At 64.1% G+C, this 56,252-nt stretch carries 54 protein-coding genes and 1 tRNA gene (2 of these 55 cut by a window edge); 26 read left to right on the top strand and 29 right to left on the bottom strand.

Annotation, left to right across the window (positions count from 1 at the left end; translation table 11 throughout):
- The 3 genes from ftsY to IFR23_RS01885 all read right to left on the bottom strand — a co-directional run.
- Positions 1 to 432 carry the beginning of a signal recognition particle-docking protein FtsY gene (gene ftsY, locus IFR23_RS01875; protein WP_056051078.1) on the bottom strand. Its footprint begins 504 nt before the window's first position, so 432 of the gene's 936 nt are visible here — the first part of the coding sequence; it begins with the start codon at positions 430 to 432; its stop codon lies beyond the left edge, outside the window.
- Complete coding sequence (mtaB, locus tag IFR23_RS01880) at positions 429 to 1,676, bottom strand: tRNA (N(6)-L-threonylcarbamoyladenosine(37)-C(2))-methylthiotransferase MtaB (protein WP_192974464.1); 1,248 nt, start codon at positions 1,674 to 1,676, stop codon at positions 429 to 431. Before mtaB ends, ftsY begins: the two co-directional genes overlap by 4 nt.
- A 328-nt stretch (positions 1,677 to 2,004) precedes the next feature.
- Positions 2,005 to 3,576 carry a putative bifunctional diguanylate cyclase/phosphodiesterase gene (locus IFR23_RS01885; RefSeq protein ID WP_107962215.1) on the bottom strand — a complete coding sequence of 524 codons (1,572 nt, stop codon included), beginning with the start codon at positions 3,574 to 3,576 and terminating at the stop codon, positions 2,005 to 2,007.
- 420 nt (positions 3,577 to 3,996) lie between these two features.
- Between IFR23_RS01885 and ffh the strand changes: the two genes are divergently transcribed.
- The 4 genes from ffh (at position 3,997) to rimM (ending at position 6,876) form a co-directional block, all read left to right on the top strand.
- Entirely contained in the window at positions 3,997 to 5,538 is a 1,542-nt protein-coding gene (gene ffh, locus IFR23_RS01890) for a signal recognition particle protein (protein ID WP_192974465.1), read from the top strand.
- Positions 5,539 to 5,606: 68 nt separating this feature from the next.
- Positions 5,607 to 6,053, top strand: a complete 447-nt coding sequence (gene rpsP / locus IFR23_RS01895) for a 30S ribosomal protein S16 (protein WP_107961785.1) — start codon at positions 5,607 to 5,609, stop codon at positions 6,051 to 6,053.
- Between the two features lie 204 nt (positions 6,054 to 6,257).
- Positions 6,258 to 6,398, top strand: a complete 141-nt coding sequence (locus IFR23_RS20500; RefSeq protein ID WP_244655387.1) for a hypothetical protein — start codon at positions 6,258 to 6,260, stop codon at positions 6,396 to 6,398.
- Between the two features lies 1 nt (position 6,399).
- A complete protein-coding gene (gene rimM / locus IFR23_RS01900) occupies positions 6,400 to 6,876 on the top strand; it encodes a ribosome maturation factor RimM (protein ID WP_342344845.1) in 477 nt (158 codons plus the stop codon).
- Between the two features lie 27 nt (positions 6,877 to 6,903).
- On the opposite strand, the gene IFR23_RS01905 is transcribed toward rimM, so the two are convergent.
- Positions 6,904 to 7,809, bottom strand: a complete 906-nt coding sequence (locus tag IFR23_RS01905) for an NAD(P)/FAD-dependent oxidoreductase (protein ID WP_192974631.1) — start codon at positions 7,807 to 7,809, stop codon at positions 6,904 to 6,906.
- 106 nt (positions 7,810 to 7,915) lie between these two features.
- Between IFR23_RS01905 and trmD the strand changes: the two genes are divergently transcribed.
- Positions 7,916 to 8,647, top strand: a complete 732-nt coding sequence (trmD, locus tag IFR23_RS01910) for a tRNA (guanosine(37)-N1)-methyltransferase TrmD (RefSeq protein ID WP_192974467.1) — start codon at positions 7,916 to 7,918, stop codon at positions 8,645 to 8,647.
- Positions 8,644 to 9,036 carry a 50S ribosomal protein L19 gene (gene rplS, locus IFR23_RS01915; RefSeq protein WP_031395442.1) on the top strand — a complete coding sequence of 131 codons (393 nt, stop codon included), beginning with the start codon at positions 8,644 to 8,646 and terminating at the stop codon, positions 9,034 to 9,036. The genes trmD and rplS overlap by 4 nt, the downstream gene beginning before the upstream one ends.
- Before the next feature lie 997 nt (positions 9,037 to 10,033).
- On the opposite strand, the gene IFR23_RS01920 is transcribed toward rplS, so the two are convergent.
- The 6 genes from IFR23_RS01920 to IFR23_RS01945 form a co-directional block, all read right to left on the bottom strand.
- Positions 10,034 to 10,573, bottom strand: a complete 540-nt coding sequence (locus IFR23_RS01920; protein WP_192974468.1) for a pseudouridine synthase — start codon at positions 10,571 to 10,573, stop codon at positions 10,034 to 10,036.
- A gap of 394 nt (positions 10,574 to 10,967) precedes the next feature.
- Positions 10,968 to 11,567, bottom strand: coding sequence for a hypothetical protein (locus IFR23_RS01925; protein WP_192974469.1), 600 nt, complete (start codon positions 11,565 to 11,567; stop codon positions 10,968 to 10,970).
- Between the two features lie 380 nt (positions 11,568 to 11,947).
- Positions 11,948 to 13,975 (bottom strand): RNA polymerase sigma factor RpoD, encoded by a 2,028-nt coding sequence (gene rpoD, locus IFR23_RS01930; protein WP_056051057.1) that lies wholly within the window; start codon positions 13,973 to 13,975, stop codon positions 11,948 to 11,950.
- Positions 13,975 to 15,837, bottom strand: coding sequence for a DNA primase (gene dnaG, locus IFR23_RS01935; RefSeq protein ID WP_192974470.1), 1,863 nt, complete (start codon positions 15,835 to 15,837; stop codon positions 13,975 to 13,977). Before dnaG ends, rpoD begins: the two co-directional genes overlap by 1 nt.
- Complete coding sequence (locus IFR23_RS01940; protein ID WP_244655388.1) at positions 15,837 to 16,184, bottom strand: endonuclease domain-containing protein; 348 nt, start codon at positions 16,182 to 16,184, stop codon at positions 15,837 to 15,839. Before IFR23_RS01940 ends, dnaG begins: the two co-directional genes overlap by 1 nt.
- Positions 16,185 to 16,319: 135 nt before the next feature.
- Positions 16,320 to 16,772: a GatB/YqeY domain-containing protein gene (locus IFR23_RS01945; RefSeq protein WP_192974472.1), complete on the bottom strand. Its 453-nt coding sequence runs from the start codon at positions 16,770 to 16,772 to the stop codon at positions 16,320 to 16,322.
- A gap of 141 nt (positions 16,773 to 16,913) precedes the next feature.
- Here IFR23_RS01945 and IFR23_RS01950 point away from each other — a divergent pair, with 141 nt between their 5' ends.
- From IFR23_RS01950 to IFR23_RS01970, 5 genes are all read left to right on the top strand, one after another.
- Positions 16,914 to 18,221: a carbamoyl phosphate synthase small subunit gene (locus tag IFR23_RS01950; RefSeq protein WP_192974473.1), complete on the top strand. Its 1,308-nt coding sequence runs from the start codon at positions 16,914 to 16,916 to the stop codon at positions 18,219 to 18,221.
- Positions 18,218 to 18,862, top strand: a complete 645-nt coding sequence (locus IFR23_RS01955) for a hypothetical protein (RefSeq protein ID WP_192974474.1) — start codon at positions 18,218 to 18,220, stop codon at positions 18,860 to 18,862. The genes IFR23_RS01950 and IFR23_RS01955 overlap by 4 nt, the downstream gene beginning before the upstream one ends.
- Positions 18,862 to 22,194 (top strand): carbamoyl-phosphate synthase large subunit, encoded by a 3,333-nt coding sequence (gene carB / locus IFR23_RS01960; protein ID WP_093399390.1) that lies wholly within the window; start codon positions 18,862 to 18,864, stop codon positions 22,192 to 22,194. Before IFR23_RS01955 ends, carB begins: the two co-directional genes overlap by 1 nt.
- A 75-nt stretch (positions 22,195 to 22,269) precedes the next feature.
- Positions 22,270 to 22,746: a transcription elongation factor GreA gene (gene greA, locus IFR23_RS01965; RefSeq protein WP_056052861.1), complete on the top strand. Its 477-nt coding sequence runs from the start codon at positions 22,270 to 22,272 to the stop codon at positions 22,744 to 22,746.
- Positions 22,747 to 22,751: 5 nt separating this feature from the next.
- The gene (locus IFR23_RS01970) at positions 22,752 to 23,402 is read left to right on the top strand and encodes a rhomboid family intramembrane serine protease (RefSeq protein ID WP_056051044.1); all 651 of its coding nucleotides are present in this window, start codon (positions 22,752 to 22,754) and stop codon (positions 23,400 to 23,402) included.
- A gap of 453 nt (positions 23,403 to 23,855) precedes the next feature.
- On the opposite strand, the gene IFR23_RS01975 is transcribed toward IFR23_RS01970, so the two are convergent.
- From IFR23_RS01975 to IFR23_RS01995, 5 genes are all read right to left on the bottom strand, one after another.
- Entirely contained in the window at positions 23,856 to 24,083 is a 228-nt protein-coding gene (locus IFR23_RS01975; protein ID WP_056051043.1) for a DUF4170 domain-containing protein, read from the bottom strand.
- Positions 24,084 to 24,147: 64 nt separating this feature from the next.
- Positions 24,148 to 24,627 (bottom strand): hypothetical protein, encoded by a 480-nt coding sequence (locus IFR23_RS01980; protein WP_192974475.1) that lies wholly within the window; start codon positions 24,625 to 24,627, stop codon positions 24,148 to 24,150.
- A gap of 103 nt (positions 24,628 to 24,730) precedes the next feature.
- Complete coding sequence (locus tag IFR23_RS01985; RefSeq protein ID WP_056486297.1) at positions 24,731 to 25,003, bottom strand: hypothetical protein; 273 nt, start codon at positions 25,001 to 25,003, stop codon at positions 24,731 to 24,733.
- Positions 25,000 to 25,353: a phage holin family protein gene (locus tag IFR23_RS01990; protein WP_235529837.1), complete on the bottom strand. Its 354-nt coding sequence runs from the start codon at positions 25,351 to 25,353 to the stop codon at positions 25,000 to 25,002. The genes IFR23_RS01985 and IFR23_RS01990 overlap by 4 nt, the downstream gene beginning before the upstream one ends.
- A 4-nt stretch (positions 25,354 to 25,357) precedes the next feature.
- A complete protein-coding gene (locus IFR23_RS01995) occupies positions 25,358 to 25,846 on the bottom strand; it encodes a hypothetical protein (protein WP_056062308.1) in 489 nt (162 codons plus the stop codon).
- 175 nt (positions 25,847 to 26,021) lie between these two features.
- Between IFR23_RS01995 and eno the strand changes: the two genes are divergently transcribed.
- The gene (eno, locus tag IFR23_RS02000; RefSeq protein ID WP_192974477.1) at positions 26,022 to 27,302 is read left to right on the top strand and encodes a phosphopyruvate hydratase; all 1,281 of its coding nucleotides are present in this window, start codon (positions 26,022 to 26,024) and stop codon (positions 27,300 to 27,302) included.
- Positions 27,303 to 27,545: 243 nt separating this feature from the next.
- Complete coding sequence (locus IFR23_RS02005; protein ID WP_235518634.1) at positions 27,546 to 27,830, top strand: FtsB family cell division protein; 285 nt, start codon at positions 27,546 to 27,548, stop codon at positions 27,828 to 27,830.
- A 138-nt stretch (positions 27,831 to 27,968) separates the two neighbouring features.
- Here the strand turns inward: IFR23_RS02005 and IFR23_RS02010 are convergent, their stop codons facing one another.
- Positions 27,969 to 28,793: an alpha/beta fold hydrolase gene (locus tag IFR23_RS02010; protein ID WP_192974478.1), complete on the bottom strand. Its 825-nt coding sequence runs from the start codon at positions 28,791 to 28,793 to the stop codon at positions 27,969 to 27,971.
- Positions 28,794 to 28,918: 125 nt separating this feature from the next.
- On the opposite strand from IFR23_RS02010, the gene IFR23_RS02015 reads away from it, so the two are divergent.
- Positions 28,919 to 30,658, top strand: coding sequence for a DUF885 domain-containing protein (locus IFR23_RS02015; RefSeq protein WP_192974479.1), 1,740 nt, complete (start codon positions 28,919 to 28,921; stop codon positions 30,656 to 30,658).
- 347 nt (positions 30,659 to 31,005) lie between these two features.
- On the opposite strand, the gene IFR23_RS02020 is transcribed toward IFR23_RS02015, so the two are convergent.
- A complete protein-coding gene (locus tag IFR23_RS02020; RefSeq protein WP_192974480.1) occupies positions 31,006 to 32,421 on the bottom strand; it encodes an MFS transporter in 1,416 nt (471 codons plus the stop codon).
- Between the two features lie 58 nt (positions 32,422 to 32,479).
- On the opposite strand from IFR23_RS02020, the gene IFR23_RS02025 reads away from it, so the two are divergent.
- A complete protein-coding gene (locus tag IFR23_RS02025) occupies positions 32,480 to 34,609 on the top strand; it encodes a prolyl oligopeptidase family serine peptidase (RefSeq protein WP_192974481.1) in 2,130 nt (709 codons plus the stop codon).
- A gap of 141 nt (positions 34,610 to 34,750) precedes the next feature.
- Here the strand turns inward: IFR23_RS02025 and IFR23_RS02030 are convergent, their stop codons facing one another.
- Both IFR23_RS02030 and IFR23_RS02035 read right to left on the bottom strand, forming a co-directional pair.
- Positions 34,751 to 35,293 carry a glycine zipper 2TM domain-containing protein gene (locus IFR23_RS02030; RefSeq protein WP_107961800.1) on the bottom strand — a complete coding sequence of 181 codons (543 nt, stop codon included), beginning with the start codon at positions 35,291 to 35,293 and terminating at the stop codon, positions 34,751 to 34,753.
- 77 nt (positions 35,294 to 35,370) lie between these two features.
- Entirely contained in the window at positions 35,371 to 35,664 is a 294-nt protein-coding gene (locus IFR23_RS02035; protein WP_107961801.1) for a hypothetical protein, read from the bottom strand.
- Positions 35,665 to 36,009: 345 nt separating this feature from the next.
- Between IFR23_RS02035 and IFR23_RS02040 the strand changes: the two genes are divergently transcribed.
- Both IFR23_RS02040 and IFR23_RS19995 read left to right on the top strand, forming a co-directional pair.
- Positions 36,010 to 37,068 (top strand): metallophosphoesterase, encoded by a 1,059-nt coding sequence (locus IFR23_RS02040; RefSeq protein WP_244655389.1) that lies wholly within the window; start codon positions 36,010 to 36,012, stop codon positions 37,066 to 37,068.
- Positions 37,069 to 37,182: 114 nt separating this feature from the next.
- Positions 37,183 to 37,956 (top strand): hypothetical protein, encoded by a 774-nt coding sequence (locus tag IFR23_RS19995; protein WP_244655390.1) that lies wholly within the window; start codon positions 37,183 to 37,185, stop codon positions 37,954 to 37,956.
- 49 nt (positions 37,957 to 38,005) lie between these two features.
- Here IFR23_RS19995 and IFR23_RS02050 read toward each other — a convergent pair whose 3' ends face one another.
- Complete coding sequence (locus IFR23_RS02050; RefSeq protein WP_107961802.1) at positions 38,006 to 38,431, bottom strand: organic hydroperoxide resistance protein; 426 nt, start codon at positions 38,429 to 38,431, stop codon at positions 38,006 to 38,008.
- Positions 38,432 to 38,549: 118 nt separating this feature from the next.
- Here IFR23_RS02050 and IFR23_RS02055 point away from each other — a divergent pair, with 118 nt between their 5' ends.
- Positions 38,550 to 38,999 (top strand): MarR family winged helix-turn-helix transcriptional regulator, encoded by a 450-nt coding sequence (locus IFR23_RS02055; protein ID WP_107961803.1) that lies wholly within the window; start codon positions 38,550 to 38,552, stop codon positions 38,997 to 38,999.
- 60 nt (positions 39,000 to 39,059) lie between these two features.
- Positions 39,060 to 40,298, top strand: a complete 1,239-nt coding sequence (locus tag IFR23_RS02060) for an MFS transporter (protein WP_244655391.1) — start codon at positions 39,060 to 39,062, stop codon at positions 40,296 to 40,298.
- Here IFR23_RS02060 and glsA read toward each other — a convergent pair.
- From glsA to IFR23_RS02080, 4 genes are all read right to left on the bottom strand, one after another.
- Positions 40,293 to 41,216: a glutaminase A gene (gene glsA, locus IFR23_RS02065; protein WP_192974482.1), complete on the bottom strand. Its 924-nt coding sequence runs from the start codon at positions 41,214 to 41,216 to the stop codon at positions 40,293 to 40,295. The two genes, IFR23_RS02060 and glsA, sit on opposite strands and share 6 nt — an antisense overlap.
- Before the next feature lie 521 nt (positions 41,217 to 41,737).
- Positions 41,738 to 41,989, bottom strand: a complete 252-nt coding sequence (locus IFR23_RS02070) for a hypothetical protein (protein WP_146168560.1) — start codon at positions 41,987 to 41,989, stop codon at positions 41,738 to 41,740.
- 297 nt (positions 41,990 to 42,286) lie between these two features.
- Positions 42,287 to 42,754: a hypothetical protein gene (locus tag IFR23_RS02075; RefSeq protein WP_192974483.1), complete on the bottom strand. Its 468-nt coding sequence runs from the start codon at positions 42,752 to 42,754 to the stop codon at positions 42,287 to 42,289.
- Position 42,755: 1 nt separating this feature from the next.
- Positions 42,756 to 43,640, bottom strand: coding sequence for a MipA/OmpV family protein (locus IFR23_RS02080; protein WP_192974484.1), 885 nt, complete (start codon positions 43,638 to 43,640; stop codon positions 42,756 to 42,758).
- Between the two features lie 555 nt (positions 43,641 to 44,195).
- On the opposite strand from IFR23_RS02080, the gene IFR23_RS02085 reads away from it, so the two are divergent.
- The 4 genes from IFR23_RS02085 (at position 44,196) to IFR23_RS02100 (ending at position 49,601) form a co-directional block, all read left to right on the top strand.
- On the top strand, positions 44,196 to 44,738 hold the full coding sequence (locus IFR23_RS02085; RefSeq protein WP_192974485.1) for an RNA polymerase sigma factor: 543 nt from the start codon (positions 44,196 to 44,198) through the stop codon (positions 44,736 to 44,738).
- Positions 44,728 to 45,702, top strand: coding sequence for a FecR family protein (locus IFR23_RS02090; protein ID WP_192974486.1), 975 nt, complete (start codon positions 44,728 to 44,730; stop codon positions 45,700 to 45,702). Before IFR23_RS02085 ends, IFR23_RS02090 begins: the two co-directional genes overlap by 11 nt.
- Before the next feature lie 10 nt (positions 45,703 to 45,712).
- Positions 45,713 to 48,055: a TonB-dependent receptor gene (locus tag IFR23_RS02095; RefSeq protein ID WP_192974487.1), complete on the top strand. Its 2,343-nt coding sequence runs from the start codon at positions 45,713 to 45,715 to the stop codon at positions 48,053 to 48,055.
- A 400-nt stretch (positions 48,056 to 48,455) separates the two neighbouring features.
- Positions 48,456 to 49,601 carry a tetratricopeptide repeat protein gene (locus IFR23_RS02100; protein WP_192974488.1) on the top strand — a complete coding sequence of 382 codons (1,146 nt, stop codon included), beginning with the start codon at positions 48,456 to 48,458 and terminating at the stop codon, positions 49,599 to 49,601.
- A gap of 128 nt (positions 49,602 to 49,729) precedes the next feature.
- Here IFR23_RS02100 and IFR23_RS02105 read toward each other — a convergent pair whose 3' ends face one another.
- Positions 49,730 to 50,218, bottom strand: a complete 489-nt coding sequence (locus tag IFR23_RS02105; protein ID WP_192974489.1) for a hypothetical protein — start codon at positions 50,216 to 50,218, stop codon at positions 49,730 to 49,732.
- A 193-nt stretch (positions 50,219 to 50,411) separates the two neighbouring features.
- On the opposite strand from IFR23_RS02105, the gene IFR23_RS02110 reads away from it, so the two are divergent.
- The gene (locus IFR23_RS02110; RefSeq protein WP_192974490.1) at positions 50,412 to 51,008 is read left to right on the top strand and encodes a methyltransferase domain-containing protein; all 597 of its coding nucleotides are present in this window, start codon (positions 50,412 to 50,414) and stop codon (positions 51,006 to 51,008) included.
- A 174-nt stretch (positions 51,009 to 51,182) separates the two neighbouring features.
- Here IFR23_RS02110 and IFR23_RS02115 read toward each other — a convergent pair.
- Positions 51,183 to 51,258, bottom strand: a tRNA-Ala gene (locus tag IFR23_RS02115).
- Between the two features lie 235 nt (positions 51,259 to 51,493).
- Between IFR23_RS02115 and IFR23_RS02120 the strand changes: the two genes are divergently transcribed.
- Both IFR23_RS02120 and IFR23_RS02125 read left to right on the top strand, forming a co-directional pair.
- Positions 51,494 to 52,777, top strand: coding sequence for a DUF2171 domain-containing protein (locus IFR23_RS02120; protein WP_192974491.1), 1,284 nt, complete (start codon positions 51,494 to 51,496; stop codon positions 52,775 to 52,777).
- A gap of 141 nt (positions 52,778 to 52,918) precedes the next feature.
- Entirely contained in the window at positions 52,919 to 53,908 is a 990-nt protein-coding gene (locus tag IFR23_RS02125; RefSeq protein WP_192974492.1) for an NADP-dependent oxidoreductase, read from the top strand.
- Positions 53,909 to 54,090: 182 nt separating this feature from the next.
- On the opposite strand, the gene IFR23_RS02130 is transcribed toward IFR23_RS02125, so the two are convergent.
- The 3 genes in view from IFR23_RS02130 to IFR23_RS02140 are tightly spaced (at most 39 nt apart) and all read right to left on the bottom strand, a layout consistent with a single transcriptional unit that may run on beyond the window.
- On the bottom strand, positions 54,091 to 55,059 hold the full coding sequence (locus tag IFR23_RS02130) for a magnesium and cobalt transport protein CorA (protein WP_121885960.1): 969 nt from the start codon (positions 55,057 to 55,059) through the stop codon (positions 54,091 to 54,093).
- Positions 55,060 to 55,098: 39 nt separating this feature from the next.
- Positions 55,099 to 55,893: a MetQ/NlpA family ABC transporter substrate-binding protein gene (locus IFR23_RS02135; RefSeq protein WP_192974493.1), complete on the bottom strand. Its 795-nt coding sequence runs from the start codon at positions 55,891 to 55,893 to the stop codon at positions 55,099 to 55,101.
- An 8-nt stretch (positions 55,894 to 55,901) separates the two neighbouring features.
- On the bottom strand, positions 55,902 to 56,252 hold the 3' portion of the coding sequence (locus tag IFR23_RS02140) for a methionine ABC transporter permease (RefSeq protein ID WP_192974494.1). 312 nt of this gene lie beyond the right edge of the window; only the last 351 of its 663 coding nucleotides appear in the window; the start codon falls outside the window, past its right edge; its stop codon occupies positions 55,902 to 55,904.

Raw genomic sequence — 56,252 nt, forward strand, 5'->3', positions numbered from 1 at the left:
GCGGAAGGTGTCGCCGGCGGCGAGCATCACACCGTAGTCCTGCTCCATCAACAGATGCGCGAGCTTGGCGATGGTGGTGGTCTTGCCCGAGCCGTTGACGCCGATGACGAGGATCACCTGCGGGCGCGGGAAGGCGTCGATCTCGATCGGCTTGGCGACCGTGGCGAGGACCTTCTCGACTTCTTCCGCGACGATCACGCGGATGCCGAGTTCCTCCATGTTGCGCTCGAAACTGCCTTCGGACAGGCGGCGGCGGATGCGGCCGGCAGTCTCGGGACCGAGGTCGGACGCGATCAGGGCTTCCTCGATGTCGTCCAGCGTCGAATCGTCGAGCCGCGCGCCGCCGAGGCCGGCGAGGTTGCCGACCAGCCGGTCGGAGGTGCGCTTGAAGCCGCCGATCAGCTTGTCGTGCCAGGTGGGGGTGGTGCTCATGTTGGTTCTCGTGTTGCGCTGAGGCGGTCGGACGTGGCGCCGGTGATCGTGATGCGGACGATGTCGCCGGGTATGGCGGGTTCGTCCAGCAGGACTTCTGCGAAATTGCCGATATGGCCGCGGTCGCCGGGGCGTTCGACGAGCAGATCCTGCGATGTGCCGACCAGCGTTTGCAGCCAGTTCGCTCGCGATGTTTCGCCGGCCTCGCGGAGGAGGGCGGCGCGGTGGCGGCGGATCTCGGGTTCGACCTGCGGCATGCGCGCGGCGGGGGTGCCGGCGCGGGGCGAATAGGGGAAGATGTGCGAGTGGACGATGTGGCAGTCGTCGATCAGCGCGCGCGTGTTGGCGAACATCGTCGCGTCCTCGGTCGGGAAGCCGGCGATCAGGTCCGCGCCTATCGCGATGTCGGAGCGGGCGGTCTTGAGGCGATCGACTAGCGCGACGCTTTCCGCGCGCGAATGGCGGCGCTTCATGCGCTTGAGGATCATGTCGTCGCCGGCCTGCAACGACAAGTGGACGTGCGGCATGATCCGGCGTTCGGTCGTCAGCAGCGCGAAGAGACGGTCGTCGATCTCGATGCCGTCTAGTGATGACAAGCGCAGGCGTTCGAGCTTTGGCACGTGATGCAGGACGCGTTCGACGAGGTGGCCGAGCGTCGGCGCGCCGGGGAGGTCGGGGCCGTAGCTGGTGAGGTCTACGCCGGTGAGGACGATCTCGCGGTGGCCTGCGTCGACGAGGCCTGCGATCCGGTCGACGGCCGCGCCTGCGGGGACCGAGCGGCTGGGGCCGCGGCCGAACGGGATCGCGCAGAAAGTGCAGCGGTGGTCGCAGCCATTCTGGACCTCGACGAAGGCGCGGGCGTGCGCTGAGAAGCTGGCGGCGAGGTGGGGCGCGGTCTCGCGGACCTGCATGATGTCGGACACTACTACGACATCGTCGGACGTCCATGCCGAAGAGGTCAGCTTGTCCGCGTTGCCGACGACGCGGTCGACTTCGGGCATCGCGGCGAAGCTCGCGGGGTCAATCTGCGCGGCGCATCCGGTGACGACGATCTGCGCTTCGGGACGGTCGCGTTTGGCGCGGCGGATCGCGACCCGCGTTGCCTTCACCGCGGCGTTGGTGACCGCGCAGCTGTTGACCACGACCATGTCCCGCCCGGCGACGAGCGCGCGGATGGTCTCGCTTTCGGCGATGTTGAGGCGGCAGCCGAGGCTGATGACCTCTGGCTGCGGGGCAGATGGCATGGGCCGCGATTTAGGAGGGGTGGGGGGGGAAGTCCACGGTTGGTGTTTCGGGGGGAGGGCCGACACCTTGTTCTCTGCGAACGCAGGGGCCCGAGGTACCAGCCGCAGCGCTGCTTGATCCTGGGCTCCCGCCTTCGCGGGAGAACTAGCGTAATGGAGGTGCTCCTCATCCATCAGATACCACCCCGGCGAAGGCCGGGGCCCAGTTGGGGAACGTTGCTAACTACGGACTACCCGCGGTTACTGAGACCTTTCCAATTGGGCCCCGGCCTTCGCCGGGGTGGTCGTGAGTTGGGATAGGCCACCCAAGACTAAGCGTGTATCGCGATCACCCCGCCAGCCGCGGCGCAATGCCGCGAGGTGGTGGCACGCTCCGGTCGGGCCGCTGCGCCAGCAATCGTTTCTCGGCCAGCAATCGCCGGATCTGCGCAGCGCCCAGCGGTCGCCCGTACAGATACCCCTGACCCTTCGCGCAGCCGATCGCGCGTAGGCGTTCTTCGATCGCGGCGTCCTCGATGCCTTCCGCGGTCGTCGGCAAATTGAGGCTGTCCCCCAGCCGCACGATCGTGTTGACGATCGCCATGCTCTCCGGATTGTCGAGGATCGACGAGACGAAGCTCTTGTCGATCTTGATCCGGTCGAACGGCAGCGCGCGCAGATGCGCCAAGCTCGAATAGCCGGTGCCGAAATCGTCGAGTGCGAGGCGGATGCCCTGGTTTTTCAGGCTCCCCACGATCGACTGCGCGAGGGGAAGATTGTCGAACAGCGCGCTCTCGGTGATCTCGATCTCGAGCCGGCTGGCGGGAAAGCCCGTCTCGACCAGCGTCTTGATGATCTTCTGCGCGAGCCACGCGTCGCGTAGCTGGAGCGGGGAGACGTTGACCGAGAGGGTGAGCCCGGCGTCCCAGTCCCGCGCTGCGGTGAACGCCTGGTGCATGATCGACAGCGAGAGGTCGCCGATCAGGCCGATCTCCTCGGCGATGGGGATGAACACGTCCGGCGCGATCGTCCCCCTGATGGGATGCTCCCAGCGCGCCAGGACCTCGAAACCGGTGATGAGGCCGGTCGTAAGGTCGACCTGCTGCTCGAAATACGGGACGATCTCCTGCGCGGGAATTGCGTGGCGCAGGCCCGCTTCGAGTTCGCCGCGTAGTTGGAGTGACCGCTCCATCGACCGATCGAACCAGGCATGGCGGCCGCGTCCGGCGGTCTTGGCAGCATGGAGCGCAATGTCGGCATTTCGCAGGAGCGCGTCGACCGAGGCGCAGTCGACGTCCGACCTGGCGATACCGATCGACACGCTCATGTGGATGTCGACGCCATCGGCGCGGAACGGCAGCGCGAGACCGGCGATCATGCGCTCGGCGATCCGATCGGCCACGTTCTTGTGCGCCGAGTCGAACACGAAGGTGCAGGCGAATTCGTCTGCGCCGAGCCGTGCGAGCAGGCTGGCACCCGGTGCGATCGCGGCGATCGTCTCGGCGACATAGACGAGCAGCAGGTCGCCGACCGCATAACCGTGCAGGTCGTTGACGCCCTTGAAGTGATCGATGTCGATCGTCAGCATGGCCATCGCCTTGCCGCGGCGGCGGGCGCTGGCGAACAGGGTCGCGCCGTCTTCGGACAGGCTGCGGCGATTGAGGAGCCCGGTGAGCGGATCGCGCTGTGCCAGAGCCTCGGCGCGATGACCCGCGTCGGTCAGCGTGCTCAACTCCGCCGCCAAGGCGCGATACCGGAACCAGCCGAACAGGATCAGCGCGATGTTGAGCAGCATCGCCGCGACCAGCGTCCGGTCGAACACCTCGGTGCTGCTGTGGAAATGCGCGACCGACTTGACGAGTACCGTGCCGCCGGTGCCGACGAACAAAAGGGTTGCGGCGCCCGTAACGGCGCCGGTCATGAATTCCCGACTTATGTTGCGGGGCGCGCGCGGCGCCGCCGACTTTGCGGTCATGGTATAGCCTGTCCGGTCTTCGATTGGTCTGCGGTGTGCCATGCGACAGGTGTAAGATATGTTAAGAAGCCGTTTAGGCGGGACGGAGCGTGGCCTGCGCGCGCCTGATTGATCTGCATCACGATATTAGTATTTTCCGCAATCGCGCTGGTCAGTCTGGACGCTGCTTTCGCCGGAGAACAAGGAGGCGCCTCCTCGACAAGGCTGACTCCGAGCCCATCTTGCATCCCCACCCACATTCCAGTAGTGGGCGCATCACGTTCCGTTACGGGGCGCATTGGACGAGCATCCAAGGATGCACGCTGGCCGGCGAGGTTTCGCCCGCCGGCGCTTTTGCGTTGTGTTGCGGTGATTTGGAGTATTTCGATGTTCGAAAGCCTGAGCGATCGACTTGGCGGCGTCTTCGACCGCCTTCGCGGCCGGGGTGCGCTGACCGAAGCGGACGTGCGCGCGGCGATGCGCGAGGTGCGCGTCGCGCTGCTCGAAGCCGACGTCGCGCTGCCCGTCGCGCGCGAGTTCGTCGAGAAGGCGACCGAGAAGGCGATCGGCCAGAACGTTCTGCGCTCGGTCACGCCGGGGCAGCAGGTCGTCAAGATCGTCAGCGATGCGCTGGTCGAGATGCTCGGCTCGGATGCCGTCGAGCTGGAGCTGGGCGTCACGCCGCCGGCCGTCATCATGATGGTCGGCCTCCAGGGCTCGGGCAAGACGACCACGACCGCCAAGATCGCCAAGCGGCTGGCGGCAGGGCAGGCCAATTTCGGGCAGGCTGGCCGCGAGCGCAAGAAGGTGTTGATGGCGTCGCTCGACGTCAATCGCCCGAACGCGCAGGAACAGCTGGCGACGCTCGGCACGCAGATCGACGTCGCGACGCTGCCGATCGTGCAGGGCCAGCAGCCGGTCGATATCGCCCGCCGCGCGATGCAGGCGGCCAAGCTGCAGGGCTATGACGTCCTGATGCTCGACACCGCGGGTCGACTTCATGTCGACCAGGCGTTGATGGACGAGATGAAGGCGGTTGCCGACGTCGCCAATCCCGCCGAGATCCTGCTCGTCGTCGACTCGCTGACCGGTCAGGACGCGGTCAACGTCGCGCAGAACTTCAGCGACCAGGTGCCGCTGACGGGTATCGTGCTGACCCGCATGGACGGCGATGCCCGCGGCGGCGCGGCGCTGTCGATGCGCGCGGTCACCGGCAAGCCGATCAAGTTTGCAGGCACCGGCGAGAAGCTCGATGCGCTCGAGGCGTTCCATCCCGAGCGCGTCGCGGGCCGCATCCTCGGCATGGGCGACGTCGTCAGCCTGGTCGAACGCGCCGCGGAGTCGATCCAGGCCGAAGACGCCGAGCGGATGGCCGCCAAGATGGCCAAGGGTCAGTTCGACATGAACGACCTGCGGGCCCAGCTCGCGCAGATGCAGCGGATGGGCGGGCTCGGCGCACTGGCGGGGATGATCCCCGGCATGAAGAAGGCGCAGGGCGCGGTCGCGTCGGTCGGTGGCGAAAAAGTGCTGGTGCACATGGACGCGATGATCGGTTCGATGACGATCAAGGAGCGCAACAAGCCCGAGCTGATCAACGCCAAGCGCAAGATCCGCATCGCCAAGGGCTCCGGGACGACCGTCCAGGAGGTCAACAAGCTGCTCAAGATGCACCTCGAAATGTCGACCGCCATGAAGAAGATCAAGAAGATGGGCGGCATGAAGGGCATGATGGCGATGCTCGGCAAGGGCGGCCTGGGCGGCGGTCTCGGCGGCATCGGCAATGCGATCGGCGGGCCGCAGATGGGCGACATGCTCAACAAGGCTGGCGCCGGTGGCCTGCCCGGCGGTGGCGGTGGTCTACCGGGGCTTGGTGGCCCCAAGATGCCGCAGATGCCTGCCGGTTTCGACGATTTTCTGAAGAAGAAATAACCTCCTTATCCAACCACGACACCTCGGCTCGCGCCGGGGACTCTATCTAGAAGACGAAGGAAAATATCATGGCAATCAACATTCGCCTCGCGCGCGGTGGCTCCAAGAAGCGTCCTTACTACAAGATCGTCGTTGCCGATGCGCGTTCGCCGCGTGATGGCCGCTTCATCGAGAAGATCGGCAACTACAACCCGCTCCTCGCCAAGGACAACGAGCAGCGCGTGCAGCTCGACGCCGACCGCGCGAAGCATTGGCTGAGCGTCGGCGCGCAGCCGACCGACCGCGTCGCGCGCTTCCTCGACCAGGCTGGCGTGCTCGAGCGTTCGGCGCGCAACAACCCGAACAAGGGCAAGCCCGGCGAGAAGGCCACCGAGCGCGCTGAAGAGCGTGCGACCAAGGCGGCTGAAGCTGCCGAGGCTGAAGCTGCTGCGAAGGCTGCACCTGCTACGGGCAGCAACGAAGAGACCGAGCAGGTCGTCGCTGCCGAAGTCGAAGACGCAACGAGCGCTTCGTAAGATCCGGGGGCGGTCGGGACATCCCGGCCGCCCTTGTTCCGTCATCCCGGCGAACGCTGGGATCCAGAGCCGGGAACGACCCCGTTCGGGACTCTCGATCCTGGGTCGAGCCCGGGCTGACGGAAGCTGACGACGGGCGCGCAACCGCACCCGAACCGGACTTCATGCGTTCTCTCAATCGGTAACCCCGAACAGGAGCGCATGATGGCCCCCGAATCCGACCCCCGCACAGCCCCCGCACCCGAGGACATCGAAGATGCCACCAACCAAGGCGTCTCCGCCGACGACCCCGCCGAAGGCTCCGACGACACTCCCGGTCGCGGCGAAGGCTCCGCGCAAGGCTGACGTGACGCTCGCTGTCGTCATCGGTGCGCACGGCATCGGTGGCGAAGTGCGGCTGAAGGTCTTCGCCGAGAATTTCGGAAGCTATAAGAGCTTCAACAATGGCGCGCTGTCGCTAAAGTCCGCGCGCAACGGCAACAACGGCATGATCGCGCGCTTTGCCGAGGTCGCCGATCGCAACGCTGCTGAGGCGATGCGCGGAACCGAATTGACGGTGCCTCGGTCGTCGCTGCCGCCGCTGGAAGATGGTGAGTATTATCACACGGATGTGATCGGACTCGATGTCGTCTCGACCGATGGCGAGGCGATCGGACGGGTCGTTGCGATCGATAATTTTGGCGCGGGCGACGTGATCGAGATCGAGCGGCCGCCCGTGGACGACAAGCCCGGCAAGCGGTTCATGATCCCGATGCGCCCTGAAGCCGTTCCCGAATGGGATGCCGACCGGCTCATTGTCGAGGCTTCGTTCGCGGCTGAATAAGCCTTGTTCTCCCAAGTGGAGTAGCGATTACCGCCGGAGCGGACTCTGCTCGGCGAGCATGTTGCGGATCGTTGTTGCGGCGACGCCGGCTTCGCCCATTGCGTGACTGATCTGGTCGAGACCCTTCACCACGTCGCCGGCTGCGAACAGGCCGGGGATTGAGGTTCGCTGGTGCGAGTCGACTTCCAGGCACCCGTCCTCGGATGCGCGTGCGCCTGCTGCGACGGCCAGTTCCGAACGGATGACCGATCCGAGCGCCGGATAGATGCTGTCGAACGACAACCGTCCTTCCACGGTGTCGAGTGCGAGCTTGTCGGCCTCGATCGCGTAGTTGCCGCATGGGCCGCCGACGCGGACGATTCCGGCATCGTCTAGCGCCGCTTCGCATGCCGGATCGAGATCGTGGCTCCCCTCGGGCGCGATCAGCGTTACGTCCTTTGTGTAACCGCGTAGGAACAGCGCCTCGCGCATGCCGTGGTCGCCAGTGCCGATGATGCCGACGCGCTTGTCGGTGACCTCGTAGCCGTCGCAGATCGGGCAGTAGCGGAGGAGGCCGGCTTCGAGCGCTTCGTCGTGGATGGCGTCGGGCATGTTTGGACGGTTGTTCACGACCCCGGTGGCGAGCAGCACGCTCCGGGCTCGCGCCCCGCGATCGCCAAGTCTTACGGTGAAGCCGTCGTCGTCGACCTCGATCGCATCTACCCGCACACCCTCGCGGACTGCGCCATAGGTTTCCGCCTGTGCCAGCATTCGGGCTAGCAGGTCCGTGCCGCGGATGCCTTCGGGATAGCCGGCGTGGTTGTGCGTGCAGGGGATCAGCGCGGCGCGGCTGCTGCCGCAATCGAACAGGCGGATCGAGAGGTGGAACCGCGCGAGATAGATGGCTGCGGTCAGGCCTGCCGGGCCGGCGCCGATGATGATGCAATCGTCCATTCGCCGCGAGCGTTTCGGCAGCGTAATTGTTCCGCCGGGGCGATCCGTATAGGTGCTGAGCAGATTGCGCCGCACGCTGGCGCAAACGCATAGAGAATTGGACGCTGTGACTTTCGCTGCCACGATATTGACGCTGTATCCGGAGATGTTTCCCGGGCCGCTGGGGACGTCGCTTGCGGGCCGCGCGCTGGGGGAGGGGCGATGGTCCTGCTCGCCAGTGCAGATCCGGGACTTCGCGACGGACAAGCACAAGTCGGTGGACGATACGCCGGCCGGGGGCGGGGCCGGGATGGTGCTCAGGGCCGACGTGGTAGCCTCCGCGATCGACAGCGTTGCGGATGGGCGGCCGGTGTTGGCCATGACGCCTCGGGGGAAGCCTCTGACCCAGGAGCGGGTTCGCGAACTGGCGAAGGGGCCGGGCGTCACCATTCTTTGCGGCCGGTTCGAGGGCTTCGACGAACGGCTGTTCGAGGCGCGGGATATCGAGGAGGTCTCGATCGGCGACTACATCCTGTCGGGCGGCGAGATGGGGGCGCTGGTGCTGCTCGATGCTTGCATTCGGCTGCTGCCCGGCGTAATGGGCGCGGCTTCTAGTGGGGATGACGAGAGCTTCGAAACGGGGCTGCTCGAATATCCACACTATACCCGACCTCAGATATGGGAAGGGCGCACGATCCCGCAGGTGCTGCGATCGGGGGATCATGCGAAGATCGCTGCATGGCGCAAACGCCGCGCGGAGATCGATACACGGTCACGGCGACCGGACCTTTGGGAGCGCCATGAGGGCGTTCGGGTCCAGTCGCCCTCTGGCGCGCAGCGACACGAGGACGAGACATGAACCTGTTGCAGACGATCGAAGCCGAGAACATCGCGAAGTTCCTGGCCAACAAGACGATCCCCGATTTCCGCCCCGGCGACACGCTGAAGGTCGGCGTGAAGGTCGTCGAAGGCGAGCGCACGCGTATTCAGAACTACGAGGGCGTGTGCATCGCGCGCTCGAACAAGGGCATGGGCTCGAACTTCACCGTGCGTAAGATGAGCTTCGGCGAGGGCGTCGAGCGCGTCTTCCCGCTCTACTCGCCGAACGTCGATTCGATCGAAGTCGTCCGCAAGGGCGCCGTGCGTCGCGCCAAGCTGTATTACCTGCGTGGCCGCACCGGCAAGGCAGCACGTATCGCCGAGCGTCGCGACATGCGCCCTGCCAAGGGTACCGCAGCCGCCGAGTAATCGGAGACTGCCAGAGTTGAAGAAGGGCGCGGGGGCGATGGTCCCCGCGCCCTTTTTCGTTGTGCGCGGGCTGGGGACTGGTTGGCGCAGCAAGCTGTTGGAAGTGCTGCCGATTGTTGGTGTTTCGCGTTTATGCTGCGCTGCGGAAGTATAGGAAGTGTAGACGCTGGGAAGCTTTCTTGACGTGGGGGTGGCGTCGCGGTGTGAGGGCGGTGTCGCGGTGAAGGGGGTGGGCGCGGGCATTCGGTGACGGTGCGCTTCTCCGGGTGTGTAGGACAGCCGATTAGCTTGCCGCCAGCGGTGGCCGTGGTGGTGCCTGTCCCTCGGGACATGGGGCGGTTACTTGGTCGGACAGGGACGCGCGGTCCTGCGCAGGCCGACTTGCGCTTCCTTGTTCTCCCGCGAAGGCGGGAGCCCAGTCTGGGTCCCCGCCTTCGCGGGGAAACACGTCTTGCTGGCGGATTGGGATGGCTGTTTGCTTGGGCTTTACGAGGCATTGCCTCGCGGAGCGTGCTCGCGTGGACATGCCCCACCCCGACCCTCCCCTGAAGGGGAGGGAGTTTTCGTTGTGCGCTCCATGTAATTTCGGCGCGTCACGCAACGCACTCGCCGCGCGGGCGGGGAACGCTATTTTCGGGACTTATGATCACATTGCGCCACGGAGCGCAGCTCAAGGACTGGATTCACGCGAAGGCGCTAAGGCGCGAAGAGAAGACCCGGCAAGTGAGCTAAATAAGCTGCTTCTCTTCGCGCCTTAGCGCCTTCGCGTGAACATGCCCTTCTCCGTCATCCTGACGAAAGTCAGGACCCAGGACCGCGAACGCCGCGCTGCTTGGCTCTGGGTCCTGACTTTCGTCAGGATGACGGCGTGGGTGGGGAGGCGTTCCGCTTGCAATCGCCAACGCTGCCGTCTGGAGGGCGTACTTATGGGGCGTGCGAGCCTTAGGGCCCGCAGACCGCCGCAAGCCCTCCTCGACCTCCGGTCAGGCGTCACCCCTCAGGCGTCGCGCCACGTGCCGGGCGCCAGACCCGCCACGGTCCAGTCGCCGATGCTCCACCGGACCAGCCGCAGCGTGGGGTGGTCGATCGCGGCGGTCATGCGGCGGACTTGCCGGTTGCGGCCTTCGCGGATCGTTATCTTCAGCCAGCAATCGGGGATGCTCGCGCGGACCCGGATCGGCGGCACGCGCGGCCAGAGGTCGGGCGCGGCGATCCGCTCGACGTCGGCGCGGGCAGGGCCGTCCTTCAGCACGACGCCGCCCCGCAACCGATCGAGCGCGTCCTCGCCGGCATCGCCCTCGACCTGCACGAGATAGGTCTTGGCCAGCTTGAACTTCGGGTCCGCGATCCGCGCCTGGAGGCGACCGTCGTCGGTCAGCAGCAACAGCCCTTCGCTATCACGGTCGAGCCGCCCCGCCGGATAGACGCCCGGCACATCGACGAACTGCGACAGCGTCGCGCGCGGGGTCGGACTGTTCACGTCGGTGAACTGGCTGAGCACGTCGTACGGTTTGTTGAACAGGATGACCCGGGGCATGGTCGGGGTTTAGAGGGATTGTCGATCAGATGAAACCGCAGGTGTCGCGCCCTACGTCAGCGTACATAAAGCCGAGGGGGCAATGATGCCCCCTTCATTGGCACAACGCATATTAAGTTCGTTTGACGGGAGCGCCGCTGTAGCCGTCATGTAATATCACAAGAACGGGCTGTTAGGCATATCGACGGTAGAGAGAGAGCGATCAGCCTTCCGACTTTGTCTTTGCAGTCGGTGGAGCTGGAGCCGCAACCTTCGGCATTGGCACTTTCAATTCCGCAACCGGCAACACCCTCCCGTCTTTGGCGAGAATTGCCCAGTCAGACTTGTTTTGATCTCTCATCACGTTGTCTCCCATCACTTGCCACTTTTGTCGGTAGGCTTCGGGGCAGCAACCTTAGGCATGATCGGACGTAGCTCGGACGTGGGAAGGACCGAGCCCTCCACTATCCGCTCTGGCCTGATCATCACTCCCTTGAAGAATGGGGGCTTCATACGGACTCTCCTGAATGCTGCCTGTCATATAGATTTCGGCCTCCTTGGTCGCAAATGCAAGGTGGCGCTTGCTTTCCGGTATGGATATACCTTTGCAATGCTTGTTTTGAGCTTGTTGGCATTTTTTCTTTAATGTCATAGCCAACGCGTAGATTTCGTCATCACGAAGCATGCCGGTGCTAACCTTGAACCAATCCGTCTCTGCCGTTAGCGCGAGCGCGTCAAGATCTGGCCCAAGATTGCTGAGAGCTTTAAGCCGAGCCTTATAAGGCAGAAATGGTTTGATCGCGTTCAGCACTTGTGAGGCGGCAATTATTGAACCCCATGCAAATGAGTATTGCTGCCATATGGCCCACCCGGCGATTGCGGAACTAGATGTTACGGCAGAGAATATTGATATCCAGCGATCAATAGATTCGACGCTCCCTTGGCATCGATTGATGTACACAGCGTCACGTTTGACCGTTGCGAAAACGTCCCAGTATCGGTTCTGAGTGTTCATCGGTATGCATGCCCCCGAACTGCGATAGCTACTACGATCTAATATTAATAGATATACATGGCACAGGCCATCGATCAGATTTGAGCGCCCTTCGCCTCATCTGGCAAACTTATTTACCGAACAATTGGAGCATGCCTGGCGGAGGTTGGAATGAGCACGCTTGAACGTGCATCAACGCGGCATTTTTGCTATTGGCAAAATATTGACATAAGCGCTGTTGAAGATGATTTTGAAAAATATCAGTAGAATACTGATAGGTCATTATCGGGCTATACTATTTACATAATCATTGGCGCTCAAGTGGCGCAGATGTGCCGCATAACCAAAATGGGCCGCGGTGTTGCCACCGCGGCCCATTTTTTTTGACTTCCCTCAAACCCTTACTGGTCGAGGAAGCTCCGCATCTTCCGTGACCGCGACGGGTGCTTCAGCTTCCGCAGCGCCTTCGCCTCGATCTGGCGGATGCGCTCGCGGGTCACCGAGAACTGCTGGCCGACTTCCTCGAGCGTGTGATCGGTGTTCATGCCGATGCCGAAGCGCATGCGCAGCACGCGCTCTTCGCGTGGTGTCAAAGAAGCGAGCACGCGCGTGACCGTCTCCTTGAGGTTCGCCTGGATCGCGGCATCCACCGGGATGATCGCGTTCTTGTCCTCGATGAAGTCGCCGAGATGCGAATCCTCCTCGTCGCCGATCGGCGTTTCGAGGCTGATCGGCTCCTTGGCGATCTTCATCACCTTGCGCACCTTCTCGAGCGGCATGGAAAGGCGCTCGGCCATCTCCTCCGGGGTCGGTTCGCGGCCCTGCTCGTGGAGGAACTGGCGGCTGGTGCGGACCAGCTTGTTGATCGTCTCGATCATGTGGACCGGGATACGGATGGTCCGCGCCTGGTCCGCGATCGAACGGGTGATCGCCTGGCGGATCCACCATGTCGCGTAGGTGCTGAACTTGTAGCCGCGGCGATACTCGAACTTGTCGACCGCCTTCATCAGGCCGATATTGCCCTCCTGGATAAGATCCAGGAACTGCAGGCCGCGGTTCGTGTATTTCTTGGCGATCGAGATCACCAGCCGCAGGTTCGCCTCGACCATTTCCTTCTTGGCGATACGCGCCTCGCGCTCGCCCTTCTGGACCATGTTGACGATCCGGCGGAACTCGGTGAGCGCCATGCCGGTCTGCTGCGTGATGTCGGCGATCTCGGCGCGGATGCGCTCGACCGCCTCGCCCTCGTTGGCGACGAACGCGGTCCACTTCTTGTCGACCTTGTTGACCGTCGTCAGCCAGTTCTCGTCGATCTCGTGACCGATATACCGGTCGAGGAAGTCCTTGCGCGGCACCTTGTGGCGCTCGGCGAGGCGCAGCATCTGGCCGCCCAGCGCGGTCAGGCGACGGTTATAGGCATAGAGCTGATCGACCAGATATTCGATCTTGGCATTGTGGAACTGGACGCTCTCGACTTCCGCCGTGAGTTCCTCGCGCAGCTTCTGGTATTTGCGCTCGTCGGCAGCCGAGAAATCGCCGCCGATGCCCATCGCATCGACGCGCGACTGCTGGATCTTGCTGAACTTCTTGTAGAGCGCGGTGATGCTGGCGAACCGCTCGAGCGCGATCGGCTTGAGCTGTTCCTCCATCTGCGCGAGGCTGAGGGTGTTGTCCTCCTCCTCGTCGTCCGATGCGCGCGGAGCCCGGCGCTCGCCGTCCTCGTCCTCGTCGGCGGACGGCTCTTCGGGCTCGGCCTCTTCCTTGAACGAAGGGCCGGCGTTCTTCTCGCTGATCTCGCCGTCGTCGGCTTCGCCGTCCTCGGCCATCGCTTCGGGGGCGGGGTCCTTCGACAGCATCGCGTCGAGATCCATGATCTCGCGCAGCTGCATCGTGCCCTCGTTCAGCGCGGTCGACCAGTCGATGATCGCGTTGAAGGTGATCGGCGATTCGCAGAGACCGAGGATCATCGTGTCGCGACCCGCCTCGATGCGCTTGGCGATCGCGATCTCGCCCTCGCGGCTGAGCAGCTCGACCGCGCCCATCTCGCGCAGGTACATGCGGACCGGATCGTCGGTGCGATCGATGGTCTCTTTCTTCTTTTCGATCGCGGGGCCTGTGTCGGCATCCGCGTCGGCGGCCTCCGGCTCGTCCTCGTCGTCCTTGGCGGGCTCGGTCTCGCCGTCCTCGCCGGCTTCGTCGTTCTCGACGATGTTGATGCCCATCTCGCTCAGCGCGGCGCTGATGTCCTCGATCTGGTCGGACGACATCTCGCCCTGCGGCAGCGCTTCGTTGAGCTGCTCATAGGTGATGTAGCCACGCTTCTTGGCGCGCGCGATGACCTTCTTGATCGACGCATCGTTCATGTCGATCAGCGGCGCATCGCCGGTTTCGTTCGTCTCGGCGGGTTCCGCCATGTTCGCCTTAGCCATCAATCGCCCTCGGTACCCAACGCTCGGGCGTCTTCGTTCGACTGTACAAGATTTGCAAGTCGGACTTCCAACGCCTGTTTCTCTCTTACCATAGCCACTTGTCGTTCGAACGCATCTTCGGTGAAGTGCGTCTGCATCGCCGCGGTCGCCTGCTTGAGTGCCGCGTCTACCTCAGGGCGGGCGACCATGATCGCGATCGCCTCGTCGAGGTCGGCACGGACGCGGGCTGGATCGGCCGTGGTCTGCGTGAACGAATAGGGCATCGTATCGGCTCTCAACAGGTCACTCGCGACTGAATTGAAACCGGACCTCGCCAATATGGTGAGCAAGCGCCCGCTATCAAGCTTCTGGTCCTCAAGTGCAACATCTACGACCGCTTCGAACAATCGTCCGAGCGCGCCGTCGATCATTTGCAGCGAGCCGAGCACCTCCATGTGGCGCGCGATCTCGACCGGGTGGCGGATCAGGCCGGCGAGCACTGCCTTGGCCAAGACGCGGTCGATGCCGGTGGCGAGGAAGGCCTTCGCGTCTTCGGTGACGGGCGCGGCCGGAGGCTTCCAGCCGCCTTTCGGTCGCTCGCCTCTGGGCACGAAGGGCGCGCGTACCGGTTTGAAATGCTCGTAGAAGCGGTTCTTGAACTCGGCGTGATATTGCTGCTTCACCGAGGGGTCGGCGATGCCTTCGGCGAGTTCGTGGAGGCGGCGCTTGAGGCCGGCGCGCTGTTCGGGGGTGTCGAGCGCCTCGGCGGCGACTTCGGATGCCCAGAGCCGGTCGACGAGCTGTTCGGGGGTTTTCAGTAGCGCCTCGAACGCACCGGGGCCGCCGGCGCGAACGAGATCGTCGGGGTCCTGGCCTTGCGGGAGCGTGACGAAGGCGAGGCTGCGGCCGGGCGCGAGCAGCGGGAGCGCGCGGTGGGCTGCCCGGAGCGACGCCTTCTGGCCGGCGCTGTCGCCGTCGAAGCAGAGCAGGGGCACGTCGACCATCCGCCACAGCCGTTCGAGCTGCGCTTCGGTGAGGGCGGTGCCGAGCGGCGCGACCGCTTCGCCGAACCCGGCCTGTGCGAGCGCGATGACGTCCATATAGCCCTCGACCACCAGCACGCGGCCGGATTTGCGCGAGGCGGGGGCGGCCTTGTCGAGGTTGTAGAGCGTGCGGCCCTTGTCGAAGAGCGGGGTGTCGGGGGAGTTGAGGTACTTCGGCTCGCCGCCGTCGAGCACGCGTCCGCCGAACGCGATCGTCCGCCCGCGGGGGTCGCGGATCGGGATCATCAGCCGGCCGCGGAACCGGTCGTAGGGGTCCTTGCCCTCGACATTGATGAGCATGCCGGACTCGACCAGCATCGGGTCGCCGTAGTCCTTCAGCGCGGTCTTGAGCTTGCCGCGGCTGTCGGGGGCGAACCCCATCCCGAACGCACGCGCCGTCTCGGGCCTGATCCCGCGGCGGTCGAGGAGCGCGCGCGCTTCGGTGCCGGGGAGGCCGCCCAGTTGCTCGACGAACCAGTCCGCGGCGTCGGACATCACCTCATGCAGGCCCTTGGCGCGTTCGGCCTTGGCGGCGGACTGGCGGTCCATCGCGGGCATGTCCATCCCGGCGGCCTGCGCGAGCTCCTTGACGGCGTCCATGAAGGGGAGGCCGCGCTGGTCGGTCATCCACTTGATCGCGTCGCCGTGCGCGGAACAGCCGAAGCAGTGGTAGAAGCCCTTGTCGTCGTTGACGTAGAAGGAGGGCGTCTTCTCGTTGTGGAACGGGCAGCAGCCTTTGTGCTCGCGACCGGCCTTGGTGAGCTTGGTGGTCTTGCCGACGAGCGCGCTGAGCGAGGTGCGGGCGCGGAGTTCGTCGAGGAATTGTGGGGTTAGCGCCACTAGATCGCCCCGCGCACGACAGAGCCCCCCCGCCCGCTTGCGGGAGGGGGCTGGGGGGTGGGCACGCGCTCGGTTCCACTCGCAGCGCTCAGAATGGTCTCCAATACGCCGGGCATGTTCGAGGTCAAATCGTTGTTCCAGAAGCGAATGACGCGGTAGCCTGCGGCTTCGAGCTGCACCGTGCGGGCGTCGTCATGGGGTTGGCCTTCAACGTGCTGGCTACCGTCGAGTTCGACGATCAGCTTGTGCGAGCGGCATACGAAGTCGGCGAAATACCCGGCGATCGGCATCTGGCGGCTGAACTTGAGGTCCTGCAACCTGGAGCCCTTCAGCTGCCGCCACAGCATTTGCTCGGCATTCGTCGCGTCGTTGCGGAGGTCTCGCGCTCTCTCGGTTGGTCGGTCCAGACGATGGCGCGGGCCCACCCCTCGGTCCCCTCCCGCTTGCGGGAGGGGAGGAAGAAGGGGCTCGCCTTTATCCATTTACGACAGCGCTGCCTTTACCAGGCCGCTCGCCTTGCTCATGTCCAGCTCGCTCGCGTGGCGGGCCTTCAGTTCCGCCATCACGCGACCCATGTCCTTCATGCCGGTCGCGCCGAGTTCGTCCTTGATCGCCAGGATCGCGACGGTGGTTTCCGCCTCGCTCATCTGCTGCGGCAGGAAGCGTTCGATCACCGCGACCTCGGCCGTCTCCGCATCGGCGAGCTCCTGGCGGCCGCCCTTTGCAAACATCTCGATCGACTCGCGGCGCTGCTTGACCATCTTCTGGAGCACTTCGATCACCAGCGCGTCGTCGCTCTCGGGGGCTTTGCCGGTGCGCGCCTCGATGTCGCGGTTCTTGATCGCGGCCTGGATCAACGAGATAGCGTTGCGGCTCTGCTTGTCGCCGGCCTTCATGGCGGTCAGCTGCGCAGCCTTGATGTCGTCGCGAATCATGTACTGGTCTTTCAGGTGGTTCGTGCGTAGCCCGACGGGATAGCGCGTCCGCCGCCCGTTTAACAGATTGACGCTGCGGCACGCCGGCCTTAGCGGACACCACTTAGCGACATCGTCAACGTAAAGAGAGTGCCCAGCCTGATGGCCGACGCCCAGCCTATAGCCATGCCTGCCGGTGCAACAGGCGTCCTCGTCCTCGCCAATGGCGACGTGATCTGGGGTCGCGGGTTCGGCGCAGAGGGCAGTGCGGTCGGCGAAGTGTGCTTCCACACCGCGATGACCGGCTATCAGGAGGTGCTGACCGACCCGTCCTTCGCCGGGCAGATGATCTGCTTCACCTTCCCGCACATCGGCAACGTCGGCGCGAACCCCGACGACGTCGAGGCGGACGACCCGCACGCGCTCGGCATCATCGTCCGCGAGGACGTGACGCAGCCGTCGAGTTTCCGCGCGGTCGAGGGGCTGGATGGCTGGATGAAGCGGCATGCGCGGATCGGGCTGTCGGGGGTCGACACCCGTGCGCTGACGCGGCGGATCCGGGTGGCGGGCGCGCCTAATGGCGTGATCGCGCATTCGGCGAGCGGCGAGTTCGATGTGGCCGCGTTGCTGGCGATGGCGCGCGCCTGGCCGGGGTTGGAGGGGATGGACCTCGCCAAGGACGTGTCCACGAGCATGCATTATGGCTGGGGTGAGGATGCGCCCGGCGGTACGTGGAAGCTGGGCTTCGGCTATTCTTCTTCCCCCCTCCCGCAAGCGGGAGGGGCCGGGGGTGGGCTCCCGGCCTCCTCGACAGACGACGGTGCGGTTGAGCACTCCTCGACCGTCCCCCCGGCAGGTGAGCGCGAGCCCACCCCTCAATCCCCTCCCGCAAGCGGGAGGGGAGGCAAGAAGCCCCACGTCGTTGCGATCGATTACGGTTCGAAGCGCAACATCTTCCGCAACCTCGTCGAGGCAGGCGCCAAGGTTTCCGTCGTCTCTGCCACCGCCAGCTTCGACGACGTAATGGCGCTCGCCCCCGACGGCATCTTCCTCTCGAACGGCCCCGGCGATCCCGCCGCGACCGCCGAATACGCGGTGCCGGTGATCCGCCAGCTGCTGGAGACGGGCAAGCCGCTGTTCGGCATCTGCCTCGGCCACCAGTTGCTCGGCCTCGCGGTCGGCGCGACCACGACCAAGATGTTCCAGGGCCACCGCGGCGCCAACCACCCGGTCAAGCGGCTGAGCGACGGCGCGGTCGAGATCACCAGCATGAACCACGGCTTCGCGGTCGAGCGCGACAGCCTGCCGGCGAACGTCCGCGAGACGCATGTGTCGTTGTTCGATGGGTCGAACGCAGGGCTGGAACTGACCGACAAGCCGGCGTTCTCCGTGCAATATCATCCGGAAGCGAGCCCGGGGCCGCAGGACAGCTTGTACCTGTTCGAACGGTTTGTAGGATCTTTGCGGTGACTATTCTCGTCGGAGGCTACACCTCCTTCGAGGAGCACCTTCTAGTTGCGATTTACTACACCTCGAACATACTAGCTAAGGACGAAGTTAGTTTCGCAGAGGCGAAAAGCCTTTATGCGCTCGACGACAACACAAGATGGTTAAATCGTGCGATGATGCACTTTGTTGACGTTAAGTGGGCAGAGGGGCCTCTGCTTCTAGGGGATGTCGAGAACCAACCGATCGAGCTTACCGCGGCAGGTCTCAGGCAGGCGGAGGAGTTAATCGCTGCCGATAAGATTGTGTTGGAACGGATCGGCGCTGATCCCTTGGGCGGCATAAAAATTCCCGCTTCAGATCGGATAGTGTCGTTAAATCACAACCAGTTGGCGGCAGTTGTTCAGCCGATCGATGATTTGGTCGGCGCTCTAGACGCCGACAACGGTGATCCTGACCAGCCGGGCTTAAGAGAGCAGATTTTAGGTGAAGTTAGGGCCGGGCGTGAATTGATCAGGGCCGGAACCTTTCGTTCTTTTCTTTTATACGAAACGCTTGTTCGCGCCCTTGGCGAATTGATCAAGCGTTACTCGAACCCAACCATAGTCGCTTTGGCTAACGCGCTTCTTGGAGCGTTGGTCAGCGAAATTCTACAGGCGAAATAATGCCAAAACGCACCGACATCTCCTCGATCCTCGTCATCGGCGCAGGACCCATCGTCATCGGCCAGGCGTGCGAGTTCGATTATTCGGGCACGCAGGCGATCAAGGCGTTGAAGGAGGAGGGCTATCGTATCGTCCTCGTCAATTCGAACCCCGCCACGATCATGACCGATCCCGAGCTGGCCGACGCGACCTATGTCGAGCCGATCACGCCCGCGATCGTCGCCAAGATCATCGAGAAGGAACGCCCCGACGCGATCCTGCCGACGATGGGCGGGCAGACCGCGCTGAATACCGCACTGGCGCTGTTCCATGACGGGACGCTGGAAAAGTTCGGCGTGACGATGATCGGGGCTGACGCCGATGCGATCGACATGGCGGAGGACCGGCTGAAGTTCCGCGACGCGATGGACCGGATCGGGCTCGAAAGCGCGCGCTCGGCGATCGCACATACCGTCGAGGAAGCCTTGGAAGGCCTTGAGAAGACCGGGCTTCCGTCGATCATCCGGCCGAGCTTCACGATGGGCGGCTCGGGCGGCGGCATCGCGTATAACCGCGAGGAGTTCATCGCGATCGTCCGCAACGGGCTCGACCTGTCGCCGACCACCGAGGTGCTGATCGAGGAATCGCTGCTCGGCTGGAAAGAATACGAGATGGAGGTGGTGCGCGATCGCAACGACAACGCGATCATCATCTGCTCGATCGAGAATGTCGATCCGATGGGCGTCCACACCGGCGACTCGATCACCGTCGCGCCGGCGCTGACGCTGACCGACAAGGAATACCAGATCATGCGCAACGCATCGATCGCGGTGTTGCGTGAAATCGGTGTCGAAACAGGCGGTTCGAACGTGCAGTTCGCGGTCAATCCGAAGGACGGCCGGTTGGTCGTCATCGAGATGAACCCGCGCGTGTCGCGCTCGTCCGCGCTGGCGTCGAAGGCGACAGGCTTCCCGATCGCGAAGGTCGCGGCGAAGCTGGCGGTCGGTTACACGCTCGACGAGATCGAGAACGACATTACCGGCGCGACGCCTGCCGCGTTTGAGCCGACGATCGATTACGTCGTCACGAAGATTCCGCGGTTCGCGTTCGAGAAGTTCAAGGGCGCGTCGAACACGCTCGGCACCGCGATGAAGTCGGTCGGGGAGGTGATGGCGATCGGTCGCAACATCCACGAATCGATGCAGAAGGCGTTGCGCGGGCTCGAGACGGGTCTGTCGGGGTTCAACCAGGTCGATCATCTGGTTGGGGCACCTCGCGCGGAAATCGAGGCGGCGCTGGCCGTCGCGACGCCGGATCGGTTGCTGGTCGCGGCGCAGGCTCTGCGCGAGGGCTTCACGGTCGCCGAGGTGCATGCGATCGCCAAGTACGATCCGTGGTTCCTCGAGCGGATCGCGGAGATCATCGCGGCCGAGGCCGAGGTGATGAAGGACGGGCTGCCGATCGACGCGCCGGGTATGCGCCGCCTGAAGAGCATGGGGTTCAGCGACAAGCGGCTCGCATGGCTGGCGCTGCAATCCGCCAATCTGCGCGGGATGAACCGCGGGATCGCGCGCGGCTCGGGGCTGATCCACGAGGTCGTCAAGGCCATGACCGGCGGCGTGACCGAGGAGGAGGTGCGCCAGCATCGCCTGAAGCTCGGCGTGCGGCCGGTGTTCAAGCGGATCGATACGTGCGCGGCCGAATTCGATGCGAAGACGCCGTATATGTATTCGACCTACGAGGCACCGAGCTTCGGCGAGCCCGAGAACGAGTCCGAGCCGACCGATCGCAAGAAGATCGTGATCCTGGGCGGCGGGCCGAACCGGATCGGGCAGGGGATCGAGTTCGATTATTGCTGCTGCCACGCGTGCTTCGCGCTGGCGGATGCGGGCTATGAGACGATCATGGTCAACTGCAACCCGGAGACGGTCAGCACCGACTACGACACGTCGGACCGGCTGTATTTCGAGCCGCTGACCGCCGAGGACGTGCTGGAGATCCTGCATGTCGAGCAGCAGAACGGCACCTTGGTGGGCGTGATCGTGCAGTTCGGCGGGCAGACTCCGCTGAACCTTGCGCGCGCGCTGGAGGCTGCGGGCATTCCGATCCTGGGGACGACGCCGGACGCGATCGATCTGGCGGAGGACCGTGAGCGGTTCGCGGCGCTGATCACCAAGCTCGGGTTGCTGCAGCCGGCCAATGGCCTGGCGCGGAGCCGGGACGAGGCGGTCGCGGCGGCAGAGCGGATCGGCTATCCGGTGCTGATGCGGCCTTCGTATGTGCTCGGCGGACGGGCGATGGAGATCGTCGATACGATCGGGCAGCTCGAGCATTACATCGCGACCGCGGTGCAGGTGTCGGGCGACTCGCCGGTGCTGATCGACCAGTATCTGCGCGATGCGATCGAGGTCGATGTCGATGCGATCTGCGACGGCACCGATGTCGTGGTCGCGGGCGTGTTGCAGCATATCGAGGAGGCGGGCGTCCATTCGGGTGACTCTGCGTGCTCGATCCCGCCATATTCGCTGTCGGCGGAGATCATTGCCGAGATCGAGCGGCAGACGGTGGCGCTCGCGCATGCCTTGTCGGTGGTCGGGCTGATGAACATCCAGTTCGCGGTGAAGGACGGGCTGGTCTACCTCATCGAGGTCAACCCGCGCGCATCGCGCACCGTGCCGTTCGTTGCCAAGGCGATCGGTGCGCCGATCGCCAAGATCGCTGCGCGAGTCATGGCGGGCGAGAAGCTGGTCAATTTGCCGAAGATCGACCGGCATATCGACTATTATGCGGTGAAGGAGGCGGTGTTCCCCTTCAACAAGTTCCCCGGCGTCGATCCGGTGCTGTCACCGGAAATGAAGTCGACCGGCGAAGTCATGGGAATCGATCCCGATTTCACGATCGCGTTTGCCAAGGCGCAGCTTGGCGCGGGGACGATACTGCCGACCAAGGGCAATGTCTTCGTCAGCGTGAAGGACGGCGACAAGGCGATGATCGTCGAGGCGGTCAAGGCGCTTGTCGATACCGGCTTCTCGATCGTCGCGACCGGTGGGACGGCGGATCATCTGGCGCGCGCTGGGTTGCCGGTCGAGAAGGTCAATAAGGTGGCGCAGGGCCGGCCGCATATCGTCGACCGGATCAAGGACGGCGATATCGCGCTGATCTTCAACACCACCGAGGGGTGGCAGAGCCTGAAGGACTCGCAGCCGATCCGGGCTTCCGCGCTGGGACAACGCATTCCGTACTTCACGACTGCGCCGGCTTCGCTCGAAGCGGCCAAGGCGATCGCCAAGCTTTCGACGCACAGCCTTGAAGTACGGCCGCTGCAATCCTATTATTCGCAGTCGCACGACTGATCCCGACATGAGAATGATGTGTGGGCGGGGCTGGTACAGGGCCTCGCGCGGGGAAATGGATTTGGGGACGAGATGATGGCGACCGTCGAAAAGATGCCGATGCTGCAGGAAGGCTATGAGACGCTGAGTGCGGATCTGAAGCGCCTGAAAGCCGAACGTCCGACGATCGTCGACGCGATCGAAGAGGCGCGCGCGCACGGCGACCTGAGCGAGAACGCGGAATATCATGCCGCGAAGGAGCGTCAGGGCCAGGTCGAGGCATCGATCTCCGACATCGAGGACAAGCTGTCGCGCGCGCAGATCATCGATCCGAAGGATTTGTCGGGCGACAAGGTCGTGTTCGGTGCGACGGTGACGTTGCTCGACGAGAACGATAAGCCGGTGAAGTATCAGATCGTCGGCCAGACCGAAGCTAACGCAAAGACCGGGCGGATTTCGTACAACTCGCCGCTGGGTCGCGGGCTGATCGGGCGGAAGCTCGACGAAGAGGTCGAGGTTACGGTGCCGGCGGGCGAGCGGTATTACGTCGTCTCCAAGATCGAGTTCATCTGAGCCTTATGCAATTCTTCGAGACGCGGGCGACGGCGATCATCACGATCGTGACGGTCATCGTCTCGGGATTTTTGGTGCTGAGCGGGTCGCTTGGCTACTGGGCCGTGAACGCCGGGTTCATTCCGCTGCGGATGACCGATCTTGGTATTCCGAGCGAGCACATGTTCGTCGTGCCGTCCTGGGCGACGCCGCTGACGGCGACGCTGATCCATGGCGGGTGGGCGCATATCGCGCTGAACCTCGTGATGCTGGTGTATTGCGGGCAGTTCGTCGAGAAGGCGCTGGGGACGGTCGGGTTGGTCGTGCTGTATGTGCTGGGCGCGTACGCTGCGGCGGCGGGGCATTGGGCGTTCGGGCCTGAGTCCACTGCGCCTATGATTGGCGCGAGCGGTGCGATTTCGGCGGTCGTTGGGGCTTATGCGTTGTTGTATGGCGAGCGGCGGGCGCAGGCGATCGGGCCGGTGCCGGCTGGGGTCGTGCATGTGGTGTGGCTTGCCGCGGCGTGGATCGGGATCCAGTTGCTGATGGGGCTGGCCGGGTTTGGGGCTTCGGTTGGGGCTAGCGGGCCTATTGCGATCGGCGCGCATATCGGCGGGTTTCTGGCGGGGCTTGTACTGGCTCGGCCGTTGTTGCTTTGGCATTACCGGGCCGCTTGAGCACCTAGCTCGCCACTAACCCCACTTCGTTCCACTCCACGCTGATCTAAACCCACACCGTTCTTCCTGAGTAGCTGCTGAGCTTGTCGAAGCGGCGTATCAAAGGATGGGTTGGCGCTCGAGGCCTGTGCTTCGATACGAGCCCTCGATACGCCCCTTGCGGAGCTACTCGGTCTCTACTCAGCACGAACGGCGTGGGACGAGGACTGCGATCTGCAACCGCTGTTTGGCCAGGCCGCGTGATTTGTCGGCCGAGGTCTTGTTTGGCGTGCCCTCACCCTTCGCCGCCTTTGGCGTCTCTCCCTCTCCCGAACGGAAGAGGGATGGGGGCCGTTGCTTCGAGGCCGTCATCCCCGCGAAGGCGGGGATCCATAAACTATGCCGTTGCGATTACATCGCGCCGTTAGCCAGTATGGGTTCCCGCCTCCGCGGGAATGACGGATCAGGAGTAGTTCAGGCTACCGTCGCGCCAAGGTTCGGCTCGAGCATCCGGTGCAGATGCACCACCACGAACTTCATCTCGGCATCGTCGACGGTACGCTGCGCCGCAGCACGCCAAGCCTTTTCGGCGCTGGCGTAGTCGGGGAATACGCCGACGAATTCGATCTTGCTCAGATCGTTGAAATCCAGGGTGCGCGGGTCGCTGACGCGGCCGCCGAATACGAGGTGGAGCTTGCTCATGCGCTTGCTTTCCTAGGGAGGGGGTTGCCGCCTCCCTAGCGTGTTCGACCCGCGGTTTGAACCCTTAGACCGTAGGCTTTTGCGAAAACGCCTTCGCACCTGCGGTACCGGCCGTCGTCACTGCCTTGACGATACCTTCGAGCAAACCCTTGGCCTGATCGCGCGCATTGTCCTTGGTCAGGCCGAGTTCGCCGAGTTCCGAACGACCGGCGTCCTTCGCAGCGGCAGTCGCCGCGACGAGCGTCTCGCTGAGGCGCTTGCCGACCGGGGCGAGCAATTCCTTCTCGCGTGCAGAACGCGGGAGAAGCGCGCCGGCTAGGGCACCTACGGCCAGACCGCCGACGAGGATGCCGAGCGGGTTGGATTCGAGGTTGTTGACGACGCGCTTGGTCTTCTCGCGCGAGACTTCGAGAACCTCGGAAGCCTTGTCGCCGGCGTCGTGATAGACCTTCGAGGCGGTCTCGCGGACGGTGTCGAGGCCTTCGCGCAGGCGGCTCTCGGTCTCGTGGGCGGCTTCGTTGGCGGTGGTCTTTGCGTCGGTCATGGAAATGTCCTTCTGGTGGCAAGCTGCTCGCCGTTCAATGCAATGAGGGTTCAACGCGAGCCGGGACTTCTAGGTTTCAATACGGTGACCGTGGTCAGGGCGATCAGCGCCCGCGGCGGAACAATCCGACGATCCGGTGGCGCGCGAGGAACAGACCCGCGACTGCGGCAAATCCCGCAGTCGGTCCCGGATTGCGCTTCACGGTCTCGACGCTGGCGCTGAGTGCGGCGGTGCCGGCATCGGCGACGTCGCGGCTGGCGTTCAGCGCGAGCTTCCGCGGATTGAGCCGGTCCTGCAACTGCCCGAGCGTCATCATGACGCGCTGGCGGGCGAGGGCCGATTCGATCTCTGCGGCGGCGACTTTGGCGGATGTCATGATACGGGCTCGCTCTTCGTCTGAAGCTTCGACTTGCCGATCATCGCCAGGATCGCCGCCACTGCAAGGACGGCCACCACGACGATGGCGGTCGCCCATCCTGGCCCCACCAGCGTCGCCACCGTCAAGATCGCACCGACCAGCAGTGCGATCAGCGCGGCCAAAGCCAACACGCCGGCAACCGCGAAGAACATCGCGGCCGACTTGTACGCGCTCGCCGTCTCGCCGAACTTCGCCTTGTAGACAGCGACTTCTGCGGTCGCGAGGCTCTTCGTCTCGGTCGCCAGGCGACCGACGATCGACACGAGGCTCTCGTCCTCGCCGGTCGCGAACGTCAGTGGATCGACCAAGACCTCAGACCTTCGAGTTGGCATCGACGCCCGACTGCACCAGTCGCGCGACGACGAAACCGATGGCGGCTGCTGCACCCACCGCGATGGCCGGCGATTTCCGCACGAGTTCGCGCGCGTCGTCGAACAGCTCGTCGATGTCCTTCGCCTTAACCTGGTCGGCGAAACCCGATACGCTGTCGGCGGCGCTGCGGGCATAGCCGCCGTACTGCGAGCCAAGCTTCTCATCGACCTGGCCGGCGGCGTCGGTCAGCAACTGCGCGACCTGTTCCAGCGCGCCGCTCGCACGTGCCTTGCCGTCCTCGGCGAAGGTGCGGACCTTGTCGGTGGCCTGCGCGGTGTACTTGTTCGCGCCGTCCTTGATCGCCTGCTTGGCGTCGCCGGCCTTGGCCGAGACATCGCCGTTGTCGATCGTCTTGCTGAGCTCGGTTCCGACCTCGTTCGCGGTCGTTTTCAGGTCGTTGACGGTGTCGTTTACGCTGGAGTCGGCCATGACGGTCCCTTTCAGAATTGTTACGCCCTCAACACCGTCGTTGGAGCACGGTTCCCGAACCGTCGCGCGATTGCACGACACTATTCTCGGATGTCCGCGCGATTGCCCGATATGGCGTGAGACGGTAGAGGCGGCGCGAACGACCCGGCACCGGGATTTGTAGGAGCATCGTTACGTGACCGCAATCATCGACCTTCATGCACGCCAGATCCTCGACAGCCGCGGCAATCCGACCGTCGAGGTCGACGTGCTGCTCGAAGACGGCAGCTTCGGCCGCGCGGCTGTCCCGTCGGGCGCGTCGACCGGCGCGCACGAGGCGGTCGAGCGCCGCGATGGCGACAAGACCCGCTGGGGCGGCAAGGGCGTCGATGGCGCGGTCGACGCGGTCAACGACGAGATCACCGACACCGTGCTCGGCATGGACGCGGAGGACCAGTCGGACCTCGATCGCGCGATGATCGAACTCGACGGCACCGAGAACAAGGGCCGGCTGGGCGCGAACGCGATCCTGGGCGTCAGCCTCGCCGTTGCCAAGGCCGCGGCCGAAGCACGCGGTCTGCCGCTGTACCGCTATGTCGGCGGCGTGCAGGCGCATCTGCTGCCGGTGCCGATGATGAACATCATCAACGGCGGCGAACATGCCGACAATCCGATCGATTTCCAGGAGTTCATGGTCGTGCCGGTCGGCGCGTCGAACATCCTCGAGGCGGTCCGCTGTGGCTCTGAAATCTTCCACACGCTGAAGAAGGGTCTGAGCGAGAAGGGCCTGTCGACCAGCGTCGGCGACGAGGGCGGCTTCGCGCCGAACATTGGCAGCACGACCGAGGCGCTCGACTTCATCATGTCGAGCATCGAGAAGGCTGGGTACAAGCCCGGCGAGGACGTGATGCTCGCGCTCGATTGCGCGGCGACCGAGTTCTACAAGAACGGCAAGTACGACATTTCGGGCGAGGGCCGGATCCTCGAGAGCGCAGAGATGGCGGAGTATCTTGCGGATCTGACGCGGCGCTATCCGATCTTCTCGATCGAGGACGGCATGGGCGAGGACGATTGGGAGGGCTGGAAGACGCTCACCGACCTGATCGGCGACAAGGTCCAGCTGGTCGGCGACGACCTGTTCGTGACCAACCCGAAGCGTCTGAAGCGCGGCATCGACCAGGGTATCGCGAACTCGCTGCTGGTGAAGGTCAACCAGATCGGCACGCTGACCGAGACGCTGGAGGCGGTGTCGATGGCGCAGCGGGCGAAGTACACGGCCGTGATGTCGCATCGTTCGGGCGAGACCGAGGATTCGACGATCGCTGACTTGTCGGTCGCGACCAACTGCGGTCAGATCAAGACGGGCAGTCTGGCACGGTCGGACCGGTTGGCGAAGTACAACCAGCTGATCCGGATCGAGGAAGAGCTGGGCGACGCGGCGCGTTATGCCGGGCGCGACATCCTGATCGGGGGGTGACGGTATAGCCCCTTAGAAATTCAACTCCTGTCATCCCCGCGGAGGCGGGGACCCATAATCTCGAACGGTCGCGTTTCTATTGCTCGGCCTGCCACTATGGGTTCCCGCCTTCGCGGGAATGACGGTTGGGTGTATTAGGGGTATAAGTATTTGATCGGTCCGGGATGATCGACCGATCAGGGCGGAGTACCGGAGGACGACATGGCACGCGTGACGACGAAGACCAGCAAGTTGCGGAAGACGATGCGCAAGGCCGCATGGCCGGCGCTGGGGCTGACGCTGATGGCGTTCTTCGGCGCGTATGCCGTGCTCGGGCCGAACGGGATGTTCGCGTATGGCGACTACAAGCGCCAGCTTGCGAAGCGCGAGCAGGACTATGCGGCGCTCGATCGCAAGCGTGAGGTCTTGAAGAACCGGGTTGCGCTGCTGAATCCGGATCATGCGAACCCGGATATGGTCGACGAGATGGTCCGCAAGGAGCTGAACGTCGCGCATCCAGACGAGGTTATCGTCCCGCTGGGGAACTGAGATTTCGATCCTCCCCCGCCAGGGGGAGGTGGCAGGCGCTTGCCTGACGGAGGGGGAGGAACGGGAAACCTCTGTTTCGTCGTCCTCCCCCTCCGTCACCTTCGGCGACACCTCGCCCTTGCGGGGGAGGATTGAAGCTTACCGACCCAGGAACGTGAGCAGGTCGTTGGTGAAGCGATCGCTTTCGGTGATCGTCAGGCCGTGCGGGGCGCCGTCATATTCGACCAACTGCGAGTCCGCGATGCCCTTGGCGGCGGCGCGGCCGGTCGCGTCGATCGGTACGGTCTTGTCGCTTGTCCCGTGGACGACCAGCGTCGGTACGCGGAAGGCGGCCAGGTCGTGGCGGAAGTCGGTGTGGCCGAATGCCTTGGCGCATTCCAGCGTCGGGTGAAGGCCCGCCTGCATCGCGAGGCTCCACACCCAGTCGACGACCTCGTCGCTGACCGGCGACGTGATGAACCCGACGCCGAGGAATTGCTGGAGGAAGGTCTTGAAGAACGCCGGGCGGTCGTCTTCGATACCGGCGCCGATGCTGGCCAGCGTCTCTTCGGGAACGCCGTCGGGATTGTCGTCGGTCTTGAGCATGTACGGCACGACCGACGAGATCAGCCCGGCGGCGACCACGCCCTTGCCCTCGTAGCGGCTCATGTAGCGCGCGATCTCGCCGCCACCCATCGAGAAGCCGACGATCGTCGCGTCGGTGTTCGCGCCGGTGGCTTCCATCACGTCGGCCAGATCGTCGGTCAGCGTGTCGTAGTTATAGCCGGTCCAGGGCTGGCCCGAGCGACCGAACCCGCGGCGGTCATAGGCGATCGCGCGGAAGCCGGCGTGCGCGAGCGCCATCGCCTGCGCGTCCCAGCTGTCGGCGTTGAGTGGCCAGCCGTGCGTGAGGATCACCGGGCGACCCGCGCCCCAGTCCTTGACGTAAATGTCTGTACCGTCACGGGTTTTTACGTAGGGCATGCAAGTCTCCGGTCTGTCTTGGCAGATGCACGTTCAACGGCTCATCGTGCGCGCCGTTCCGCACGCTGGCGTACCAAGACTTCGACTGGCAGCATGGCGCCAGACGAATCGGAATTGGAGACAGGATGCGGATCGGACTTTTGACGACGGCGCTTGGCGCGGTCCTCGCCTTGAGCGCGTGCGGCCCTGCGCAGACGACCGCGAACACGCAGGCTCCTGCCGCGCCGACGACCGTTGCGAAGGGCGACTGGGCGGGGTTCCGCGATGGCTTCATCGACGGCTGGTTCAAGATCGATCCGGCGAACGCGGTCTATCAGGGCAAGCACGAATATGACGGCGGCTTGGGCGACTGGAGCGCGGCGGGGCTGAAGCGGCAGGCGGACTTCCTGCATGGCGCGATCGACAAGGCGGGGGCGTTCAAGGACCTGAAACCCGCCGAGGCGTTCGAGCGCGACTATCTGGTGCAGGTCGCCAAGGGGAAGCTGTTCTGGCTGGAGGATGCCGACCAGCCGCACCACAATCCGGCGTGGTATGTCAGCGCGGGGCTCGATCCGAACACGTATATCGCGCGCAACTATGCCGACGCGCCGACGCGGATGAAGGCGTTGATCGCGTTTCTGCAGAAGATCCCGGCGGCGGCGGGGAACATCAAGGCGAACCTCAAGACGCCGATGCCGCTGAGCTACGTCAATTACGGGACGGCGGCGTTCAACGGCTTTGCGGACTATTATGCGGGCGACGCGGTGAAGGCGTTTGCCGGCGTGAAGGATGCGGCGGCGCAGAAGCAGCTGACCGATGCGGCGCAGGCGGCGTCGAAGGCGATGCGCGATCTGGGGACGTGGACCGAGGGCCAGCGCGCGACCGCGACGCAGGATTTTGCGCTCGGGGCGGACAAGTTCTCGCGGATGGTGGCGATGACCGAGGGCGTCGATACGCCGCTCGACCAGCTCGAGGCGGCGGGTGTCGCCGACCTCAAGCGTAACCAGGCGGCGCTGGCGCAGGCGTGCGGGGTGTTCGCCAAGGGGCAGACGATCCTCGCGTGCATGGACAAGATGAACGCGAACAAGCCGGTCGGCGGCCCGGTGGCGGAGGCGCGGCGGCAGATCCCGATTTTGCGGAAATTCGTCGTGGATCATGACCTGGTGACGATCCCGGGGACCGAGCAGGCGCTGGTCGAGGAATCGCCGCCGTACAACCGGCAGAACTCCGCCTATATCGATCCGCCGGGGCCGTTCGATAAGGGCGTGCCGTCGATCTACTATATCTCGCCGCCCGACCCGAGCTGGACCAAGGCGGTGCAGGACGCGTTCGTGCCGGGGAAGAACGACCTTCTGTTCACCTCGGTGCACGAGGTGATGCCGGGGCATTTCGTCCAGTTCCTGCATGCGAACCGGTCGCCTTCGCTCTTCGGGCGGCTGTTCGTGGGGTATGCGTTTGCGGAGGGGTGGGCGCATTATGCCGAGGAGATGATGTGGGAGGCTGGGCTGAACAACGGCGATCCGGAGACGCATGTCGGGCAGATTTCGAATGCTCTGCTGCGGGATTGCCGGTATCTGTCCGCCATACGCATGCATGCGAAGGGGATGACGCAGGAGCAGTCGTTCCGGATGTTCGTCGACGAGTGTTACCAGGACGAGGGGAACGCCAAGCAGCAGGCGGCGCGGGGGACGTATGATCCGGCGTATCTGAACTATACGATGGGTAAGTTGATGATCCGGAAGCTGCGGGCGGACTGGACCGCGACGCGGGGGGGGCGGAAGGCTTGGAAGGCGTTCCATGACCAGTTCTTGAGTTATGGGGGGCCGCCGATTCCCTTGGTGCGGAAGGCTATGATGGGGGAGGCTAAGGCGACGGCTGCGTTTTGATTAAGGAGGGGTTGCGTCACCTACCGCACCACCCCGGCGAAGGCCGGGGCCCAATTGGGGAGCGTTGCTAACGAAGCGCAGTCCACCGTTATGCCGACCTTTCCACTTGGGCCCCGGCCTCCGCCGGGGTGGTAGCGCTCGGTGTTAGGGTGTCCCAAACCAAAGCATGGGTCCCCGCGAAGGCGGGGACCCAGACTGGGCACCCGCCTTCGCGGGTGAACATTCTTCTTCTTTCTGCTCCCTCTCCCCTTCCGGGGAGAGGGCTGGGGTGAGGGGCTGTTCCAGGCGCAGCGCTGCTTGGCTGCCCCTCACCCCGACCCTCTCCCCGGAGGGAGAGGGAGTAGCAGTTACCGCGTCTGTTGCGCGGGTTGGACGTCTTGGGTTTCTTCGGTTGGCGGGTTTCGGATCGACGGACGGAGGCGGCTTAGGCTGCATAGGCCTGCCACTAGCGCTAGACCGGCGGCCACGAGCGGCGGGGTCATGCCGGCGCCCACGCCCATCGCCAACAACGCCGCGACCAGGGTGGCGCCGGTGGTCTGGCCTACCAGGCGGACCGTCGAGACGAGGCCGCCCGCCGCTGCGGCGCGTTCGCGGGGGGCGGAGCCGATGATGAGGCGCGCATTCGGCGCCATGAACATCCCGAACCCCGAGCCGCACAGGGCCATTCGCCATGCGATATCGAAATAGCCGGGGTCTGCGGGCATGTACGCGATCAGCAGCAGCGCGCAGATCGACACCCCCATCCCGATCCCGCCGAGTAGTCCCGCAGGATAGCGATCGGACAACCAGCCGGAGAGCGGCGCGACGAACATGTTGGCCAGCGGCCATGGCGCGATTGCGGCACCGACCTCCGCCGCCGAGAAGCCGTAGGCGTGCGTCAGGCGGAACGGGGTCGAGAGCAGCAGCGTCATCTGCGCGATGAACGCGGTGTACGCACCGATCGCCGACAGCGCGAGCACCGGCCGGGCGAGCAGGTCGATCGGCAGGATCGGCTTGGTCTCGCCCTGCTCGCGCTTCACGAAGAACCAGCCGATCACCACGCCGGTCAGGACGATCGCTGCGGACACGATCGGGCTGTCGCCGTGGACCGCGCTTTCCGCGCCGCCGATGACGAGGCCGATCATCGCCGCGCACATGACTGCGCCGAGCACGTCGAACGGCTCGTCGTGCTTTCGCGGTTCGGGCAGCGCGCGGCCGAGCAGGAGCGACGCGATCGCGAACGGTACGGCGCTGGCGAATACCCACGGCCAGGGGGCGATGGCGAGGACGAGACCGCCGATCGTCGGGGCGAGTGCCGCCGAACTGGAGACGACGACCGAGTTGATGCCGAGCCCGCGGCCGAGCTGCTTGGTCGGGTAGATCGAGCGGATCAGCGCCGACGAGACGCTGAGCGCGGCCGCGGCACCCAGGGCTTGCGCGGCGCGGACGACGAGCAGGAACGGCAGGCTCTTGGCGAAGAAGCAGAGCAACGTCGCGACCGTGAAGAGCAGCTGGCCGTACTGGTACATCCGCTTCAGGCCGATGCGGTCGCCGAGCCCGGAGAACGGGAGCAGTGCCATCGCCAGGATCAGCTGGTAGACCGTGACGACGGTCACTACCGCGCTGCTGCCGACGTCGAGGTCGCGCGCGATGGTCGGGAGTGCGACGGTGGCGATGCCGCCGTCGATGATCGTTAGCGCAGTGCCCGCCGAGATCGCGGCGATGGCGACGAAACGGCGCGGCTTGGGGAGGCCGTCGGCCGCCGATATCTGGTCCGGTTGCATTGCGGACCGCGATAGACCCCGGCATGTATCGCGCCAAGCAAATCAGGGAGATACGGTGATGCGGGTTCTGGCTTCGATGCTTGCGGCGACGATATTGAGCGGTGGCGCCGGCCTTGCGGGCGGTGCCGCGCTTGCCCAAATCGCACCGATGACCAAAACGAACACTGCCGCCGACCCGTATATCTGGCTCGAGGACAAGGACGGCGCGAAGCCGTTGGCCTGGGTCGAGGCGGAGAATGCGAAGACGTTGCCGCGGCTGCAGAACGATCCGCGCTACAAGACCTTCTATGCCGAGGCGCTGGCGATCGCGTCGGCGAAGGATCGCATCCCGATGCCGAACCAGATGTTCGGGCGGATCTATAATTTCTGGCGCGATGCCGATCATCCGCACGGGCTCTGGCGTTGGACCAGGGCGGCGGATTACGCGAGCGCCACGCCGAAATGGACGACCGCGCTCGATCTCGATGCGCTGGGCAAGGCCGAGGGCAAGCAGTGGGTGTGGAAGGGGTCGACCTGTCTCCAGCCCGAGGAGCGGCTGTGCCTCGTCGCGCTGTCGGAGGGCGGCGAGGATGCAGTGACATACCGCGAGTTCGACCTGTCGACCGGTGCGTTCGTCGCGAACGGCTTTATGCTGCCGAAGTCGAAGCAGGATGCGAGCTGGGTCGACAAGGATACGCTGCTGGTCGCGCGCGACTGGGGGGCGGGGACGACGACTCAGTCGGGCTATGCGTTCGTGCTGAAGCAGGTGAAGCGCGGCCAGCCGCTGGCTTCGGCGACCGAAGTGTATCGCGGCGCGGCGACCGACCAGGGGCCGACCGGTGCGGACGTGCTGACCGACGAGAAGGGCAATCGGCTGGTGGTGATCCAGCGGCGGAAGACGTTCTTCGGCGCGGACAAGCTGGTGTGGACGCCGGCGGGGACGCGGCCGCTCGCGCTGCCCGACCGGACGTTTCCGGCGGGGATGATCGACGGACAGGTAATCTTCTCGACCAGCGATCCTTGGGGCAAGATCCCCGAGGGGGCGGTTGCTTCCGCGCCACTCGCCGAGGTGGAAAAGGGAACGATTAACCCGACGATCGTGTTCGCGCCGGGGCCGCGCCAGTCGGTCGACGGGATGGCGCTGACCAAGTCGAAGCTGTTGCTGGTGGTGTCGGACAACGTCCGCGGCCGTGCGTCGGTTTACACGCATGGGGCGGGGGGCTGGACTGCCAAGCCGATCGCGCTGCCCGACAACGCCTCGATCGACGTCGCGAGCACGACGGATCGTAGCGACGATGCGTATCTGACGGTCACCGGGTTTCTCACGCCGACGTCGCTCTATTCGCTGGATGCGGCGACGGGGGCTGCGCCGAAGCCGATCAAGACTTTGCCGGCGAAGTTCGATGCGTCGAACGATGTCGTCGAGCAGTTCGAGGCGGCGTCCACTGACGGGACGAAGGTGCCATATTTCGTGGTGCACAAGAAGGGCATTGCGCTCGACGGGACCACGCCGACGATCATGACCGCATATGGCGGTTTTCAGGTGTCGATGACGCCGAGCTATTCCGGGAGCACCGGCAAGCTGTGGCTGGAGCGGGGCGGGTCGTATGTGCTCGCCAACATCCGCGGCGGCGGCGAATTCGGGCCGAAATGGCATGACGCTGGGCGGAAAACGAAGCGACAGGTGATCTATGACGACTTCGCGGCGGTGGCGAAGGACCTGTTTGCGCGGAAGCTGACGAGCCCGGCCAAGCTGGGAATCTATGGCGGGTCGAATGGCGGGTTGCTGATGGGGGTCGAGTTCAACCAGCATCCGGACCTGTGGAAGGCGGTGACGATCCAGGTGCCGTTGCTCGACATGATCCGGTATGAGGGGATCGCGGCTGGGGCGTCGTGGGTCGACGAATATGGCTCGGTGACGGTGCCGGCGGAGAAGGCGTTCCTCGAGACGATCTCGCCGTATCAGAACATCAAGAAGGGCGTCGCGTATCCGGAGCCGTATATCTGGACGACGACCAAGGACGACCGCGTCGGGCCGCAGCATGCGCGGAAATTCGCGGCGCGGTTGAAGGAATATGGGCTGCCGTATCTGTATTATGAGGATACCGCCGGCGGGCATTCGGGCGATGCGGATATCGAGCAGGGGGCTCGGTTGCAGGCTTTGCAGATGACGTACTTCACGCAGAAGCTGGTCGGGGTGGGGAAGTAAAACCTGTAATCCTCCCCCGCCAGGGGGAGGTGGCAGGCATCGCCTGACGGAGGGAGAGGAAGGGGAAACCTCGGTTCCGTGTCCTCCCCCTCCGTCACCTTCGGCGACACCTCCCCCTGGCGGGGGAGGATCGACCGTCGATCAGCGGCAGCGGACCTGGCTGTTGCTCTGCTCCACTGCACGTCCGGCCAGGCCACCCGCGGCAGCGCCCAGCAACGAGCCGACGATGCGCGAACGGCCGCCGTCGATGACGTTGCCGAGGATACCGCCGCCCGCCGCGCCGATGATCAGCCCGGTTGTGCCGTCGTTGCGCTTGCAGTAATATTTGCCGTCCTGGCCGGCATAGACGCGGTCGTTGGTCGCCAGCGTGCGCTCCTGGTAGTTCGGGCCTGCGCGGTAATAGCGCGAGGGGTCGTAATTGCCCTCGTCGCGCTCGTCCGGATACGCTTCCTGATAACCACGATCGGGTGCGGTGCGATAGCCGCCCTGCGGCACATACCCGCCGCGGTTGCGGACCGACTGATAGCGATCGAATTCCTGGCGGAAGATCTGCAATTCGCTGTCGAGGCGCGACTGGGCGGCGGCGAACCGCGCATCGTCGGCCTGCGACTGCGCGAGCGCGGGGGTGGCGGCGGAGAGGCAGGTAGCGGCGATCAGTGCAGCCGTACCGAGAAAACGCTTCATGATCCGGATCCTTCTAGAGTGTCACGACGATGACGGGCGGCAGCATCGCGCCACCGCCTGCCCGATATCAAGACTTATCAGCGGCAGATCTGCACGCGACGGTTGTGGCGCCATTCGGTGCGGCAGCGGCGGTTGTTGTTCCAGTTGCGACGATCGTTGTCGCGACCACGATAGCGGCGGTTGTCGTGACGATCGCCGCGGTGATCGTTGCGGCGATAATCGCGGCGATCGCCCCGGTGGTCGCCACGGTGATCGTTGTCGCGATACTGCTGGCTGTGCCCGCGATCGCGCTGCGCTTCTGCGGGAGCGGCGGCACCGAGACCGAGCGTGGCAAAGGCGAGGCCCGCGGCGATGAGATGCGTAAACTTCATGAGATGTCCTCTCGAACCCGACAATCGGGATGCGCCGTTGATACGGTTGTTTGGCGGCATCGTTCCTGAACGACATTGTCGGCTGGCGTACAGGTTCGTCGAGCGCGCGGGGATATTGCGGGCTTGGAGTCGCACGCTTGGATATCGGACGCATGGAACCCGGCGCAGGATATCGGTATGGGGGCGCACGAGGCGGGGTTTCTCGACCCTCGCCGTTCGGTGGCCCGGTCGAAAATCCGGTCGAGGACGCGAAGGCCGACGGCGCTTCGGCGATGGAGACGGACGATTTTCAACCTGATATTCGCGACGCCGTGCCTGTTCGTTCTCGCGCGCTGGCTGTGGCCGTTGGCGTTGCCGTTCTGGATGAAGGCCGGCATCGGCATAATACTCCTGCTGGCCTCGCAATATCATTTCTGGAGTCGGCTATCGTCCGGGTCGATCTTCGCGCCGGAGTTTCCGCGGGCGATCGTCATTCTCTTCAATTGGGCGTTCGGCGCGATCGTGCTGCTGGCGGTGCTGCAGATCTTGCTCGACCTTGGTACGCTCGCGACGATGCTGGTGCGGCGTGGATCGGTCGGGGTGCCTGACGGCGTCCGCTATGCGATCGGCGGCTTGGCGGGGCTGCTCGCCGCGATCGGCGTCGCGAACGCCGTGCGGGTCCCGCCGGTCGAAGATGTCGAGATTCGCGTGCGCGACCTGCCGCCGCAGTTCGACGGGTATCGGCTGTTGCAACTGACCGACCTGCATATCAGCCGCTTGTTTCCCGAACGCTGGACCCGCGCGGTCGTCGACCGGGCGAATGCGACCGGTGTCGACCTGATCGTCGTGACGGGGGACTTCATCGACGGATCGGTCGCGATGCGCCGCGCGGACGTGGCACCGCTGGCGGATCTTCGCGCGCCGGACGGCGTGTATGCCATTCCCGGCAACCACGAATATTTCTTCGATTACGCGGCCTGGATGCGACATCTGTCGGGGCTGGGCATCCGCATGTTGCCGAACGCGCATACAATGCTGACGCGTGGCGACGCCGGGCTGGTGATCGCGGGCGTCACCGATCTGTCGGCGCCCGGAGTCGGACAGCCCGGTCCCGATCTCGACGCCGCGCTCGCGGGTGCGCCACGCGACATGCCGATCGTGCTGCTCGATCATCAACCGAAGAATGCGCGGCGGTCGGCGGCGCGGGGCATCGCGATCCAGCTTTCGGGACACACGCATGGCGGCATGATCCGCGGGTTAGACCGGCTGTTCGCATCCGCCAATGGCGGGTTCGTGACGCGGCGGTACAATGTCGACGGCATGACGCTGTACGTCAGCAACGGCACCGGGTTGTGGCCGGGGTTCGCGTTGCGACTGGGGCGGCCAGCGGAGATGACGCGGATCACGCTGCGCGCAACGCGGTAGAGTGCGCAGACTTCCGAGCGACTTGATGACTTTCCCGGCGCCACCCCGCGGGCTAAGTCCGCCAAGGCGATGGCAACGACGATCGCAGGAGAGAGGCAGCGTATGCGCGTGATGATGACCAGTATGTTCGTGTGTCTGGCGCTGGCGGGATGCGGCGCGGACCCCGACCGATCGAACCAGACGACCGTCGCGCGCGACACCGAAACCACTGCACTGGCGGCAGAATCGTCGCCGGCATCGACGCGGGCACCGACGAAGGTCGCGCTGACGTCCGGTCCGTCCTCGAAGCCGGCCGCCTCGACACCGATCTCGTCGGAGCTGCTGTCGTGCAAGGCCGAGATCGGCGAGGCCGCCGCCGCCAAGCGCGTGGCGATATGCCGGGATGTGTCACCCGCGACCCATCCGCCGTGCAACGCCGTCAACAGCTGTGCGATCATCGAGGACGAGATCGCACGGAGCTGTGCACTATTCGATGGTAAAGGTGCGCCAATGGCAGGGTGCGGACCGGCGCCGAAGAGCATGGAAGCGGCCGCCGCGGTGGTGCGACGCTATTATTCGGCGATCAACGCGCGCGATTACGCGACCGCTTGGACACAGTGGGGCGATGAGGGCCGGCCGGGCCAGACGCTCGCCGCGTTCGAGGCGGGATTCGCGCATACCCGCAGCACCCGTGTGACGATCGGTGCGCTACAGCCCGGCGACGGCGGTGCCGGATCGATCTACCAACCGGTGCCCGTCACGGTCGATGCGACTCTCGACGACGGTACGCAGCAGCGCTTCCGCGGCACCTATGTCGTGCGCCGGGTCAACGATGTCGACGGCGCGTCGGCGAGCCAGTTGCGGTGGCATATCGGGTCGGCACAATTGAAGCGGATACCCGCAGCGTAAAGACGTAACCCAGGGGCCGGCGACATTGCGCCGGCCCCTGGGGCATGGCTCAGACGAGCGTCAGGCCGACGTCGACGTTGCCGCGGGTGGCGTTCGAGTACGGGCAGATCTGATGCGCCGCATCGACGAGCTCCTGCGCCCGATCGCGCTCCAGGCCTGGCAGCGTCACCGTCAGGTCGGTCGTGATGCCGAAGCCACCAGCCGCACGCGGACCGATGCCGACCTTGGCAGTGACGGCGACGTCGTCCGGAACCTTCATCTTCAGCTGCTGGCCCGCAACCTTGAGCGCGCCGATGAAGCATGCGGAATAGCCAGCTGCGAACAACTGCTCGGGGTTGCTGCCGTCGCCGCCTGCGCCGCCCAGTTCCTTCGGCGTCGAGAGGGCTACGTCGAAGCGGCCGTCCTGCGAACGTGCGTGGCCGTCACGGCCGCCGGTTGCGGTGGCTTCGGTGGTGTACTTGACGTCGATCGACATGCTGTATCTCCATATTGCTTATCGCGATAACTATTTAGGCGGGCACGATACGGAAGTCCAGCAACAATTGTCGCGATAAACATTTTCATGCTATACCCGATTGCGAAGGAGCCCCGCCGTGTCCGATCCCCTGCCGCTCGACCAACAGCTCTGCTTTTCGCTGTATGCCGCGACGATCGCGATCAACCGCGCGTACAAGCCAGTGCTCGACCGGCTCGGCATCACCTATCCGCAGTTCCTCGTTCTCCAGACCTTGAACGAGGCGGAGGATGGGTGTTCGATCGGGGCGATCGCCGAGCGGCTCGCGCTGGAACCGAGCACGATCACGCCGCTGGCAAAGCGGCTCGAGGCCGCCGGGCTCGTCACCCGGATTCGCAATCCTGCCGACGAACGCCAGGTGCGCGTTCGCCTGACCGACGCGGGCAGGGCGCGGTGGACCGAAACGGGCTGTCTCGGACCATTGATCGTCGAGCGATCGGGCATGACGCCGGACCGTCTCGCGTCGCTCAATGCGGAAGTCGCGGCCCTACGCCGTGCGCTCGCCAGCGAGGCGCCGGCTACGCAGTGAAGCGCCGGGCTTGCGGCTATCGCGCCCGAGCCGCCGTCGGTTGCCCCGACCGTCGCTTCCATGCAGACGTGCGATACGGGAAGGGCGCGCGACATGGGGATCGTCGAGTTCAGGCGGGGATGGGGGTGGTTGCTGTTGGCGACGCTCGCGATCTCGACGATCGGCGACGAGATCTCCCTGATCACGCTGATGTTCCGCACGGCCGGCGATCGTGCGCCATTCGCCGTACCGCTGCTGCTCATGGCGCAGCTGCTGCCGGGGCTGCTCGCGACGCCGTACATCGGTCGCCTCGTCGATGCGCGTGACGCGGGCATGCTGCTTGCCGGGGCTGCGTTGGCCGATGCGGTCGTGCTGGTCTGGATGGCGTATCATCCGGATCTGAGTTCGACGCTCGCCGGCGCCAGCGTCCTCAGCATCCTCTTTGCGATCGGCGGGACGGCTAGCTTCGCGCTCATCCCCGTGTTGGCGACCGGACTGGGGATGACGCTGGCGCGTGCGAACGCGGGGCTGGAGTTCGTGCGGAGTGCGGGCATGCTCGCGGGGCCGGTCGTCGGGGGCATGCTGGTGGCTTGGGGCGGGGCCGGCAACGCGCTGCTGATCGATGCGGCCAGCTTCGCGCTGCTCGCCGCGGTGATCGTGGGTAGCGGCCTGCGGCGTCCGGTCGAGCGCCATGTCAGCGTGGGAGGGCGGACCCTGTTCGCGGACTATATGCCGGTGTTGCGGGATCGGCGGATCGTCATCATGATCGGCGCCCTGACGTTCGGCGTCTTCGCCAGCGCGATCGCCGATGTTGCGTTCGTCTTTCTGGTGACCGTTTCATTGTCCGCGGGTTCGATAGCGTTCGGGCTGCTGACCGCCTGTTGGGCGGGCGGGATGATGGCGGGTGCGGTCGTCGTGGGAACATGGCCCGTGAACCGACCGGCACCCGTCGCCTTTGCGTCGGTCATGGTGATGGGTACGATGATGGTCACGATCGGTGTCGCCGGTGCGACCATACTGGCCGGACTGTCGATGGTGGGGATCGCCTTCGTCATCGGCGGCGCGGCGAACAGCGTGCACAACGTCGCCGTCCGGACGATGTTGCAACGCGAATCGCCCGCTAGCGCTCACGGCAAGGTCGCAGCCCTTTACAGCGCGGCAACGAACAGTGCGGCGATCCTTGGCTACATGGTCGGCGGCCTTTTCATGCCGGACGGCGCAATCGACGCGTATCTTCTCGGAGGGGTGCTCGGGATCTTGGCCGGCGGTATCGGATGGCTGTTGTTCGCGGTGCTGAAGCCAAGAGCAGCCCGGCTATGAGATAGGTGGACCGAAGACCGACCATCCGGTGCGTGCGTTGAGCATCTCCAGCGCACGGACGCCGAGCATCGAGTTGCCGTGCTGGTCGAGATTGGGCGACCAGACCGCGATCGATGCAATGCCCGGCGCGATCGCCAGGATGCCGCCGCCGACGCCACTCTTGGCGGGGAGACCGACACGTACTGCGAAGTCGCCCGAACCGTCGTAATGGCCGCACGTCATCATCAGCGCGAGGATGGTGCGCATGCGTTTGGCGCGGTCTGCGGCGTCGGCCGAAATGCGCGTGTCGGCCAGATAGCGACCGGCTTGGGCCAGTCCGACGCAATCGACCGCCACCGCACACTGCCGCGCATAGGCATCCATGATCGCATCGATCGGCGATCGGATATTATCGTGGTGGACCATGAAATGCAGCATGGCGCGATTGAGGTCGCCGCCTTCCTCGAGCACGTCCTTGTCGAGCGCGACCGCTGATTTCGCTGCGGTGTCGTCGATGCCGTCGCGTACGAGATTTAGAACGGCGTCCTTCGCTCGATCGCCGAAGTGTTCGACCAGCATGTCGACTATCACCAGCGCGCCAGCATTGATGAACGGATTGCGCGGGACACCGCAGGTTCGTTCCAGATCGATCACCGAATTGAACGGATCGCCCGAGGGTTCGCGCCCGACGCGCTTGAACAACGGGTCGCCGATCTTCTCTATCGCCAAGCTCAGCGCAAAGACTTTTGAAATGCTCTGGATAGGGAAGACGGTGTCGGCCGATCCCGCTCGGATCAGCGATCCGTCGGCCATCGCGATCGCCATGCCGAACGGGCCTGGTTCGAGCCCCGCTATCTTCGCGTCGGCCGCATGCTCGATATCGCGGGCATCGCGCTGGATGGTAGTGGCAATTTCGGTGGCGATATCGGCGAGGGGCATGGTGGTCGAGGCTCCGTATTCGGAGCGACAACGCCCGCTGCTCGTTTCGTCTCCCCTGGCGTGGGCGAGGTCGCCTTCATTGCGTCACGAGGCCCGGCAGTACGCTCTTTTCCAAGGGAAAGTCCCCGTCTGGGACGGTTGTAAGGAACAGGTCATGGCCATGCGACGCGCAAAGATGCACGAACCGCCATGATGTAAATCAAGCGGGGCGGCGATGATCTGGATAGTTGGGGGCGGCGTCATAGCGGCCGGAGCGATTTTACTGCTGCTCGTCGTGACGAAGCGTCGTCGTCGAGCGGGCCAGTCGTCAAGCCGCTATATCCACGATGTGGATAGCACGCGGGCCTGGACGATGATGAACCAGCCTGGCACCAACAAGCACCCTCGCGGCTGACATCCGTCGCGGCCCGGCCCGGCTGTTCGGATTTTTCGATATTCGGGCGTATCGGGTGTCGATGACGGCCCGACGCCGCGCTTGAGAGCAGCAAATGGGGCGACGATGCTTCGCCGCCCCAACCGACTCAGTTGCTGTCGGAATTGTCGTCGTTGTCGATCGCCATGTACAGACCGCCGCCAACTGCGACTGCAGCGATGGCGATGATCAGCAGGCCGGAACCGCTGACGTCAGCGAAATGGCTCTTCTTCCCGGTCGACGATGCGGCGCGAACCGACTTCGTGGTCGAGAGCGATGCTGCGGAATTCGATGCTGCGCTGGCGGCCACTGGCATTGCTGCAACGGCGATCGCGGACAGGGAGAGGATAAGTTTACGCATTTGAACGCTCCAATATTTTACAAGAAGGGCTCGGATAGGAGATTTTCCGAAAATTTTGAAGAGCTAATTGAAGTTAAGAAAATCGGAATTGATCTAGATTTTGGTGGGCCGTGCAGATGCTTGCGCAATCGAGCGAGTTTATTCGGCTGTAAAGCCGGAGCGCTGCGGACGATCTGCGCACTTCAATTGGACGAAGTTACTGCCAAGCACGCTCAGCTGCGATAATTAGTATATATATCGCAATGGGATAGTGTGATTTGGCCGAGCGGAAGCGACGCCTTGAACTGTGGGGGGCGATCACCGCAAGCCTTGGCGAGCCACCAGAAAATCGATCTGTTGCCGTGTGATGCCAGCAGCGAGTGCCGCCTTGAAGATCGCGGGCCGCGGATGGCGTCGGCCGAGTGCGATCACGAGCATCCGCAGCGCTTCGAGGCGGGGATCTGCCAGGCGCGTGACCTGCTCGAACCCGAAGAGCGTCTTGCACAAAGTAGCAAGCCAGCCATCCGGTTTGAGGTACGATTCCCGATCTCGCCGACCGATCTGGACAACCATCAGCTCCAGGACATCGAACGGCTGTATCTCGGCGTTTGCCGGCTCGCCGAAAGGAAGCGGAGGGCGGTTGGCCCGCGTGGCTGGGGATCGTCGGTGGTCCGGGTCGTGGCTTCTACGCCGAGGCAATGAATTGATGATCAGCAGGGCATTGGCCGTTGCGTGAGACAGATACGGCGTGGATGTCGACGACAGGAGCATGAGGGATGCCAACATGCTAAAGTCCGAACCGATAGGTCAGGCCCAGGCCGAGCGTCTTCTGGTTGCGCGATCCGCGTTCGCGGACGAGGGGAGACTTGGCGGCGTCTCCCGACAATCGATCGAACCCGCCGATCAGGGCCGCACTGAGCTTGGGGGAGATGGGAACGACGACGACCGCGTTGACGCCGTAGGACTGCAACCCGCCCTTGGCATCGAACCGTGCAAGACCGGTACGTGAGGACTGTCCGGCATCGATGCTGAAATACGTCGACTCGTATTTGCTATCGACGACCGTCGCGCCCGGGCCGACCGAAAGGATGATCGGCCGATCACCGACGCTCAGGCCGGCGAACGGGGTCGTGTATCGCAGGCCGAATTCGGCGATGACGCCGTCATGGCCGCCGAGCCCCTTGCGCACCTCCGCGTTCGCCGAGAACGGGCCAGACTGATAGCGGATATAGCCACCTGCCTCGATGGTCGCGTCGACGTCGCCCATACCGAGCAGTGCGGTGGACCGCTTACCCGCGATCATGAACGTGGATTTGCCGTTCTCCCGGCGCTGCTGCTGGAATTTGACGACCGGGCCCGCTCTGAAGCTGTCGGTCTTGATCAGATCGAAACCGACGCCATCGAGGACCGAAATGAAGAAGCGGTCCTTGTAACGCACGGCGATATTGGGACCTGCCTGGAGCTGATAATCCTTGGATCCGACGAAGTTGGGGCTGTAAAAGCTGCCCACGCCGAGCTGGATCTGCCAATCGTCCCGCGGCTCATCTGGTGTGCCGGCGGCACGGATCGCGCCGGGATCGAGCGGCGGACGCTCCTGCGCGGATGAAGCCGTGGCCCCCAGCGTTGCAGCAGCGCAGAGGACGGCGGAACGGCACAAGACGGAGATTTTCATATAAGACCTTATGGCTGCTGCCGAACGCGCTCAGAGCGGTGTCCGCCGGGCATGGAGGCACGGCCCGCGGTTCGTGACCGAGGTGGAGGCGCGCTGTCGGACGAGTTCGGAGCGGTTGTTTGAAATGCAGATTTCGTCGACCGAAGCCGTGGCGTTCGATTGCCGATCGACGAAATCTTCAGACGACGGCGATCACCGGCTTAAGTGAGACGTCTTTGCCGAATACGTCGCTACGCATCGGCTATAGTGCGTGAGTAGATGAGTAGGGATCTGCGATATCGGTGCTTTTTATTGCGCTGGACCACAGGTGCCTCCTTTCCTGACTGAGACGCCGACGATATCGATATTCCCCATCACGAATATTTTATCGAGCAATGTCAGATTATTGGCTTTGGTTTAGTCTTGCGTAACACCGAAATTACTCAATCGTGCTCGCAAAAATGTGATTTTGAGTCTGTCGAGGCGCATTGATAGGCATTCACAAAATCGATAACGCTATTGCTTGCGTTCGGTATTGGATGTTGACGGCATATGCCGAATAGAGAAATTCTGGGAATGCTGGTTCCATTGAGGCCGGCATTGCTACGATTTCTCGCCTCCCGTGGCGCCGCCGCGGACGAGGCGGAGGATATTCTCCAGGAAGTGTATCTTACTATTTCGGCTGCAAAGATCGGTCCGGTCACGGAGCCGCGCGCCTATCTGTACCGGACCGCCAACAGTCATTTTCTCGATCATCGTCGGGCGGCGGGACGACGCGTGCGACGCGAGGGCGACTGGGTCGATGCGCATACCGGCGAGGATCGGGAACTCGACGAACGGCCCTCGGCCGAGACGTCGCTGATCGCCAACCAGCAGGTCGCGATCTTGCAGCATGTGTTGGACGGACTGCCGGAGCGAACCCGGACGATATTCCGGCGCTTCCGGGTAGAGGGCGAACCGCAACGGCAGATCGCCGCGGACATCGGCGTCAGTGTCAGCGCGGTCGAGAAGCATCTGACGCGCGCTTACGAAGCGATCGCCGCTGCGAGACTTCATCTGGATGAGGATCATTCGATGCCGCGGCGTCTCAGGCATGAAAGAGGGCATCATGGAGACTGAGACAGCCCATCGCCACGACGCACGCGCGATCGAATGGCATGTTCGGCTTCGCCATGGCGACGACCGCGCATGGGAAGCGTTCGCCGACTGGCTTGCCGAGGATCCGCGGCATGCTGCTGCATATGACGCCATCGAACGCGTCGATGCCGCGATCGCGCCGCTATTGTCGGAGGTGTCGTTCGCGCCTGCGGAACGAACTGCCGCCAACGACGATGCCGTCCTGCCCGCGCCTGACCGCAGGGTACGCGGCTGGGCGATCGCCGGCGGCGCACTGGCCGCGTCGGTCGCCGCGGCGATCGTCGTCGCCCCGCAGTTCGAGTCGGGCCGCTACGATGTCGCGACCGGCCCCGGCGAGCGCCGGACGATCGCACTGGACGCGACGACTATGGTGGCGCTCAATGGCTCGACGCGAATGACGTTCGATCGCAAGAATGCGCGGTTCGCTTCGCTGGTCGGCGGCGAAGCCTTGTTCCGCGTTCGCCATGACGATGCCGCGCCGTTTACGCTTCACGTCGGTCGCAACCGGGTTGAAGATGTCGGAACCGTCTTCAACGTCGTGAACGATGCAGGCGGGGTGCGGGTCACGGTGGCCGAAGGCGAGGTCGTGTATAACCCGGGCGATAGGGGAATTTCCCTCCATGCCGGCCAGGGATTGATCGATCCGTCGTCCTCGAAGACGGTGCGCGTGATCGCTACGCCGGTCGCGTCCGTCGGCGGGTGGCAAAAAGGCCAACTGCTCTATGGTGGGGCGCCACTGTCGAGCGTGGCAGCCGACCTCGCCCGGGCGCTCGGCGTTCGCATCGACATGGCGCCCGCCATCGCAAACCGCCCGTTTTCCGGTGCAATTCGCCTCGACGGTTCGGGCCCCGGTCAGCTCGAACGACTGGCGCCGGCTCTGGGCGTCACCGTGCAGCGTGGGTCGGCGGGCTGGATCATGAAACCCGGTGACGGTGCTGCGCGCTAGATGGGCGACGATGGCGACGGTCGGTACCGGGCTCGTTATCGCCATGCCGGCCATCGCTCAGGCCGAAAGGTTCGACGTTTCACCGGGACGGCTCGGCGACGTGGCAGCGACGCTCGGCGCGCAGGCTGGGATCACGATAACGGTGACCGATCCGATCATCGCCGCCAGACGATCGCCGGGCGTCCGGGGTGCGCGTTCGGTGTCCGCCGCATTGACGGAGGCGATCAAGGGGACTGGTGCCGACTTCGTCTTCTACGATCGCAAGACCGTCCGGATCATGGCACGGAAAATCATCCCGCCGAAAGAACCCAAACGTCGCGTTCCGGTAAGGACACCGATCGAGATCGCCGAAGTGCCTGGCGATATCATCGTTACCGCCAGCAAGCAGGGAGCGCTGCTCGACAGTTTCCCGGGTTCGGTGAAGCTCATGGAATTCGATGCCGGCTGGCTGGCGCGCAACGCCGGCAACGGTAGCGCGGCGATCGCCGAACTGCTTCCGACCATGGGCTCCACGAATTTGGGCCCCGGGCGGGACAAGCTGTTTATCCGGGGGATCGCGGACAGCAGTTTCAGCGGCCAGACCCAGGCGACCGTCGGCCAGTATCTCGGCGAAGTACGCCTGAATTACAGTGCGCCGGATCCCGATCTGAACCTGTACGACATGGAACGCGTCGAAATCCTGGTCGGTCCTCAGGGCACGTTGTACGGCGCCAGTGCGCTCGGCGGGATCATGCGCTTCGTCCCGAACGCACCGGCGACCGACCGCATCGCCGCGACCGCTTCCGCCGGACTGAGTTCGACACGGTCGGGCGGCGTCGGGGGCGACGGTGCCGCGATGCTCAACATCCCGATCGCGGCGGACCGCATCGCCCTGCGCATCGTCGCATTCGGGGCGCGCGAAGCCGGATATATCGACGATCCGTCCCGCAATCTGCGCGACATCAACACGACGCGAAGCTTTGGGCAGCGCGTGACGCTGCGCATCGCCGATCTTTCGGGCTGGACCGTCGATATCGGTGGCGTCGAGCAGAATATCACCAGCCGCGACGGGCAGTACACGATCCGGGGCGATCCGCCGCTGACCCGCGCGACGGCGATCGCGCAGCCGTTCCGCGATCATTATCATCTCGGCTACGTGACCGCGCGACGTCCGCTTGGGCGGGGGGAGATCGTCACGACGGCGTCGGTGGTCGAGCATGATTTTACGACCGTCTTTGATGCGACGGGATATCTCGGCACAACGTCGCCGCTCAAGTTCGAAGAGACGAACGCGATCCGTGCCTATGCTTACGAGACGCGCGTATCGGGTGGAGGCCAGCGATCGCCTTGGGTGGCGGGGGTGGCGGGGATCCATAACATCAGCCGATTGTCACGTTCGATCGGGGTGCCGGATGCGCTCGAGCAGATCGCCGGCGTCCGTAACCGGCAGATGGAATTCGCACTGTTCGGACAGGCGTCGAAGCCCATAACACGAACGTTGACGGCGACGGCGGGCGTACGCGTCACGCTGGCACGAAGCGCGGGCAGCCTGCTCGACAAATCCAAGAATGGATCGAAGGAGCCCTCCAGTACGGCGCTGCCTGCACTGCCGAGCTTCGCGGTGGATTGGCAGCCGTCCCGGTCGTTCTCGAGCTTCGTGCATTTCCAGAAGGGGTTCAGGGCTGGCGGTCTCGCGGTGGCACCATCGGGCGACGCGCTGGATAGCCGGAAATTCGTGGCCGACGATCTGTCGATGACCGAACTCGGCGTACGGTGGGGGCGCAGGGGGGATGATCGGTTGAGTATTCGCGCCGCGATCTTCTTCGCCGACTGGAATCACATCCAGGCCGACCTCGTCGATACGTCGGGTTTGCCGTACACCGCCAATGTGGGGGACGGGCGGGTCTATGGGCTGGACGCTGAGATAACGTGGCGGCTGTCGCCCGCGCTCACGCTCACCGGCGCGGCGTTCGTCAACAACAGCAAGCTGTACGCGGCCGAGGCCGATTTCGGCACGTCCGAAGAGCAGACTTTGCCCAACGTTCCGAGGAACGGCACGCGCGCGGCCGCTACCTGGCAAAAGACCATCGCCGAGGGGGTGAATTTGAGCGCGGACGTGTCGGTGCGCTACATCGGTGAATCCCGACTTGGTGTCGGCCCTGTCCTCAACATCCCGCAAGGCCGATATGCGGTCGGCGATCTGGGGGGGCGGTTGGGCTTCGATAGGTTCGGCGTGTCGCTCGACATCGACAATATCGGCGACGTCCGCGCGAACAGTTTCGCGCTCGGCAATCCGTTCAGCGTGGCCGAGCGCAACCAGATGACCCCGCTCAGGCCGCGTACCATCCGACTGGGTTTCGACGTCCGCTTCTGACGACCGCTCGATCAGGACGAACTGCTTTCCGCCAGTGCGCGCAACCACTGCCGATACCGGTGAAGGGTATCAATCCAGCAACCCGCCGACGGCATTGTTTGAACCGGAGCGGTGACTTGGCGCCGGGCGATTTGGCGCTGGTGGAGCCGAAGGGAATCGAACCCTTGACCTCCGCAGTGTGATTCCTCCGAATGGCGCACTTCCTGTGCGATAACGCGGCCAAAGGGTCACGATGACGTACGATCTAACCGTCGGCATGGGCGTTTTACGATACCAGCGTGATACCAAGCGCACAGGCCCGGGTGGAGCTAGATCTTGATTGGCAAACTTGACGACTGCCAAGTCGGAAAATGTTGGTTTTGCTTGGTCTGCTGGATAGAACGGTCGCGAGGAGAATACGATGATCGCGTTCTTGCTAGTGCAGCTGATCCAGAATTTGCCGATTAAGGCGGAGCCGCAAAAAGATATCGTGGTCACTGCTAGGCGCCTAGGCGATTCTTATGCAGAGTGCTTGGAACGCCGCTGTACGCCGGCGCAGGATGCGCACGTTACGATCGCGCTGGCAGAGCAACGATTGCGGGAAGGGAAGTATGTACTGGCCAAAGACATGCTGGCCAAGGCGGTTGGACGCAATCGCGGGTTCGAAAAGACGTACCCGCGATCATTGGCGGCGTTGTACGATGCCTATGGTACCGTGGCGTTTCACGAGGGAGACACGGAGGTGTTTCGGCGTGCGACATCAAGCCAAATGGGCGTGCTCCGTCGCAACCTTCCGAACACAGACCCCTCCGTAGTCTACGCCACCATCCACGTGGGTGACATGTGGGTAAAGCTAAAACACTTCCGATCGGCGGACGCGAGCTACGCCGAGGCCGAAAAGGAGGCTCGTGAACATGGACAAGGTGTTGCGGCACTGGTGGCATCTCTGCGGCGCGTGTCGTTGCTGACCGCGGTCGGTCGCATGGAACAGGCGGAGAAAATACTCGTGGCCGTCGAGCACGATCCCCAGGTAGACAATGCCAGCATTCGGGCCGGCGTCCAGACTGCCCGAGCAAGGCTTGGCACGAAGCGCGAGAATGGTGGTTCCATTGATGATCTCGTGAAGGGTATCACGCCGATGGCAAACGGAGAGCCTATCCTCGTTCAGGAGCCGTCCTTCGCCCAATCGCCCGCGGAACACGCGAAGGAAACGGCACGACTCTTCTTGGGAAGCACGCCCGGCGACGACATCCCCTCGGGTATAGAGTGGGCCGATGTTAGTTTTCGGGTGAAGCCAGATGGTCATACCGAAGATATCACTGTGTTGCGAGGCACGCTGTCGACAGCCCAAACGCGGATGATCCTCAAGCAGATCGCTGGCCGTCGCTATGCGGTAACCAGTACCGACAACGTCGCACAGAATGATCGATTGGAGCGCTACACCTATCGCGGGACTTATACAGTGCCGGCCAACAGCCGCATCCGACGACGCTGGGGATTGGCGGACATGACCGTTCTCGATCTATCCGATGCCCCGCCCTCTATCAAAGGGAAGCCCGCGCCTTGAGTTACAAACGTAAGCGAGGACGTAACTTAGGCGAGAACGTAACTCGTGCGCGAGGCAACCGACCGTTTAGCCGTGGAGCCGTAAAGCCCTTTGTTTTCAACGGCAGTTGCCCGCGTGTCCCTGAATTGTCACTTCATGAATATCAATGGCTTGCCCGGTCGGAGGCATCCTAGGGTGAGACCATAAACGAAACAGTTTGGCCGTACGCATTCCGAATTGATGTGAGGATCCGTACCGATGGTAACCCCGCCCAACCCGCGCATGTGGTTTCCCCCAACTGGCGAACGAGCAAGGTTGGAGCCTTGCCAGTCTGTCGGCGACGATCGGGCGTAATCCCGCTTACCTTCAGCAGTTCGTCGCACGTGGATATCCGTAACGATTGCCGGAAGACGAGCGGCGCCGAGCTCGCTATCGTGTTGAACGCCGATGAACGCGAGCTCGGCGTTAAGCGAGCACGCGCCGACGGCGAACATGAGCGCGCCGACGCCGACCGCTGTCGTGCGGGCGAGGTTGATCACGACACGCCAGCCGTGCCCGTCGAATGATGGAGGCGCGAGCGTCATCGGTCCCTCCGCGGAAGCCTCGGCCGCAAAGCTGCTGTTTGCTGTCGCAGTCATGCGTCATCCTTTCCTGCGATCGTTTGGCTGCGGTTAAGTGATTGAATTTTAAGCAGAGAGTTGGTTGGCATCACAGCGCGAAAAGCCGATCCGACCTCAGCGGAGCTGCTTTCAAATAATAATGGACGTATTTAGTTGATGAGAGAAACGTGACTCCGGGGTGGGTCGGTGAACAGATACTAGAGTGCTAGATATGAAACAGTATGCTCGGAAAATCGCGCTCAAAGCTGAACCCTTGGTGTTCAAAGCAATCAGTCCCCTATTAGAGGGGCGTAAGGCGCGACACACACGAAGCTTTTCGGCCCAAAAGTATTGCAAAGGGTACGGCGCTGAGACCGGGGCATTGATGCAGCCAATTCTTGTACCAGCCGGATCCAAGACGAGATATATTGATGCGATGCCCTCGTCTTACTGGCGAGGACTTCCCGGGAATGAGAACGTTGACATCGTTGATCCGGACATCATCGACGACGGTGCCACGTTAATTTCGGTAGCAGACGGCACGTTCGATTACTTGATCGCGGCGCACGTCCTTGAGCATGTGGATGACGCGATTGCCGCGCTAAAGACATGGGTTCGGGTCGTGAAGCCAGGAGGGCATATCCTTATCGCAGTCCCCGACAAGCGGTTCTGCGGGGAGCAGGATCGGCCGACAACGAGCGTTCCGCACTTCATCTGCGATCACGAGGAAGGCCCGCAGTTTTCCGCCGAAGAACACTATTGTGATTTCGGCACCCATCTGAAAGGCTACTCGGCCCGAAGCGCAGATCGATGCAGCTGTGGGCCATAGCGAGCAGGTGGCCGGCGTGAGCTATACCCACCTGCGCCCCGAGTACCTGCGCGAATTTACCCCTTCGACCGAGGCATTTTGGGAGGCCGTAGGCGAGTTCACCGCCACGTGCGATACTAACGTGGTTACGCTGACCGGAGCGCGCGAATGGCGAATGGATCGAATGCTTTCGCGTGGTGGAGCCGAAGGGAATCGAACCCTTGACCTCTGCAGTGCGATTGCAGCGCTCTCCCATCTGAGCTACGGCCCCGTGCGGTGGCCAGAGGCCATGATCGAGCCATTAGCGGGTGGTTTTGGGCGATGCAATGGTCGCCGCCAGTCCTTCCCACACGTCGTCGCAGGGCTGCGTCCTGTCGCCGCCACATGGCCGGGTTTGCAGGAACATTCCGCCCTTTTGGCGTTTGTAGTCTTCGGAATGTACGGCCCCGCGATCGACGACAGATCGACGAAGCCGGCAGCCGCAGGACAGCAATTAGGAGGTTCCTATGGTCTACGAACGCAACACCCGAGATCGCCAGTCGGGCGACTATTACGGTCGGCCGAACTCAAATGACTATGGTCGCGATTTCCGCGCGGACGGTGGCGGCTACGGTCGTTCCAGCGCGCGTGAGTATGAAGCCGCCGGCGAATATGATCGCGACGATAACCGCAGCGGCCGTGGTCAGGGATATCAGGGGCGTGACGACCAGGGACGCGGCGATCAATATGCTCGCGAGCAGGGCGGTCGCGACTATTATGGCGGCCACAATGATCGCTCGCAGCCATCGGGCGGCGATCGCTATGGCCAGTCGCGTTACGGCCAGGGATCGGGCCAGGGCTACGGCCAGCAGGGTTACGGGCAGCAGGGCTATGGCCAGCAGCGCTCCGGCCAGGGCTATGGCCAGCAGGGCTATGGCCAGCGCAGCCAGGGTTCGAGCGATACCGAATACCACGGTAGCTATGCATCGGATGGTCGCCGTTTCGAGGACGTAGGCCGCAACCGCGACGCCGATGACGACAACCGCAACTCCTCACGCGGCGGCAGCCGTAACGAGGGGCGTGATTATGGTCGCCAGCCACAGGGTTACGACTATGACGATCGCGGGTTCATCGCGCGCGCAGGCGACGAAGTTCGCTCGTGGTTCGGTGACGACGAGGCCGAGCGTCGCCGCGAAGCCGATGCGCGCTATGACGAGCGCTCGTATGGTAATTCGGACAACCGTGCGTTCGGCAATCGCTCGTCGAACACGCATGACGACCATTATCATGGCTGGCGCAGCACGCAGATCGCGGCGCTCGACCGTGACTATGACGAGTATCGGAACGAGAACCGCTCGAAGTTCGAGACCGAGTTTTCGTCGTGGCGCAATGAGCGCCAGGGCCAGCGCAGTTCGCTGTCGCAGGTCACCGAGCATATGGAAGTTGTCGGTTCGGATGGCAGCCATGTCGGCACGGTCGACAAGGTGAAGGGCGACCGGATCCTGCTGACCAAGAACGACCGCGATGCGGGTGGCGTGCACCACTCGATCCCGTCGCGCTGGATCAAGGCCGTCGACGGCAAGGTGACGCTGTCGAAGTCGGCCGACGAGGCCAAGGCGGCGTGGAAGGAAGAAGAGCGCAACTCGGCGATGTTCGAGTACGGCGATCGCACGGGCGGCGACAAGAAGGATGCCGGCACCAGCGGTTATGCTTCGAGCGCCTCGACCGGCAGTTCGTCCACCACGGGTGCGGCATCGACCAGCAGCACGACGTCGGACACGCTCGGCAAGGCGGGTTCGACCACGTATTGATCGCATGACGATATTGACCGGCGTCGCCTGACGCAGGTCGAAAAGGGGCCCGGGCGGAAACGTCCGGGCTTTTTTGCGGGTTGCGCGCGCAGGGCTTTTCGCCATACCCGCAACACGAATAATCTAGACAGGAGCAAGTTTATGGCCCGTGCATGGAGCCTGAAGGCACGTCCGCAAGGCATGCCGAAGCATACCGACTTCGCCATGATCGATCTCGATACGGCCGCGCTCGGCGCCGGCGAGGTGCGCATTGCCAATCGCTGGCTGTCGGTCGACCCGTACATGCGCGGGCGTATGAACGACGTGAAGAGCTATGTCCCGCCGTTCGCGTTGGGCGAAGCGATGCAGGGCGGCGCGGTCGGCGAAGTGGTCGAGAGCAACGACGACGGCATCAAGGTCGGCGACATGGTGCTGCACATGGCCGGCTGGCGCGACGAAGCGGTGGTGCCCGCCGCGCAGGTGCAGAAGCTGCCCGCGCTCGACGTGCCTCCGCAGGCGTTTCTGGGTCAGCTCGGCATGCCGGGGATGACCGGGTATTTTGGGCTGCTTCAGGTTGCCGAGGCGAAGGCGGGCGACACGGTGTTCGTGTCGGCGGCGGCGGGTGCGGTCGGATCGACCGTGGTGCAGGTCGCCAAGGCCAAGGGCATGACGGTGATCGGCTCGGCTGGCGGCGCGGAGAAGTGCGCGTGGGTGAAGTCGCTCGGTGCGGATGCGGTGATCGACTATAAGAGCGACGTGCCGGTGGTGAAGGCGCTTGGCGAGGCGGCGCCGAAAGGCATCGACGTGTATTTCGACAACGTCGGCGGCGAGCATCTCGATGCGGCGTTGGCGCATGCGCGGATGCACGCCAGGTTCGCGGTGTGCGGGATGATCGATGTGTATAACAGCGGCGCGGCGACGCAGCTTAAGTACCTCGCGCGGCTGATCGGTAACCGCGTGCAGATCCGCGGGTTCATCGTCAGCGACTACATGAATCGCGCCGAGGAGTTCTACAAGGACATGGGCGGGATGCTGGCGGCGGGGACGCTGAAGCGGCAGGAGACCGTGCACGAGGGGCTCGAGACGATGCCGGACGCGTTCCTTGGGCTGTTCTCGGGTGGGAACACGGGGAAGATGCTCGTCAAGGTTTGAGCTAAACGTCTTCCATTCCAGCACCTACCCCCCCCGGCGGAGGCCGGGGTCCAATTGGAAAGGTCGCGGTAACGGAGCGTAACGCCCGTCATTGGCGGCCCCCAATTGGGCCCCGGCCTTCGCCGGGGTGGGGGCAAGGTCTGACCGCCTCGCTGAAATGACGATCAGGTCGATCCGCGGGCCTACAACCACTTCGCCTGCTTGAACTTCACGTACAGCGCGGCGCAGACGACCCCGATCACCCCCAGTACGACGAAATACCCGTATTCCGTCTTCAGCTCGGGCATGTTTTCGAAGTTCATGCCGTAGATCCCGGCGATCGCGGTCGGGACTGCGAGGATCGCGGCCCAGGCGGCGAGCTGGCGGGTGATCGCGCCGGTGCGTTGTTGCTCCAGCAGGTTGCTGAATTCGAACACCGACGTCAGCACTTCGCGCAGGCCCTCGACCATCGTCTGCACGCGACGGACGTGGTCGAGCACGTCGCTGAAATACGGTTTCGCCTCGGTATCGATACAGGGCAGGTCGAGGCGGACGATCTTGCCTGCAACCTCACCCATCGGTCCGAGGATGCGTTGGAAGCGGATCATTTCGCGTCTCAGACCAAAGATACGGACAATTTCGTCGCGGCCTAGGAATGCGTCGATCGTGCGTTGTTCCATCGCCAGCACCTCGTCCTCGATGCTCTCGACGATCGGAAGGTAGCCGTCGACGACGTAGTCCAGAATTGCGTGGAGGACATAGTCGACGCCGTTGATCAGCAACGTCGGCGCGGCTTCGAGCTGTTCGCGGAGTGCCTTGTGCGACCGTGCCGAGCCGTGGCGGACGCTGATGATGTGGCTGTGGCCGACGAAGATCGCGGTTTCGCCATATGCGATCTTGTCCTGCTCCAACTGCGCGGTGCGGGCGACGACGAAGAGCTGATCGCCATAGACGTCGACCTTGGGCAGCTGGTCCGCCTTGATCGCGTCCTCCACTGCCAGCGGGTGGAGGTTATACTGGTCCTTCAGCGTCCGCATCTCGGCGTCGGTCGGGTCGCAGATGCCGATCCAGACGAACTCGGAACGGTCCGCGGGACAGTCGACCTTTTCGTCGATCGAGACCGCGCGGACGCGCTTGCCATGACGATAGAGATACGCGGCGACGACCGTCATGGAGCCTCGGAGATTACGCTGACTGGGCTCGCGCCGGTATCAGAACGCCGGCAGGACCGCACCTCGATAATGCTGCTCGATGAAGGTCTTGGTGGCCGGGCTGCGCAGCGCGGCGATCAGTTTCACGACCCGTGGGTCCTTCTCGCCGCCGGGCAGGCCGACGACGAAATTGACGTAGGGGCTGTTCTTGTCCTCGATCGCGAGCGCGTCGCGGACCGGGTTGAGCTTCGCGTCGAGCGCGTAGTTGGTGTTGATCAGCGCGAGATCGACTTCGCCGAGCGTGCGGGGCAGGGTGGCGCCCTCCAGTTCCTTGAACTGCAGGTTCTTCGGGTTGGTGGCGATGTCGTTGAGGCTCGACAGCGGATTGGTCGGGTTCTTGAGCGTTATAAGCCCAGCCTTTTGGAGCAACAGCAGCGCGCGGCCACCGTTGCTCGGCTCGTTGGGGATCGCGACGGTCGCGCCGTTGGGTACCTGCGCGATCGACTTCCACTTGCGCGAATAGGCGCCGAGCGGTTCGACGTGGACGCCGGCATAGGTGACCAGATGCGTGCCGCGCGAGGCGTTGAACTCGTCGAGATACGGCTTGGTCTCGAAATAGCTGACGTCGATCTGCTTCTGCTCGACCTGGAGGTTGGGCTGGACGTAGTCGTTGAAGACGCGGATCTGGAGGTCGACGCCTTCCTTGGCCAGCGTCGGCTTGATCGACTCCAGGATTTCGGCATGCGGCACGGCGGTCGCGGCGACGGTCAGCGTCTTGCCGTCATTGGTCTTGGTACCACCGCAGGCGGCGAGTGCGAGCAGCGAGAACGAGGCGAGCAAGGTGCGGCGGTTCATGCGAATTCCTAGCGGCGGGTGAAGTGGCGGGCGAGCGCGTCGCCAGCATATTGGATGATCTGGACGAGCACGACCAGCAGCACGACGGTCACGACCATGACGTCGGTCTGGAAGCGCTGATAGCCGAAGCGGATCGCGAGGTCGCCAAGCCCGCCCGCGCCAACTACGCCCGCCATCGCGGTGAACGAGACGAGCGCGACTGCGGTGACGGTGGCGCCGGCGATCAGTCCGGGGAGCGCCTCGGGGATCAGCGCGCCGGTGACGATCTGGCGCGTGGTGGCGCCCATCGCCTGCACCGCCTCGATCGTGGTGCGGTCGACTTCCTTGAGCGATCCCTCGACGAGCCGTGCGTAGAACGG

Source organism: Sphingomonas sp. CFBP 13603 (assembly GCF_014892665.1).
GTDB lineage: Bacteria > Pseudomonadota > Alphaproteobacteria > Sphingomonadales > Sphingomonadaceae > Sphingomonas.

Excerpts from the sequence above, each read along its gene's own strand:
- mtaB (WP_192974464.1), bottom strand. The coding sequence starts at position 1,676 with ATGCCATCTGCCCCGCAGCCAGAGGTCATCAGCCTCGGCTGCCGCCTC.
- IFR23_RS01885 (WP_107962215.1), bottom strand. The coding sequence starts at position 3,576 with ATGACCGGCGCCGTTACGGGCGCCGCAACCCTTTTGTTCGTCGGCACC.
- ffh (WP_192974465.1), top strand. The coding sequence starts at position 3,997 with ATGTTCGAAAGCCTGAGCGATCGACTTGGCGGCGTCTTCGACCGCCTT.
- rpsP (WP_107961785.1), top strand. The coding sequence starts at position 5,607 with ATGGCAATCAACATTCGCCTCGCGCGCGGTGGCTCCAAGAAGCGTCCT.
- IFR23_RS20500 (WP_244655387.1), top strand. The coding sequence starts at position 6,258 with ATGGCCCCCGAATCCGACCCCCGCACAGCCCCCGCACCCGAGGACATC.
- IFR23_RS01905 (WP_192974631.1), bottom strand. The coding sequence starts at position 7,809 with ATGGACGATTGCATCATCATCGGCGCCGGCCCGGCAGGCCTGACCGCA.
- rplS (WP_031395442.1), top strand. The coding sequence starts at position 8,644 with ATGAACCTGTTGCAGACGATCGAAGCCGAGAACATCGCGAAGTTCCTG.
- IFR23_RS01920 (WP_192974468.1), bottom strand. The coding sequence starts at position 10,573 with ATGCCCCGGGTCATCCTGTTCAACAAACCGTACGACGTGCTCAGCCAG.
- IFR23_RS01925 (WP_192974469.1), bottom strand. The coding sequence starts at position 11,567 with ATGAACACTCAGAACCGATACTGGGACGTTTTCGCAACGGTCAAACGT.
- rpoD (WP_056051057.1), bottom strand. The coding sequence starts at position 13,975 with ATGGCTAAGGCGAACATGGCGGAACCCGCCGAGACGAACGAAACCGGC.
- IFR23_RS01940 (WP_244655388.1), bottom strand. The coding sequence starts at position 16,184 with ATGCTGTGGCGGCAGCTGAAGGGCTCCAGGTTGCAGGACCTCAAGTTC.
- IFR23_RS01945 (WP_192974472.1), bottom strand. The coding sequence starts at position 16,772 with ATGATTCGCGACGACATCAAGGCTGCGCAGCTGACCGCCATGAAGGCC.
- IFR23_RS01950 (WP_192974473.1), top strand. The coding sequence starts at position 16,914 with ATGGCCGACGCCCAGCCTATAGCCATGCCTGCCGGTGCAACAGGCGTC.
- carB (WP_093399390.1), top strand. The coding sequence starts at position 18,862 with ATGCCAAAACGCACCGACATCTCCTCGATCCTCGTCATCGGCGCAGGA.
- greA (WP_056052861.1), top strand. The coding sequence starts at position 22,270 with ATGGCGACCGTCGAAAAGATGCCGATGCTGCAGGAAGGCTATGAGACG.
- IFR23_RS01970 (WP_056051044.1), top strand. The coding sequence starts at position 22,752 with ATGCAATTCTTCGAGACGCGGGCGACGGCGATCATCACGATCGTGACG.
- IFR23_RS01975 (WP_056051043.1), bottom strand. The coding sequence starts at position 24,083 with ATGAGCAAGCTCCACCTCGTATTCGGCGGCCGCGTCAGCGACCCGCGC.
- IFR23_RS01980 (WP_192974475.1), bottom strand. The coding sequence starts at position 24,627 with ATGACCGACGCAAAGACCACCGCCAACGAAGCCGCCCACGAGACCGAG.
- IFR23_RS01985 (WP_056486297.1), bottom strand. The coding sequence starts at position 25,003 with ATGACATCCGCCAAAGTCGCCGCCGCAGAGATCGAATCGGCCCTCGCC.
- IFR23_RS01995 (WP_056062308.1), bottom strand. The coding sequence starts at position 25,846 with ATGGCCGACTCCAGCGTAAACGACACCGTCAACGACCTGAAAACGACC.
- IFR23_RS02005 (WP_235518634.1), top strand. The coding sequence starts at position 27,546 with ATGCGCAAGGCCGCATGGCCGGCGCTGGGGCTGACGCTGATGGCGTTC.
- IFR23_RS02010 (WP_192974478.1), bottom strand. The coding sequence starts at position 28,793 with ATGCCCTACGTAAAAACCCGTGACGGTACAGACATTTACGTCAAGGAC.
- IFR23_RS02015 (WP_192974479.1), top strand. The coding sequence starts at position 28,919 with ATGCGGATCGGACTTTTGACGACGGCGCTTGGCGCGGTCCTCGCCTTG.
- IFR23_RS02020 (WP_192974480.1), bottom strand. The coding sequence starts at position 32,421 with ATGCAACCGGACCAGATATCGGCGGCCGACGGCCTCCCCAAGCCGCGC.
- IFR23_RS02025 (WP_192974481.1), top strand. The coding sequence starts at position 32,480 with ATGCGGGTTCTGGCTTCGATGCTTGCGGCGACGATATTGAGCGGTGGC.
- IFR23_RS02030 (WP_107961800.1), bottom strand. The coding sequence starts at position 35,293 with ATGAAGCGTTTTCTCGGTACGGCTGCACTGATCGCCGCTACCTGCCTC.
- IFR23_RS02035 (WP_107961801.1), bottom strand. The coding sequence starts at position 35,664 with ATGAAGTTTACGCATCTCATCGCCGCGGGCCTCGCCTTTGCCACGCTC.
- IFR23_RS19995 (WP_244655390.1), top strand. The coding sequence starts at position 37,183 with ATGACCAGTATGTTCGTGTGTCTGGCGCTGGCGGGATGCGGCGCGGAC.
- IFR23_RS02050 (WP_107961802.1), bottom strand. The coding sequence starts at position 38,431 with ATGTCGATCGACGTCAAGTACACCACCGAAGCCACCGCAACCGGCGGC.
- IFR23_RS02060 (WP_244655391.1), top strand. The coding sequence starts at position 39,060 with ATGCAGACGTGCGATACGGGAAGGGCGCGCGACATGGGGATCGTCGAG.
- glsA (WP_192974482.1), bottom strand. The coding sequence starts at position 41,216 with ATGCCCCTCGCCGATATCGCCACCGAAATTGCCACTACCATCCAGCGC.
- IFR23_RS02070 (WP_146168560.1), bottom strand. The coding sequence starts at position 41,989 with ATGCGTAAACTTATCCTCTCCCTGTCCGCGATCGCCGTTGCAGCAATG.
- IFR23_RS02075 (WP_192974483.1), bottom strand. The coding sequence starts at position 42,754 with ATGTTGGCATCCCTCATGCTCCTGTCGTCGACATCCACGCCGTATCTG.
- IFR23_RS02080 (WP_192974484.1), bottom strand. The coding sequence starts at position 43,640 with ATGAAAATCTCCGTCTTGTGCCGTTCCGCCGTCCTCTGCGCTGCTGCA.
- IFR23_RS02085 (WP_192974485.1), top strand. The coding sequence starts at position 44,196 with ATGCTGGTTCCATTGAGGCCGGCATTGCTACGATTTCTCGCCTCCCGT.
- IFR23_RS02090 (WP_192974486.1), top strand. The coding sequence starts at position 44,728 with ATGGAGACTGAGACAGCCCATCGCCACGACGCACGCGCGATCGAATGG.
- IFR23_RS02095 (WP_192974487.1), top strand. The coding sequence starts at position 45,713 with ATGGCGACGGTCGGTACCGGGCTCGTTATCGCCATGCCGGCCATCGCT.
- IFR23_RS02100 (WP_192974488.1), top strand. The coding sequence starts at position 48,456 with ATGATCGCGTTCTTGCTAGTGCAGCTGATCCAGAATTTGCCGATTAAG.
- IFR23_RS02105 (WP_192974489.1), bottom strand. The coding sequence starts at position 50,218 with ATGACTGCGACAGCAAACAGCAGCTTTGCGGCCGAGGCTTCCGCGGAG.
- IFR23_RS02110 (WP_192974490.1), top strand. The coding sequence starts at position 50,412 with ATGAAACAGTATGCTCGGAAAATCGCGCTCAAAGCTGAACCCTTGGTG.
- IFR23_RS02120 (WP_192974491.1), top strand. The coding sequence starts at position 51,494 with ATGGTCTACGAACGCAACACCCGAGATCGCCAGTCGGGCGACTATTAC.
- IFR23_RS02125 (WP_192974492.1), top strand. The coding sequence starts at position 52,919 with ATGGCCCGTGCATGGAGCCTGAAGGCACGTCCGCAAGGCATGCCGAAG.
- IFR23_RS02130 (WP_121885960.1), bottom strand. The coding sequence starts at position 55,059 with ATGACGGTCGTCGCCGCGTATCTCTATCGTCATGGCAAGCGCGTCCGC.
- IFR23_RS02135 (WP_192974493.1), bottom strand. The coding sequence starts at position 55,893 with ATGAACCGCCGCACCTTGCTCGCCTCGTTCTCGCTGCTCGCACTCGCC.